This is a genomic window from Sporolactobacillus nakayamae, from assembly GCF_900113325.1.
Taxonomy (GTDB): domain Bacteria; phylum Bacillota; class Bacilli; order Bacillales; family Sporolactobacillaceae; genus Sporolactobacillus; species Sporolactobacillus nakayamae.
The window spans coordinates 120177-177152 of the sequence record NZ_FOOY01000005.1 but is presented as its reverse complement, the minus strand read 5'-3'; the positions used below and the strand labels follow the sequence as shown (position 1 = coordinate 177152).

Annotated in this window: 65 protein-coding genes, 2 pseudogenes and 1 riboswitch (1 of these 68 cut by a window edge); of the genes and pseudogenes, 47 read left to right on the top strand and 20 right to left on the bottom strand. The window is 44.2% G+C overall.

The annotated features are described in order from the left end of the window. The 4 genes from BM003_RS04420 to BM003_RS04405 all read left to right on the top strand — a co-directional run. Positions 1–415, top strand: partial view of an ABC transporter substrate-binding protein gene (locus tag BM003_RS04420; RefSeq protein WP_093670496.1) — the end only. Its footprint begins 602 nt before the window's first position; the window shows 415 of its 1017 coding nt (coding positions 603–1017); its start codon lies off the left edge, out of view; its stop codon occupies positions 413–415. Positions 416–479: 64 nt separating this feature from the next. Further along, positions 480–1481 carry an NAD(P)/FAD-dependent oxidoreductase gene (locus BM003_RS04415; RefSeq protein ID WP_093670494.1) on the top strand — a complete coding sequence of 334 codons (1002 nt, stop codon included), beginning with the start codon at positions 480–482 and terminating at the stop codon, positions 1479–1481. Between the two features lie 216 nt (positions 1482–1697). After that, positions 1698–2759: a bifunctional transcriptional activator/DNA repair enzyme AdaA gene (locus BM003_RS04410; RefSeq protein WP_093670589.1), complete on the top strand. Its 1062-nt coding sequence runs from the start codon at positions 1698–1700 to the stop codon at positions 2757–2759. Positions 2760–3069: 310 nt separating this feature from the next. After that, positions 3070–4320 (top strand): MFS transporter, encoded by a 1251-nt coding sequence (locus tag BM003_RS04405; RefSeq protein ID WP_093670492.1) that lies wholly within the window; start codon positions 3070–3072, stop codon positions 4318–4320. Between the two features lie 233 nt (positions 4321–4553). Here BM003_RS04405 and BM003_RS04400 read toward each other — a convergent pair whose 3' ends face one another. From BM003_RS04400 to BM003_RS04395, 3 genes are all read right to left on the bottom strand, one after another. Beyond that, positions 4554–4814 carry a type II toxin-antitoxin system RelE/ParE family toxin gene (locus tag BM003_RS04400; protein ID WP_281242865.1) on the bottom strand — a complete coding sequence of 87 codons (261 nt, stop codon included), beginning with the start codon at positions 4812–4814 and terminating at the stop codon, positions 4554–4556. 140 nt (positions 4815–4954) lie between these two features. After that, a complete protein-coding gene (locus BM003_RS18060) occupies positions 4955–5089 on the bottom strand; it encodes a hypothetical protein (protein ID WP_281242863.1) in 135 nt (44 codons plus the stop codon). Positions 5090–5326: 237 nt separating this feature from the next. Further along, positions 5327–6844: an AMP-binding protein gene (locus BM003_RS04395; protein ID WP_245734055.1), complete on the bottom strand. Its 1518-nt coding sequence runs from the start codon at positions 6842–6844 to the stop codon at positions 5327–5329. A gap of 282 nt (positions 6845–7126) precedes the next feature. On the opposite strand from BM003_RS04395, the gene BM003_RS04390 reads away from it, so the two are divergent. The 6 genes from BM003_RS04390 to BM003_RS04365 all read left to right on the top strand — a co-directional run bounded on the left by BM003_RS04390 (position 7127) and on the right by BM003_RS04365 (position 10476). Beyond that, complete coding sequence (locus tag BM003_RS04390; RefSeq protein ID WP_093670486.1) at positions 7127–7390, top strand: type II toxin-antitoxin system Phd/YefM family antitoxin; 264 nt, start codon at positions 7127–7129, stop codon at positions 7388–7390. Continuing rightward, complete coding sequence (locus BM003_RS04385; protein WP_093670484.1) at positions 7387–7701, top strand: type II toxin-antitoxin system RelE/ParE family toxin; 315 nt, start codon at positions 7387–7389, stop codon at positions 7699–7701. Before BM003_RS04390 ends, BM003_RS04385 begins: the two co-directional genes overlap by 4 nt. A gap of 311 nt (positions 7702–8012) precedes the next feature. Next, positions 8013–8633: a C39 family peptidase gene (locus BM003_RS04380; RefSeq protein WP_093670482.1), complete on the top strand. Its 621-nt coding sequence runs from the start codon at positions 8013–8015 to the stop codon at positions 8631–8633. A 115-nt stretch (positions 8634–8748) separates the two neighbouring features. Further along, complete coding sequence (locus BM003_RS04375) at positions 8749–9135, top strand: hypothetical protein (RefSeq protein WP_093670480.1); 387 nt, start codon at positions 8749–8751, stop codon at positions 9133–9135. 27 nt (positions 9136–9162) lie between these two features. After that, positions 9163–9348: a hypothetical protein gene (locus BM003_RS04370; RefSeq protein ID WP_093670478.1), complete on the top strand. Its 186-nt coding sequence runs from the start codon at positions 9163–9165 to the stop codon at positions 9346–9348. Positions 9349–9873: 525 nt separating this feature from the next. Then, a complete protein-coding gene (locus tag BM003_RS04365; RefSeq protein ID WP_093670476.1) occupies positions 9874–10476 on the top strand; it encodes a histidine phosphatase family protein in 603 nt (200 codons plus the stop codon). Between the two features lie 92 nt (positions 10477–10568). On the opposite strand, the gene BM003_RS04360 is transcribed toward BM003_RS04365, so the two are convergent. After that, complete coding sequence (locus tag BM003_RS04360; RefSeq protein ID WP_093670474.1) at positions 10569–11012, bottom strand: hypothetical protein; 444 nt, start codon at positions 11010–11012, stop codon at positions 10569–10571. A gap of 551 nt (positions 11013–11563) precedes the next feature. Here BM003_RS04360 and ilvB point away from each other — a divergent pair. The 5 genes and pseudogenes from ilvB to BM003_RS04335 all read left to right on the top strand — a co-directional run bounded on the left by ilvB (position 11564) and on the right by BM003_RS04335 (position 16470). Next, the gene (gene ilvB / locus BM003_RS04355) at positions 11564–13264 is read left to right on the top strand and encodes a biosynthetic-type acetolactate synthase large subunit (protein ID WP_093670472.1); all 1701 of its coding nucleotides are present in this window, start codon (positions 11564–11566) and stop codon (positions 13262–13264) included. Positions 13265–13268: 4 nt separating this feature from the next. Continuing rightward, a complete protein-coding gene (locus BM003_RS04350; protein WP_093670470.1) occupies positions 13269–13526 on the top strand; it encodes an ACT domain-containing protein in 258 nt (85 codons plus the stop codon). 51 nt (positions 13527–13577) lie between these two features. Then, a pseudogene (gene ilvC, locus BM003_RS04345) lies at positions 13578–14615 on the top strand (ketol-acid reductoisomerase); the annotation flags it as partial. Between the two features lie 35 nt (positions 14616–14650). Continuing rightward, positions 14651–15655 (top strand): threonine ammonia-lyase, encoded by a 1005-nt coding sequence (gene ilvA / locus BM003_RS04340; RefSeq protein ID WP_093670466.1) that lies wholly within the window; start codon positions 14651–14653, stop codon positions 15653–15655. Positions 15656–15669: 14 nt separating this feature from the next. Further along, positions 15670–16470: an ABC transporter ATP-binding protein gene (locus tag BM003_RS04335; RefSeq protein ID WP_093670464.1), complete on the top strand. Its 801-nt coding sequence runs from the start codon at positions 15670–15672 to the stop codon at positions 16468–16470. A gap of 415 nt (positions 16471–16885) precedes the next feature. On the opposite strand, the gene BM003_RS04330 is transcribed toward BM003_RS04335, so the two are convergent. Then, positions 16886–17926, bottom strand: a complete 1041-nt coding sequence (locus BM003_RS04330) for an HD-GYP domain-containing protein (RefSeq protein WP_093670462.1) — start codon at positions 17924–17926, stop codon at positions 16886–16888. Positions 17927–18061: 135 nt separating this feature from the next. Next, on the bottom strand, positions 18062–18469 hold the full coding sequence (locus tag BM003_RS04325) for a winged helix-turn-helix transcriptional regulator (protein ID WP_047035483.1): 408 nt from the start codon (positions 18467–18469) through the stop codon (positions 18062–18064). Between the two features lie 133 nt (positions 18470–18602). Here BM003_RS04325 and BM003_RS04320 point away from each other — a divergent pair, with 133 nt between their 5' ends. After that, a complete protein-coding gene (locus BM003_RS04320) occupies positions 18603–19109 on the top strand; it encodes a type 1 glutamine amidotransferase domain-containing protein (protein WP_093670460.1) in 507 nt (168 codons plus the stop codon). Positions 19110–19294: 185 nt separating this feature from the next. On the opposite strand, the gene BM003_RS04315 is transcribed toward BM003_RS04320, so the two are convergent. Both BM003_RS04315 and BM003_RS04310 read right to left on the bottom strand, forming a co-directional pair. Further along, positions 19295–20056, bottom strand: coding sequence for an ABC transporter permease (locus BM003_RS04315; RefSeq protein ID WP_093670458.1), 762 nt, complete (start codon positions 20054–20056; stop codon positions 19295–19297). Then, the gene (locus BM003_RS04310) at positions 20053–20709 is read right to left on the bottom strand and encodes an ABC transporter ATP-binding protein (protein ID WP_093670456.1); all 657 of its coding nucleotides are present in this window, start codon (positions 20707–20709) and stop codon (positions 20053–20055) included. Before BM003_RS04310 ends, BM003_RS04315 begins: the two co-directional genes overlap by 4 nt. Positions 20710–20873: 164 nt before the next feature. Here BM003_RS04310 and BM003_RS18200 point away from each other — a divergent pair, with 164 nt between their 5' ends. Together BM003_RS18200 and BM003_RS04300 are read left to right on the top strand one after the other, a co-directional pair. Beyond that, positions 20874–21116 carry a transposase gene (locus BM003_RS18200; RefSeq protein WP_093670454.1) on the top strand — a complete coding sequence of 81 codons (243 nt, stop codon included), beginning with the start codon at positions 20874–20876 and terminating at the stop codon, positions 21114–21116. After that, a complete protein-coding gene (locus BM003_RS04300; RefSeq protein ID WP_093670452.1) occupies positions 21110–21337 on the top strand; it encodes a zinc ribbon domain-containing protein in 228 nt (75 codons plus the stop codon). The genes BM003_RS18200 and BM003_RS04300 overlap by 7 nt, the downstream gene beginning before the upstream one ends. A 198-nt stretch (positions 21338–21535) precedes the next feature. Here the strand turns inward: BM003_RS04300 and BM003_RS04295 are convergent, their stop codons facing one another. Further along, the gene (locus tag BM003_RS04295) at positions 21536–22120 is read right to left on the bottom strand and encodes a cupin domain-containing protein (RefSeq protein ID WP_093670450.1); all 585 of its coding nucleotides are present in this window, start codon (positions 22118–22120) and stop codon (positions 21536–21538) included. Positions 22121–22446: 326 nt separating this feature from the next. On the opposite strand from BM003_RS04295, the gene BM003_RS04290 reads away from it, so the two are divergent. Further along, entirely contained in the window at positions 22447–24000 is a 1554-nt protein-coding gene (locus tag BM003_RS04290; protein WP_245734045.1) for a C39 family peptidase, read from the top strand. A gap of 602 nt (positions 24001–24602) precedes the next feature. Then, on the top strand, positions 24603–25640 hold the full coding sequence (locus BM003_RS04285; RefSeq protein ID WP_093670448.1) for a dipeptidase: 1038 nt from the start codon (positions 24603–24605) through the stop codon (positions 25638–25640). A 3-nt stretch (positions 25641–25643) separates the two neighbouring features. On the opposite strand, the gene BM003_RS04280 is transcribed toward BM003_RS04285, so the two are convergent. Beyond that, positions 25644–26288 carry a copper homeostasis protein CutC gene (locus tag BM003_RS04280; protein WP_093670446.1) on the bottom strand — a complete coding sequence of 215 codons (645 nt, stop codon included), beginning with the start codon at positions 26286–26288 and terminating at the stop codon, positions 25644–25646. Positions 26289–26375: 87 nt separating this feature from the next. Here BM003_RS04280 and BM003_RS04275 point away from each other — a divergent pair, with 87 nt between their 5' ends. Beyond that, complete coding sequence (locus BM003_RS04275; protein ID WP_093670444.1) at positions 26376–27260, top strand: class I SAM-dependent methyltransferase; 885 nt, start codon at positions 26376–26378, stop codon at positions 27258–27260. A gap of 45 nt (positions 27261–27305) precedes the next feature. After that, entirely contained in the window at positions 27306–27815 is a 510-nt protein-coding gene (locus BM003_RS04270; RefSeq protein WP_093670442.1) for a GNAT family N-acetyltransferase, read from the top strand. 430 nt (positions 27816–28245) lie between these two features. Here BM003_RS04270 and BM003_RS04265 read toward each other — a convergent pair whose 3' ends face one another. Both BM003_RS04265 and BM003_RS04260 read right to left on the bottom strand, forming a co-directional pair. Next, positions 28246–28518 (bottom strand): hypothetical protein, encoded by a 273-nt coding sequence (locus tag BM003_RS04265; RefSeq protein ID WP_177184637.1) that lies wholly within the window; start codon positions 28516–28518, stop codon positions 28246–28248. A 119-nt stretch (positions 28519–28637) separates the two neighbouring features. Continuing rightward, positions 28638–29762 (bottom strand): GGDEF domain-containing protein, encoded by a 1125-nt coding sequence (locus BM003_RS04260; RefSeq protein WP_093670438.1) that lies wholly within the window; start codon positions 29760–29762, stop codon positions 28638–28640. 362 nt (positions 29763–30124) lie between these two features. Here BM003_RS04260 and BM003_RS04255 point away from each other — a divergent pair, with 362 nt between their 5' ends. The 12 genes and pseudogenes from BM003_RS04255 (at position 30125) to BM003_RS04200 (ending at position 39294) form a co-directional block, all read left to right on the top strand. Beyond that, on the top strand, positions 30125–30568 hold the full coding sequence (locus BM003_RS04255) for a GNAT family N-acetyltransferase (RefSeq protein WP_093670436.1): 444 nt from the start codon (positions 30125–30127) through the stop codon (positions 30566–30568). A gap of 29 nt (positions 30569–30597) precedes the next feature. Next, positions 30598–31644: a S66 family peptidase gene (locus BM003_RS04250; protein ID WP_093670434.1), complete on the top strand. Its 1047-nt coding sequence runs from the start codon at positions 30598–30600 to the stop codon at positions 31642–31644. Beyond that, positions 31641–32069, top strand: coding sequence for a GNAT family N-acetyltransferase (locus BM003_RS04245; RefSeq protein WP_093670432.1), 429 nt, complete (start codon positions 31641–31643; stop codon positions 32067–32069). Before BM003_RS04250 ends, BM003_RS04245 begins: the two co-directional genes overlap by 4 nt. Before the next feature lie 39 nt (positions 32070–32108). After that, the gene (locus tag BM003_RS04240; RefSeq protein ID WP_093670430.1) at positions 32109–32645 is read left to right on the top strand and encodes a CDP-alcohol phosphatidyltransferase family protein; all 537 of its coding nucleotides are present in this window, start codon (positions 32109–32111) and stop codon (positions 32643–32645) included. 353 nt (positions 32646–32998) lie between these two features. After that, positions 32999–33079, top strand: a pseudogene (locus BM003_RS17345) (DUF1697 domain-containing protein); the annotation flags it as partial. Positions 33080–33202: 123 nt separating this feature from the next. Beyond that, a complete protein-coding gene (locus BM003_RS04230) occupies positions 33203–33382 on the top strand; it encodes a MarR family transcriptional regulator (RefSeq protein WP_093670426.1) in 180 nt (59 codons plus the stop codon). Between the two features lie 677 nt (positions 33383–34059). Then, positions 34060–34497, top strand: a complete 438-nt coding sequence (locus tag BM003_RS04225; protein WP_093670424.1) for a hypothetical protein — start codon at positions 34060–34062, stop codon at positions 34495–34497. A 36-nt stretch (positions 34498–34533) separates the two neighbouring features. Further along, positions 34534–34636: riboswitch (purine riboswitch) on the top strand. A gap of 157 nt (positions 34637–34793) precedes the next feature. Next, positions 34794–35357: a phosphoribosyltransferase family protein gene (locus BM003_RS04220; RefSeq protein WP_093670422.1), complete on the top strand. Its 564-nt coding sequence runs from the start codon at positions 34794–34796 to the stop codon at positions 35355–35357. A gap of 18 nt (positions 35358–35375) precedes the next feature. After that, positions 35376–37049, top strand: a complete 1674-nt coding sequence (locus tag BM003_RS04215; protein WP_093670420.1) for an ABC transporter ATP-binding protein — start codon at positions 35376–35378, stop codon at positions 37047–37049. Continuing rightward, a complete protein-coding gene (locus tag BM003_RS04210; RefSeq protein WP_093670418.1) occupies positions 37042–37857 on the top strand; it encodes an energy-coupling factor transporter transmembrane component T family protein in 816 nt (271 codons plus the stop codon). The genes BM003_RS04215 and BM003_RS04210 overlap by 8 nt, the downstream gene beginning before the upstream one ends. Before the next feature lie 73 nt (positions 37858–37930). Continuing rightward, positions 37931–38710 carry a creatininase family protein gene (locus BM003_RS04205; RefSeq protein WP_093670585.1) on the top strand — a complete coding sequence of 260 codons (780 nt, stop codon included), beginning with the start codon at positions 37931–37933 and terminating at the stop codon, positions 38708–38710. Between the two features lie 14 nt (positions 38711–38724). Then, the gene (locus tag BM003_RS04200; protein ID WP_093670416.1) at positions 38725–39294 is read left to right on the top strand and encodes an aminotriazole resistance protein; all 570 of its coding nucleotides are present in this window, start codon (positions 38725–38727) and stop codon (positions 39292–39294) included. Positions 39295–39414: 120 nt separating this feature from the next. Here the strand turns inward: BM003_RS04200 and BM003_RS04195 are convergent, their stop codons facing one another. From BM003_RS04195 to BM003_RS04175, 5 genes are all read right to left on the bottom strand, one after another. Then, complete coding sequence (locus BM003_RS04195; RefSeq protein WP_093670583.1) at positions 39415–40305, bottom strand: proline iminopeptidase-family hydrolase; 891 nt, start codon at positions 40303–40305, stop codon at positions 39415–39417. A 32-nt stretch (positions 40306–40337) separates the two neighbouring features. After that, complete coding sequence (locus BM003_RS04190; protein WP_245734043.1) at positions 40338–41696, bottom strand: APC family permease; 1359 nt, start codon at positions 41694–41696, stop codon at positions 40338–40340. A gap of 141 nt (positions 41697–41837) precedes the next feature. Continuing rightward, entirely contained in the window at positions 41838–43181 is a 1344-nt protein-coding gene (locus tag BM003_RS04185; RefSeq protein WP_093670414.1) for a hypothetical protein, read from the bottom strand. Further along, the gene (locus tag BM003_RS04180; RefSeq protein WP_093670412.1) at positions 43174–43890 is read right to left on the bottom strand and encodes a response regulator transcription factor; all 717 of its coding nucleotides are present in this window, start codon (positions 43888–43890) and stop codon (positions 43174–43176) included. The genes BM003_RS04185 and BM003_RS04180 overlap by 8 nt, the downstream gene beginning before the upstream one ends. A gap of 32 nt (positions 43891–43922) precedes the next feature. Next, complete coding sequence (locus tag BM003_RS04175; protein ID WP_177184636.1) at positions 43923–44558, bottom strand: sensor histidine kinase; 636 nt, start codon at positions 44556–44558, stop codon at positions 43923–43925. A 562-nt stretch (positions 44559–45120) separates the two neighbouring features. On the opposite strand from BM003_RS04175, the gene BM003_RS04170 reads away from it, so the two are divergent. From BM003_RS04170 to BM003_RS04145, 6 genes are all read left to right on the top strand, one after another. Beyond that, complete coding sequence (locus BM003_RS04170; RefSeq protein ID WP_218143208.1) at positions 45121–45393, top strand: PadR family transcriptional regulator; 273 nt, start codon at positions 45121–45123, stop codon at positions 45391–45393. Beyond that, positions 45374–45904, top strand: coding sequence for a DUF2812 domain-containing protein (locus BM003_RS04165; protein WP_093670408.1), 531 nt, complete (start codon positions 45374–45376; stop codon positions 45902–45904). Before BM003_RS04170 ends, BM003_RS04165 begins: the two co-directional genes overlap by 20 nt. Before the next feature lie 203 nt (positions 45905–46107). Further along, on the top strand, positions 46108–46584 hold the full coding sequence (locus tag BM003_RS04160) for a flavin reductase family protein (RefSeq protein ID WP_093670406.1): 477 nt from the start codon (positions 46108–46110) through the stop codon (positions 46582–46584). Positions 46585–46677: 93 nt separating this feature from the next. Further along, on the top strand, positions 46678–47712 hold the full coding sequence (locus BM003_RS04155; RefSeq protein WP_093670404.1) for a threonine aldolase family protein: 1035 nt from the start codon (positions 46678–46680) through the stop codon (positions 47710–47712). Between the two features lie 211 nt (positions 47713–47923). Further along, complete coding sequence (locus BM003_RS04150) at positions 47924–48454, top strand: GNAT family N-acetyltransferase (RefSeq protein WP_093670402.1); 531 nt, start codon at positions 47924–47926, stop codon at positions 48452–48454. 14 nt (positions 48455–48468) lie between these two features. Continuing rightward, on the top strand, positions 48469–49365 hold the full coding sequence (locus BM003_RS04145) for an aminoglycoside phosphotransferase family protein (protein WP_093670400.1): 897 nt from the start codon (positions 48469–48471) through the stop codon (positions 49363–49365). Between the two features lie 11 nt (positions 49366–49376). On the opposite strand, the gene BM003_RS04140 is transcribed toward BM003_RS04145, so the two are convergent. Further along, positions 49377–49814 (bottom strand): Lrp/AsnC family transcriptional regulator, encoded by a 438-nt coding sequence (locus BM003_RS04140; protein ID WP_093670398.1) that lies wholly within the window; start codon positions 49812–49814, stop codon positions 49377–49379. A gap of 144 nt (positions 49815–49958) precedes the next feature. On the opposite strand from BM003_RS04140, the gene BM003_RS04135 reads away from it, so the two are divergent. From BM003_RS04135 to BM003_RS04120, 4 genes are all read left to right on the top strand, one after another. Then, a complete protein-coding gene (locus BM003_RS04135) occupies positions 49959–51221 on the top strand; it encodes an APC family permease (protein ID WP_093670396.1) in 1263 nt (420 codons plus the stop codon). 85 nt (positions 51222–51306) lie between these two features. After that, on the top strand, positions 51307–51747 hold the full coding sequence (locus BM003_RS04130; RefSeq protein WP_245734039.1) for a GNAT family N-acetyltransferase: 441 nt from the start codon (positions 51307–51309) through the stop codon (positions 51745–51747). Positions 51748–51774: 27 nt separating this feature from the next. Continuing rightward, positions 51775–52542: an HAD family hydrolase gene (locus BM003_RS04125; protein WP_093670392.1), complete on the top strand. Its 768-nt coding sequence runs from the start codon at positions 51775–51777 to the stop codon at positions 52540–52542. 42 nt (positions 52543–52584) lie between these two features. Beyond that, positions 52585–53328, top strand: a complete 744-nt coding sequence (locus BM003_RS04120) for a metallophosphoesterase family protein (protein ID WP_093670390.1) — start codon at positions 52585–52587, stop codon at positions 53326–53328. Between the two features lie 76 nt (positions 53329–53404). Here the strand turns inward: BM003_RS04120 and BM003_RS04115 are convergent, their stop codons facing one another. After that, on the bottom strand, positions 53405–54286 hold the full coding sequence (locus BM003_RS04115; protein WP_093670388.1) for a helix-turn-helix transcriptional regulator: 882 nt from the start codon (positions 54284–54286) through the stop codon (positions 53405–53407). A gap of 131 nt (positions 54287–54417) precedes the next feature. On the opposite strand from BM003_RS04115, the gene BM003_RS04110 reads away from it, so the two are divergent. After that, positions 54418–55629 carry an MFS transporter gene (locus tag BM003_RS04110; RefSeq protein ID WP_093670386.1) on the top strand — a complete coding sequence of 404 codons (1212 nt, stop codon included), beginning with the start codon at positions 54418–54420 and terminating at the stop codon, positions 55627–55629. 88 nt (positions 55630–55717) lie between these two features. Here BM003_RS04110 and BM003_RS04105 read toward each other — a convergent pair whose 3' ends face one another. Next, positions 55718–56122: a hypothetical protein gene (locus BM003_RS04105; protein ID WP_093670384.1), complete on the bottom strand. Its 405-nt coding sequence runs from the start codon at positions 56120–56122 to the stop codon at positions 55718–55720. A gap of 175 nt (positions 56123–56297) precedes the next feature. On the opposite strand from BM003_RS04105, the gene BM003_RS04100 reads away from it, so the two are divergent. Beyond that, entirely contained in the window at positions 56298–56771 is a 474-nt protein-coding gene (locus BM003_RS04100) for a GNAT family N-acetyltransferase (RefSeq protein WP_093670382.1), read from the top strand. Positions 56772–56792: 21 nt separating this feature from the next. Beyond that, a partial coding sequence (locus tag BM003_RS17800) for a hypothetical protein (protein WP_218143206.1) occupies positions 56793–56976 on the top strand: 184 nt, incomplete at its 3' end.

Here is a 56976-nt window from a genome sequence, read left to right as displayed (position 1 = left end):
TCAGAAAAAGATTACGGCACAATTATCGAAAATTAAAAAGCCGCAAACCTTTGCTTACCTGCATATGTCCGATCCAAAAGAAGTTTACGTCTATTCTGCCTATGGTGAGACCTTCTTCAATAACGCATTCAAGATGGTCAAACTGAGTAATGTCTTCCAAAATATAAATGGCAACGTCAGCGTTGAAACGCTGGTGAAAACCAACCCGGATGTGCTGATTGTTCTGGATTGGGGAGCGGACGGAAGTAAGATGAAAAAGGCTCTTTACACAAATCCAAAGCTGTCCAGTATGAAAGCCATCAAAAACAAAAAAATATATAGCATGGACTACAATTATCTGTTCAGCTACAGCTACAACACGCTCGATGGCCTGGATACACTAGCGAAAGAAATGTACCCGGATTTATACAAATAATTGAATCAGGGCTCCATTGACTGTGGACGTCGTTCAAGAAATTTTTCAGTAAAGGAGCTTACTCATGTCCGATCTATATGACGTAACCATCATCGGCGGAGGGCCTGCCGGTCTCTATACAGCCTTCTACAGTGGTATGCGTGCTTTAAAGACGAAAATCATCGAAGCGAAAAATGAATTAGGCGGCGTCATTACTCATTTCTATCCGGAAAAAACGATCTATGACGTTGGTGGTGTAGTCACCATTACAGGTGAGGCGTTAGTTGAGCAGTTAACCCGTCAAGCGGAAACATTCCAGCCAAAGATTGTAACCAATCAGGTCATCGACCGCTTGGAGAAACGAGAGGACGGCACATTTAACCTGATCAGTACGAATGGTGATGTGCATCATACACGCAAAATCATCCTAGCAGTTGGGTGCGGAACCTTTGATGTCAATAAGCTGCAGCTTGAAGGGGCTGAGCGATTTGAAGGCAGCGGTCTCTTTTATGCCGTGCGCCACTTGAAACAGTTTTCCGGTAAGGACGTGGTCATCTCCGGCGGCGGTGACGGAGCACTCGACTGGGCGGCGGAACTTGCGCCGATTTGTCGGAAAGTAACTATTGTCTACAGAGGTGAGCAATTTACTCGTGCGCTCGAGCATCAGGTTGAACGGCTGAAGAGCCATTCAGTTGATGTATTGCTTGATTCCGAGATTGTCGCGCTGTCAGGTTCAGAGAAGCTGGAATCTGTTACGGTGCGCGCTGCGGATAAAGCAGAGAAGATCCGGGCCGACGCGCTTATTGTGAATCATGGCTTCCAATATGGGCTTGGAGGAATTGAGCGATGGGGACTGTCTCTGGAGAATAACGGTATTGTCGTTGATTCACGAATGGAGTCCTTAATTAAAGGTATTTTCGCGATTGGTAACGCCGCATCATACGCGCAAAAGGTTTACTTAATCGCCGCCGGCTTTGTTGAAGGACCGATTGCCGTGAACAGCATCAAACAGGACTTGGATCCCGAGGCACCGTCCCAGGCGATGGTCAGTACCCATCATGAACGATGGCGTGAACAACTAGACTAAATGCAAGAGCTGTCTGATCAGTCATTTTGACTTTGAGGCAGCTCTTTTTTTGCGCCATAGAATTCCCGTAGGCTTGTGCTCATTTGCAGTAGTTAAGATAGTCTTTGAACAAATAGATGTTCATTTTTCGTATGCTCCATAATGGGATTGCCGCTATAATTTAACTAATGATAACACCAGTAGCTTTTTTAAATCGAAACGAGGTGCTTGGCGGTGATTAACGATGAGTCGAAGAAAAGAAAATACTATCAAGCACTGGTTAATCGAGATTCAACCTTTGATGGCATTTTTTTTGCCGCCATTAAAACAACCGGGGTATTCTGTCATGCAACTTGCCCCGCAAGAAAGCCGAACTATGAAAATTGCTTGTTTTTTGAGACTGCAGAGGAAGCACTTTTAGCAGGTTTCCGCCCATGCAAGCGATGCAAGCCCTTATCATTTCCTCAGGGCCAATCACCGCTCGTTCAAAAAATGGTTGCGCTTGTTGAAGAAAATCCTGAAAAGAGATGGAAGGATTCTGATTTTAGCGAACTGGGTGTCCATGCTGCGACTGCACGAAGACAGTTCAAGAAGAATTACAACATGACTTTTGTACAGTATGCCAGAGCAAGAAGAATGGGGATTGCAATGAAATCAATACGCACGGGAGAAAAAATCATTAATACACAAATTGAGTTGGGCTATACTTCTTCAAGCGGATTTCATGATGCTTTTTCTAAAATTATGGGCAGAACACCGAATATGTCTAAAAAGATGATAACACTTTACGCAAGTTGGATTGATACGCCTTTAGGTCCCATGGTGAGTATTGTTGACGAAAATTTTCTCTATTTACTCGAATTTGCCGATAGACGGGGATTGGAGAGAGAAATTGAACGTTTAAGAAATCGACTAAATGCCTCTATAATACCAGGGACGACTGATCGATCAAATCAAATTGAAAGTGAGCTCAATCACTATTTTGATAAAGGTTTAACCCTATTTAAAACACCAATTATGCTCCTGGGTTCCGATTTTCAGAAAAGTGTTTGGAAACAATTATTGACTATTAGGACGGGTGAGACCGCAACGTACAAAGATATAGCCGGATTAATCGGGAATCCGAAGGCAGTTCGCGCAATTGGAAATGCGAATGGTGCCAATCAACTCGCCATCATTGTTCCCTGTCACCGAGTGATTCAATCGGATGGTACTCTTGGCGGATACGGCGGTGGAGTTGAAAGGAAGAAATGGCTGCTGACTCATGAAAAGACCGCAGCACAATGCCTGCTTAAATAGGTCAGGCGCGTATCTAAAAGGGAATCATCCTTATTTATTGTCGCCTCTCACTTCCTTTGTTAAAATTACATTAATGGTAAAAGAACTCGGAGGTTTTCCCTTTGACAGCATACATGAGATTTCGCTAATTAAATACGTTTGAGAGCTCTGGCTGTGCTCAGAGTAGGGTGGGATTGGTCTGTCTGTTTTCAGGGAACCTTATCAAAAAGGTGATGAAAAAGAGGGGAGAGTTCTTCCCTCTTTTTTGATGCCTGAATCAGGCGAATCACGCTGCTGATTTAAAAATAAAAATGGAAATGAGTGATTCACCGTGAATAAAATAAATTCTCCTCTGAAGGAGCATTGGTTAAAGAATATTATCCTCTTTTTGAGCAGTCAGACGATATCGCTCTTTGGATCGTCATTGGTTCAATACGCGATGATGTGGTATGTCACGCTGCGAACAGGATCCGGGTTGATGATGACGGTATACATCATTTGCGGGTTTATTCCGACCTTTCTGTTGTCTCCCGTCGCGGGGGTTTGGGCGGATCGATTTAACAGAAAAAACATCATTATGTTGTCAGATGGGTTGGTCGCCACGGCGACACTCATTCTAGCCATTTTCTTTCTAGCCGGATTTGATTCGATTTGGCTGCTCTTTCTTATGGCGGCGATTCGCGCCTTTGGAACGGGGATCCAGACACCAGCAGTCGGCGCAGTTCTGCCGCAAATAGTACCCAAGGATCAATTGACGAAAGTGAACGGCACGAACGGCAGCATCCAAGCGGTGATCATGTTCGTCTCGCCGATCGTCAGTGCCGCTCTGCTGACCATGGCGTCCATTGAAGTGATTTTCTTTATTGATGTCGTTACGGCAGCGATCGCAATCAGCACAATGCTTGCCTTTGTCAAGATAGCTGTTCATGAAAAAGCATTGAAGAAGCAGACGACAAGCTACTTCAACGACTTTAAAGAAGGTCTGCGTTATGTTAATAATCATGACTTTCTGAAGATTTTCTTCTTGTACTTTGCTGTCTTCTTTGTATTGATGGCACCAGCAGCTTTTCTGACTCCACTGCAGGTCACGCGTACGTTTGGTGACGACGTGTGGCGTTTGACAGCGGTTGAAATCGCCTTTTCCGTCGGCATGATGGCAGGTGGCGGGATCATCGCATCATGGGGAGGCTTTCAAAATAAAATGAAGACAATGGCCTTTTCAGCCGTGTTGATGGGGCTATGTACCTTTGCGTTAGGAGCGATCGTTTTCAACTTCTGGGTCTACCTTGCTTTTATGGCTCTATTCGGTGTGGCCATGCCGATCTTAAATACGCCGACGACTGTACTCCTGCAGGAGAAAGTCGAAGAAGACTATTTGGGTCGTGTTTTCGGGGTGATGGGGATGATTTCCACATCAATGATGCCAATAGGGATGCTGATCTTTGGGCCGATTGCAGATGTCATCCGAATTGAATGGCTGCTCCTCGGAACAGGTGCAATTATGCTAATACTGGCTCTGTTCATGGGTAGAAATAAGGTATTGATTGAGGCTGGCAAGCCTGCCAAAGTTGAAAATGGATGATGTTCAGAAAACGATGTCATTAATAAAGAGGCTGTCCCAAAAGCCTCTAAAAAAATGCATTAACCGAAGATCTTAATGAGACGGAAGCACGCACAGCTCGCAGACCTGCAGCTAAAATCTTAGGAACTTCTGCATCCTCAAATGAATGATTCAGTAAGGCAAAAAGTAAAGTGAGCATTGACTATGCAAAAGAGCGCCTAACCTTTATTTCGGTTGGGCGCTTTTTTGCATGCTTATTTTAGAGAGTTCATGTACCGTCTAAGTACCTCATAGAAGTTTTCACGGGAACCGAAAAGAATGACTAACACGTCATTTCCTTCTTTATCTTGTTCGATCGAATAAGCGAGTTCATAATTTGTCTTTTGATAATAGATATCAAGAGAACGCACACCTGCTAAATTATAGTTTTTTTCATCACCAATAGCCGGATCACGCCTTATTTCCAAAATAGCGTCAGAAACCAGTCGATAAAGCGGTTTGTTTTGTTTCCACAGCTTTTTTATACAAAAAGAACGTATAAAAGATTAGAGATTAGCGGTATCTAGTATAAGAAAAGCTAAGGCTCCGCCTGCGTCAAGGCCTTGGCCTCGCCAAGTTTTTCTTTAAAATTCTCAGTGCCTGAGGGGTATAATGGTCATTTAACATTTTTTCCTCTAAGTTCTTCGGTATCATCTGGAAGAGTGTCCAAGAAGTCATCAAGCGACATGTTCCCCGGTTTTTCTGGTGTCTTGTGCGCCCCTTCGATTTCATCGGCAAGCATTTGTTTCATCGCACTTGGTACTTCTCGCTTTGCCTTCTGGAAGGCATGCAATAGTTCTTTCCCTTGCAGTCCTTTTTCAATCAGGTCACGTAAAATATCTTCAGAAAAATCTAATTTAACCTTATTTATATTTTTTGACTATTGTCAATAGAAAACATTTAGAAATGATCTTTTGAAAGTGTCTAAAAAGCCCATCCACAAAAAGCATATGCTTTTCATGAATGAGCCCTTAATTATCTCTTAACTTTATTGATTTTTTGCTAGCTTCTCCAACTTCCAGTAGTTCGGCTTGCCGCTGCCAAGGAGCGGGATTTCGTCTACGATTTCGATGCTGGCCGGCATGTAGAGCATCGACATTTTCTTACTCTTGATGAACTTTTTCAGATCTCGCGACGAAACCTTGGACTTCGTAGTGAACATGACGATTTGTTCACCTTTGCGCTTGTCAGGAATACACACAGCATAAAATTTCGATTCGCCAAAGCACTCAAGCGCCAATTCCTCGACTTTATTCAGTGAGATCATCTCGCCGGCTATTTTCGCAAACCGCTTTAATCGGCCGATGATATGAATAAAGCCATCCTCATCAATCTCGGCGATATCTCCGGTGTTGTACCATTCCCCGGAAGGAACGAATCCTTGTCCATGAATCAAATAACCCTTCATTACATTCGGACCTTTGAGCATCAGGTTTCCGCCTTCTTGAACGCCTTCCACCTTAGCAATCTTCGCTTCCATTAAGGGTATTAGTTTTCCAACTGTCCCCACCTTATAGAACTGGTGCGTATTCAGTGAAATAATCGGCGAGGTTTCCGTAGCCCCATAACCGTCTAATATGGTAATCCCAAATTTATCATGATAGGTTTTTCTGACGTCATTTTGCAGTTTCTCTGCCCCTGCAACCACAATTCGTAACGTCTGAAATTGTTCCTTCGTCGCAAATTTAGCGTAATTCTCGAAAAAGGTGTTCGTCGCGACAAAGATCGTGCTCTTATCCTTATGGATGGCCTTCGGAATTTCTCTGAAGGCGAGCGGCGAGGGAAACAGGTATGTTTTCGTACCCGTAACAAAAGGCAGGATTGATCCAACCGTCATACCGAACGAATGGAATAACGGCAGCGGATTAAAAATCCGATCGTTCTCCTGAATCTCAATATGCGCGAAGACTTGCATGATGTTCGCATAAATATTTCGATGGGTTAGCACAACCCCTTTTGGCTTTGACTCCGTGCCGGATGTGAATAGAATCACCTCGCCAGGTGCCTTTTTCTTTAATCTGGATGTCCTTGTTTCGATCAGACCGGTAATTTTATTAAAAGTGGTAATCCCGCGCGCCAGATCTTCGAGATAAATCACTTTAACCTGCTTTTCCATCTCTTCAACAACGAAACCGAGATCGGCTTTTTTTACAAATTCTCTTGATGTAATCACGGTTCCGAGTGAAGCGGTCTCGATACAGTCGATGATGTTCGTTGTGCCCATCGTAAAGTTTAAAAGGCAAGGCGTCTGTTCATTTTTAAACAAACCGAAGAGCACGATGACCTGACCCACCACGTTGGGCAGATAGAGACCGACTCTCTTGTCATTCCCAATTGTCTGTTCCAGTTTCTTGCTCATGATCGTAACAGCAATGAGAAACTTGCTGTAGGTGTATGAACTGCTTGTATCCTCAATAACTACTTTCTTCGGATGCGCTTTCGCCTGTTTAACCAGCTCATCGTATAGATTTACATCTTCAGGTATTTGCAACGTCAAAACGTTCACTCCCATGTAAAAAGCATTCAGCTTTAGTTTACAACATTGATAGTTACGAAAGGCAAGGCAGAATGTTTCAAATCGTCGCCCTTACCTTACCCATATTATAGGCATATTTACTACTATATTAAAACTAATGCACTTTGAAAAGAACGATTGGTAGTGAGGGAATGGCTGAGAGGGATGGGATATGAGTAGTAACGTTAATTGATTTGTTACAATAGATGGTTCATTTGATTATATATCAATATAACGCTAAAATATGCATATAATAAAAATGGAGGTGTGATGATGCCTAAGATACGACCAAGTTCTGATTTGCGAAATAAGTACAATGAAATTTCACAGTTTTGCCATGAGTACTCTGAGCCTGTTTATCTTACGAAGAACGGCAAGGGAGATCTGGTGGTTATGAGTATTGACACTTATGAACAGCTGGTTGGGAAGTTCGAACTTTACAATTTATTGGCCAAAGGCGGTGAGTCTATAAAAAAAGGTGAAGCCATACCTGCCGATGAAGCGTTTAAGCGAATTGAAGATGGTCTGAGTAAATGAGCACCTATAAATTAATGATGAGTATACCGGCAGTGAATGATCTGCAGGAAATCTCCAGATATATCGCCAGAGAATTGCGCGAACCGGAAACGGCTCAAAAGCTCGTTGCCAAAATTAAAAGAAACGTGATGCGTTTATCTGAATTGCCTACTCGTTATCCTTGCACGGCTGATCCGTATCTAGCTTCTCGTGGAATTCGACGAATAGCTGTTGATCATTATCTTGTTTTTTATCTAATTCATGAAGAGGAGCGCACAGTTTCGATTATCCGAATCCTTTCTGGCAAGCGAAACTGGGAGCAATTGCTTTAATGTTGTGCAGCTTTTTTAATCTTCTCAGCGCAGGGCATAGGGAAGCTATTCATCAAATTACAATTGTTTTTTCTTCGTTCCTTTTTCTCAACAAATCTACGTTCGTCGTTTGAGATCACCTCAATAATTTCATCACCAGTCATGTACACATGATGTTGCCAATAATGGTAAACACAACTCGTGCCTAGACGTTACTTTGTATCACAGGCTCATGGCTATGATCTGTTATAATATTTATTAAAGTCAGTAAAGGAACAGATCATAGCCCAATACATACAGCAGCGAAAAAATTACTTGAGGACGTGGAAACAATGACCGCAAATGAACAGCCAAACACAACAAAACGACTCGATGTACCTTTAATCAAACAAAGGCCGGAGCTGCCGACCGGATGTGAAGGCGTTGCTTTAACAATGGCGCTTCACTACTACGGCATAAACGTCGACAAGCAAACGATCGTTGACCAAATGCCGCGCGACACAACACCAGATACAAGAAACGGAGACGGTTCGATTAAAACATGGGGAGATCCGGAAGACGGTTTTGTCGGCGATCCCCGCGGTGACGGCATTACCATTAATCCCAACCCATTAAAACAAGTGCTTGACCAATACCGCAGCGGCGGCATTGCGTTATATGGAAAAGACTTTAGCGTCGTTCAGAATTATGTGGCGGACGGGAACCCCGTCCTCGTCTGGTTCACCATTACCCATGAAATGCCCATCCTTAGGTACTGGCATACGCCGGCAGGCAAAGAAATTTTCGCCCCGAGACCGTTGCACTGTATCGTCGTCACCGGTGTTGATGAGCACTACGTTTATTTTAATGACTGTGAATCTACCGAACTGAGCGGGAAAGATGTGTTGGTGGAGAAGAATAAGTTCATCAAAATCTATGATGCGATGGGGAGACGTGCGCTGGTTGTGGGATGAATAAAAATTCGGCGACTGACCTAGAAAGCTTTTATTGAATGTTAATGAAGGAAAAATTTATTATGCTGTTTGCACTAGGTCTTCAAGCGAAGATTATCCATTGAGGTGAAGCATTGTGAAAAAACCGATCGGTGTTAACTTAATAAACAGCTTTTACATTGTGGGCTCACTTGTCCTATCATTCACTTCAATTTTTTATGACGCTGATGCGAACCCAATAAATATAGCGATGCGATTTGCGTTGCCAAGTTCATACGATCGTCCATTCAGAGTAGTGCTTGCTCTTGCCACACTGGTCATGCTCTATGGATATATGAAGCTTAGAAAATGGGGCTTCTGGGCGATGATCAGCTATTCGTTCCTGTTCGGATCAATAAGTCTGACCCTGTCATTGGTACATCATCAACAACCCTTTATTGGCAATATATTGTGGTCACTAATTGTGTTACTCTATACCATTCGCGTTAAAGTTTGCTTTGAAAATAAAGCTTCGGTCATCTAAAAAGTTGATTAGGGAGATGAATGAACAATGCTCGAAAAAGACAAAGAGCCCTTCAACGATGTCATGGATCATTTTGACAAAACTACCGGCAGGCCGGAGAAAATCGAAATGAAAACATACCCGAAACCGATTCGGATTCTTGGCTATGTTCTTTTTACCTGCGTTGTGGTAGGTACGCTGCTGGCCCTTGTTTTGAGTTTATTGAGTGATTAATAGTGGTCAAAAGAATAGGACAATGAACAAATCACTTTCTGATATGGAGGTGATTTATTTAATTATGTATTTTTGTTAATTATTTGTTCTAGCCTTTCTAGTAATGATGGCAGGGAATTTCCTGCACTATTAAAATGTAGTTGCATTTCAAGGAAAATAGTATAAGTGCAACTAAGGTTCGGTCGGCGCCTAAAAGCTTGGCCTCACCAAGTTTTCTTTATCGAATGATGTCGACAACCTACTTGTCAGTAAAATTCCATTGCTTTCTTAGGAATTTCGACCGTGTTCATCAAATGGTCAGCTTTTGTACACTAAGGTTAAGTAAAAAATGATTCATTCATCGCATGTTCCTTCATCGAGTTCCATCACATTTCTTCCTTATTATGTTATGAGTGCCTATTCAGCGAATCATTGCTGCTTGATGAGCCGGACATCGTCCAAAGAGTAATGCCTTTAGTTGCCGACCAATTTCGACCATTTCGGGTGAACATCGACAGTCTCAGTCTTTACGGGAGAGGTTACTCAATGACAACGATCTATTTTGTACGTCATGCTAAGTCGGATTTCCGGATTCATAACGATCGGTTGCGTCCATTAACGGAAAAGGGAATAGAGGACCGAGAACTGGTGACGAATTATCTGTGTAATCAGCATGTCGACCAGGTTTTATCCAGTCCCTATCTAAGGGCGGTAGACACCGTGAAGCAGCTCGCGGATCTGAAGAAACTTCCTATAGATAGGATTGAAGATTTCCGTGAGCGGAATGTAGGTCAGTGGGTCCATGATTTCCATACATACACCAAACAGCAGTGGAACGATTTTCGCTTTAAGTTGACAGGTGGCGAAAGTCTTGGTGAGGTTCAGACACGCGTGATCCGCGTATTGAACCAGATTCTAAATGAACAGGATCATCACGTATTGGTGATTGGCAGTCATGGCACCGCACTCAGTACGATCATCAATTATTATGATCCCCCCTACGGATTTACTGATTTTGAGCGGATGAAGCAGCTCATGCCATGGATGGTGAAAATGACGTTTGATCATCAACTGTGCAAACAAATTGAAACAATTGATCTTTTTCAGAATAAGAGTGATGTACGGTGGGTTTGCAGCCCCGCCGAATGATGATGTCTGAGTTCTCTCCTGCTTCTTTTCTTGATTGTTGTACTTGTTTGATCCGAAAACTTAACGATTTATCAATAAATTGATGTTTGCCATCATTCTTTTTCGACGGGCAATACCGTGCTTTGAATAACTAACTGTTGATGAATTATGCTCTTGATGTTGAGGATGCGTACGTGAAAAAAGTGAATCAAACGATGAATGGCCAGGTGGGATGATGCCTGGTTTTTTCTTATGGCGCAAGTTTGCTGCAAACTAACTGTAAAAAGAATCAGCCTAAGTCTTAAGGATGAATACCCGTTATGTGCAACGGAAAATGAAGAGACTATTCGCTGGGCGAGTGCGAAGCGAACGGCCATGCGCAGCTGATGAACTGTGAGCTGGAACGGTTCAACGAAATCATTGAGGTCCTTCTTGTTTTTGTTCGTTACAAGAACGCGTGCACCATTGCCGGCCCTGAAACCATTGCGGCACAGATGGACGAAAAGCCATAAGAGAAACATTTGAACGTTAGGTTTCGTACAAAATTGATTGTTCACTTAAAACCCTCCTTGTTTTAATCATAATAAAAAGCCGCTCATCCGATTGTGGATGGGCGGCTTTGCCTGAACCCATCCAACGCGAAGCTGGGTCCAAGCATTCGTTAAGTTGTCAACGGATGCCGGGACCCTAGCTAATAATAATAATGGCTTTAACCATGCGTTGTAATGGGCGATTCATAGCAAATTGCTCCTTACCTGAATTGTCGAATTTTTTAGTACCGCAACTATAGCACTGCTGGAAATCGGTGTCAATAATAAATTTGCGCGAATTATTGATTACCTGGTCACATGCAGGTTTGCTTGCTGATCAAAAAAATTTTTTGAGTCATTTTCTTCCATAAGAGCGCCCAAAAACCTTGAGGTAAAATTCGAAAAAGGGGGTTGACTGAATTTTTTTAAGTGATTAACATTTGTGCCAACCCCAAAAAATGCCACTTACGGATTTGAAAATCCGTTGAGGTACGAAGGGGATTCGAGGCGAAAAATAGAGAAGGATGAAGCGTCTCAGAAACAAAGGCTGATACAGAAAAAGAGAGGAGGAACCTTCAGTGACCGAAAGAACGGAACAGCGCACAGAAACAGGTGCTGACTTATTGATTCGGTTGATCCGGCAATCGGGAACGGACGTGCTTTTCGGTTATCCGGGGGGCGCGGTGCTGCCGCTCTATGATGCGGTTTATCGCCACCACATGCGCCATGTGCTTGCTCGTCATGAACAGGGTGCGGTGCACGCCGCCGAAGGTTACGCCCGTGTTTCGGGAAAACCAGGTGTTGTCCTTGCGACAAGCGGTCCGGGTGCGACAAATCTGGTCACAGGATTGATGGATGCGTTGATTGATTCGTTGCCGCTTGTTGTTTTTACCGGACAGGTGACGCGGCAGGCAATTAACACCGATGCGTTTCAAGAAGCAGATGTCATCGGAATTACCGGATCGGCAACAAAGCACAATTTTCGCGTCCGACAGACGAGCGAGCTTCCCGATGTGGTTGCCAAAGCATTTTTCTTGGCGGCAAGCGGGCGTCCGGGACCAGTTTTGGTTGATCTGCCGAAGGATATTTGCGCGGGACGGCTGGAAAACATGCCGGATCTGGCATTTGATCTCCGGCTCCCCGGCTATCATGTACCGAACAAGGCAAATATCCGCATGGTGCGTCAACTTGTTGAAGCGTTGAAGACAGCTGAACGGCCGGTGCTGCTTTCAGGAGCAGGTGTGCTTCATGCGCATGCAGCGAGAAAATTGCAGAAATTTGCTGAAACCTGTCATTTGCCGGTGGTAACCACGTTTCTTGGCCTTGGCAGTATTCCGGCATCGCACCCGCTATTTCTCGGAATGGGCGGAATGCATGGAACGTTTGCAGCCAATATGGCACTTTCCGAATGTGACTTGCTGCTCAATATCGGTTCACGCTTTGATGACCGGCTGACCGGGAATGTTGAAAAATTCGCCCCTAATGCCCAAGTGGCACATGTCGATATTGATGCTTCAGAAATTGGAAAAGTAGTGCACACCGACTATGGTTTGGTTGGTGATGCTGGTGCGGTTCTTGATCAATTGCAGAATGCTTTGAACGAGCTGATGGCAGATCACCGCGACTGGCTGAATCATTTGCACAGCTACGCGGATAGCCATCCGCTCCATTATGTTCAAGCCAGTCGGGAATTGTTACCGCAATACGTGATTGAACAGATTTGTCGTTTTGCAGGACCGGATGCCATCATAGCGACGGACGTCGGACAGCACCAAATGTGGGCGGCTCAATATTACCGCTTCGAATATCCCGACTGTTTTGTCAGCTCGGGAGGACTCGGAACCATGGGCTTCGGCCTTCCGGCTGCCATCGGTGCCCAGATTGCATGTCCGCAGAAAAATGTTGTGGCCATTCTCGGCGACGGCGGCTTTCAGATGACGCTTCAGGAGCTTGCGGTCATTGCGGAACACAAGCTGCCAGTGAAAATTTTTATCCTGAACAATCATACGCTGGGGATGGTTCGGCAATGGCAAGAATCTTTTTATGGAGAACGCTATGCGGAATCAATTCCTGAAATGCAGCCTGATTTTGTCCGGCTTGCGGAAAGCTATGGAATTTCGGCTCACCGGCTGACCGATCCATCTGCTGCAGCGGCAACGATTGAATCTGTGCTTGCGACCGATGCCCCGGCACTTGTTGATTGTGCTGTGAAGCAGATGGAAAATGTTGCGCCGATGGTTCCTCCCGGCGAAGGCCTAATGGAAATGACGGGGGTGTAAATCAATGAGACAGACTGTATCGGTAGAAACAGCGGCGAGTCCTGATGTGTTGGCGCGTGTGACCATGCTGCTTGCGCGCGGTAACTTGTCGGTCGCTGATTTACATGCTGAGCGAGAAGGTGTTCGGTTTCAGATGACGATGACACTGGCCGCGGAAAGCGAGCGTCAGTTGAATCGTTTTATCAGGCAAGCAGAAAGGCTGATCGATGTGTATTCGGTTGCTCCGTGCAGCGAGAAAGGATGCACGGCTGGACAAGACTAACCATAAATATTTCACTATTGGAAATAAAACAAAAACAGACAAGGGGATACGAAAATGACAGCAAAAGTTTACTATGACAAGGATATCAATGAAAATGTATTGCGCGGAAAGAAAATAGCAGTTCTCGGTTACGGTTCCCAAGGACATTCACAAGCGCAAAACCTGCGCGACAGCGGCTTTTCTGTAACAATCGGCGTGAGGCCGGGTAAGTCTTGGGACAAGGCACAGCGCGACGGTTTTCCTGTAAAAAGTGTCAAGGAGGCAGCTGCCGAGGCAGATGTTGTGATGATGCTGCTTCCCGATGAACGTCAGCCGGAAGTCTATTACAGTGAAGTTCAAGAAGGACTTGAACCAGGTAATGCACTCGCTTTCTCACATGGTTTCAATATCCATTTCACGCAAATCCTTCCACCAAAGGATGTCGATGTATTCATGGTCGCTCCAAAAGGTCCCGGCCACTTCTGCCGCCGCGAATATCTGAATGGCGGCGGTGTTCCGGCTTTTTACGCTGTTGAACAAAATCCGTCCGGCGAGGCAGAGGAACTTGCACTTGCTTGGGCAAAAGGTCTTGGCGCGGCTCGTGCGGGTGTCCTGAAAACCACATTCAAAGAAGAGACGGAAACCGATCTGTTTGGTGAACAAGCGGTGCTGATGGGCGGTCTGACCCACTTGATCGAAGCCGCATTCGAGACACTCGTTGAAGCCGGCTATCAACCGGAAAATGCCTATTTTGAAACCTGTCACGAGATGAAAATGCTCACTGATCTGATCTATGAAAACGGTCTGACCGGCATGCGTTACTCTTGCTCAGATACGTCCAAATTTGGCGACTTCACCGTCGGCCGCTATGTTATTGATGATGGGGTGAAAGCCCGTATGAAAAAAGTCCTCGAAAATATCCAATCTGGCAGATTTGCCCGCGACTGGGTACTTGAAAACAAAGTCGGCCGTCCAATGTTCAACGCGCTTCAGCAAAAGGAAAACAATTCGGAACTCGAACGTGTCGGCCGCGAGCTGCGTAAGCTGATGCCGTTCGTTAAGGAAGGCAAGCAGGACAGCGAAGATATCACGGCAAATGTCGCACAATAAATCACTGGTGCAATACGAATCGCAACAGATGAGGGGTGAAGACCATTGGGGATTATGTGTCAGCAGCGGATATCGCGGAGGCGCACGAAACATTGACGCCTGTTGTTCATCGGACACCGATGCTTGAGTCGGCAACCTTGAACCGCATCAGCGGAGCGCATCTGCATTTGAAACTAGAAAACATGCAGCGAACCGGGTCATTTAAGCTCCGTGGGGCGTTTAATAAAATTGCTCATCTGTCAGCTAGAGAGTTAAATCGTGGTATTGTGACCGCCTCTGCGGGAAACCATGCCCAAGGGATTGCTTACGCAGCAGCAAAACGCGGGGCAACGGCAAAAATTTTTATGCCGGAGCGCACGCCACAGGCGAAAATCCAAGCGACCGCTGCTTATGGCGCAGAGGTTGTGCTTGCTGGTGCATCCTATCAGGAAGCCTATGAGGCGGCACATGCCGAATGCCAAGCCAATCAATCTGTTTTTGTCCATGCTTTCGATGATAATCAGGTGATTGCCGGCCAGGGAACAGTTGCCGCAGAGATGTTCGCGCAATGTCCGGAGCTTGACACAGTGCTTGTACCAGTAGGCGGCGGGGGACTTGCTGCCGGAACGGTCTGCTATTTGAAAAGTGTTAAGCCCGGCATCCGTGTTATCGGCGTTCAATCCGATCACGCACCGGCGGCATATAATCTTTTTCATCATGATCAGAAACAGGCAAATCGTGAATCGCCGGGCATAGCCGAAGGGATTCTCGTCGATAAACCAGGCGAGCGCACCATTCCTGTTTTGAGACATTATCTTGATGATCTGGTAATCGTTACGGACTCGGAAATTGCCCAGGCAATGCTTCTAATGCTCGAACGCAGCAAGATGCTTGTCGAAGGTGCCGGTGCTGCTTCGCTGGCTGCTGTGCTTTCCGGTCAAGTACCGGCGAACGGAAGGCACATTGGCTTAATTGTCAGTGGCGGCAACGCGGATACGGAAGAGCTCGCTCTGCTCAAACAAATGGCTTTGGACGTGAGCCGAAATGTCTGCAAACTGTGAAGGGGGAACAAGGTATGATCATTGATGCGCGAAAGATTAGTTGGGTGCGTTCGGATCACACGGTTCTCAAGAATGTGGACTGGCAGGTTCGCCAAGGTGAACACTGGTCGCTTGTCGGGCTGAATGGCTCAGGGAAAACAACCTTGCTGAAGATGATCAACGGATATATTTGGCCGACGAGCGGCAAGCTGACCGTATTGAATCGGCCATTCGGAACCTGCGACCTGCGCGAACTGCGCAAGAAAATCGGCTGGGTCAGTTCAGCCCTCTCTGAGAAAATCAGACCGGGTGAACGTCCGGAAGCGATTGTGCTCAGCGGCAAATTTGCCTCGATTGGTTTATACGAGCAACCATCACCCGCCGAGCGCGCGATGGCGTATGAATTATTACACAAACTCGGCTGCAAGTCATTTGAAAATCGGCCGTTTGGGCTCTTGTCTCAAGGCGAAAAGCAGCGTGTGCTGATTGCCCGAGCGTTAATGGCAGATCCCGAGCTGCTGATACTGGATGAACCCTGTAACGGGCTCGATCTGTTCGCAAGAGAACAGATGCTGTCAATTATTGCCGAACTGGCAAATTCGCCTGAGACGCCGTCAATGATTTTCGTGACGCACCATGTCGAAGAACTGCTGCCATGTTTTGAACACACACTCTTGCTTAAAGCCGGTACCGTCTTTAAATCCGGACCTACAGGCGAGGTCATGACGCCTGAAATCATGACGGCATTCTATGATCACCGCGTTTCAGTGCAACGGCAAGGCAGACGGCTTTCCGTCGCATTGAATGATGACGCGGCTATGGAATCAAAATTTTAAATCTGCTTTTCATTCTTTTAAACTCCACTAATAGATCTTTGCTTTTCTGCTCTCTCAGCAGTAGAAGAACAAATAAAAATTAATGGGTTTCTCAGAAATCTCGACCACACTATCGCTCTTCATCAAACTAAGATTGAAAAGCTAAAAAAGCATACTTATAAAAAATGTTTATTTAAAAAGGCACATGATGTGCCTTTTTTAACTTACATTAACAGAGATAAATGTCGCATGATTTTGTCATTATCTTGGTTTTCTAATTCGAATGAGAAACGATTGGATCATCTGATGGCGAATTCAGACCTTGCGCTCTATCAAGCGAAAAGAGACGGACGAAATCGCGTGGTTTCATTTATTTGAACCCTCGCGTGATCGGAAACGTGTTTATCGTGTAGGATGCGTTGCGAACACTTTGTCGTTATTGCAGGGGAACTTCCCCTTCTTCGTTGAACTGATCATAAAGCGTTTGGAATAATTTTCCATGCACAAGGAAAACATCGGTGATGACCGGATCGAAATGTAGTCCTCGTTCTTGTTTTATAATTTCCACAGCTTTTTCATGAGAATAACCGGGTTTATAGGGACGTTTTGAACGCAGAGCGTCATAGACGTCGGTAAGTGCGACAATACGAGCCGAGAGCGGGATGGCATCTCCTGCAATTCCGTCGGGATAACCGCTACCGTCCCATTTTTCATGATGCGAGCGGGTGAGTGCAATTCCCATTTGTAAAAATTTATTTCCCGGATATTTATGCTGGATTTTCAACAATGTTTCGGCACCAATCACGGTGTGCTTCTTCATCACTTCAAATTCCTCATCAGTCAATTTTCCCGGCTTGAGCAGAATGTCGTCGGGGATGCCGACCTTCCCAATATCATGAAGCGGGCAGGCTTCATAAAGATTTTCGATATAGGCGCTGTCCACCTGTTTTTGAAAATTCGGCAGGCGTTGAAGTTCTTCAGCGAGCAGCTTGCACGATGAGGAAACGCGTTCGACATGAGCGCCTGAGGTCACATCTCTGGATTCAAGAAGCTTTACAAGCGAGAATAGGGTGGCGCTCTGCGCTTTTTGAAGCATGCGTTCACGGCGAAGATTCTGTTCAAAATTTGCCTTGTAGTAATCGGCGAGATAACCAATCACAAAAGCAACCATGACATAAATGGCGAGGCGCATCAGCCAATTTCCCGGATATTGGGTGACTTGCAACGTATGATTTAAAGGCATGAATGGGCCGATCATCAATCCGCTTACACAGGCATGGATCATTCCGTGAATTTTGCCGCGAGTCACTGCAACCAGCGTAATTGGCAAATACATCAGGTTGGTATAGGCATAGTCTGTTCCGCCGGCTAAATAGATGATCAGTGCAATAATCGCCGAGCAGATGTAGCAGCAGACAAGAAGGAACAGGTGAGTACATGCAGAATGTTGTGTGATGCGCTTGGTCCGGGTTTTCACAGCTAATCTCCTTTGTCTCGTTGTTTCGATAGGATGTTGTTTTTACTAATATAGCAATTTTTTCATCAATTGGATATAAATTTATAGAATAGTGTTTGTGTTCAATTTTTTCAAAATAAATAGGTGGGACCTCGTTTATCTTTTCTTTTTAATTGCTTCTTCATTGATATTGCGCGGTGCAACGTGTTTGAGCTGTTTCAGCCGATTCGTCCCCCATTCGAACATCAGATCGATAATCGGAAGGAGCGTTTGACCAAGTGCTGTAATCTCATAGTCGACGCGAACCGGCACTTCAGGATACAGAGTGCGTGTGATCAATTCGTCTTCTTCAAGCTCCCGCAGCTGCTGGGTCAGCACTTTGTTAGAGGCGTGTGGCAACAGTTTTTTTAATTCACCGAAACGATAGATGCCATCCTTTCCTAAATGATATAAAATAACGATTTTCCATTTGCCACTGAACATCGACAGGGTAAGTTCTTTGGCGCAGCCATAATCTCCCGACAACAATTTCTTTTGGACGTCTTTGCGTACGACATCGGTCATTGCAATCCCTCATTTCTTTGCTTGGTTACTTTCTGGTTACTGGATAACAAAAAAGTGCGTACTTTAAAAATTAATATACCTAGTATACCATATAGTTGTTGGTATCAAAAAGAACCTTAGGAGGAATTAAGATATGAGCAAAGTAGCCGTTCTTGTAACAAATGATGTTGAAGACAGTGAATTTACGTCACCGAAAGAAGCTTTGGAGGCTGCCGGCCATAAAATCACGGTGATTGAGAAAGAGGAAGGTACCGTATTAACCGGCAAACACGGCACGAAGATTCCTGTGGATAAAGGGATTGATGATGTAAAGCCGGAAGATTTTGATGCGCTGCTCATTCCAGGTGGCTTCTCGCCCGACCAGCTGCGTGTTGATCCACGTTTTGTTGCATTCACGAAATATTTCTTGGGTTATAATAAACCGCTGTTTTCGATCTGCCATGGTCCGCAGCTCTTCATTCAAACCGGTTTGGTTAAGGGGCGCACACTAACAGCTTACGCATCCATTCAGCCGGATTTGTATTATGCAGGAGCGATTGTAGAGAATGAACCGGTTGTGATTGACCATGCGCTGATTACCAGCCGTGTTCCCGATGATCTGCCTGCATTTAACAAAGCGATTGTTGATGCACTGGCCTAATTGAACTTGCATGAGTGAGCATGCGACTTAAATCTACGGTGTATCATGCCTTAAGCGGAGTGAGCGAAACAGCTGCTTCGCCTAAGGCATTTTTTTGTACGCACAACAAATAAAAACGGCTGCCGAGAGAAGTAGCCGTTGAACTGAAATGAGCGAAGCAAAATGCATCCGCTTTTTTTCGACAGTCATTTCACTTGCTTGCGCGCGTTAAAGAAGCCGCGGTAGGCGAGGGAGCAAGCAATGAATGAAGCGATTGCCGTTGTCGACAGCAGCATGAAGGTGACCATCAGCTGGTATTTGATCGCCTCAAGCGGCGAGGCGCCGGCAAGGATTAAGCCGGTCATCATCCCGGGTAGGGATACGATCCCCAGCGTTTTAGCAGAATCAATCGTCGGCAGCATTCCGGTTTTTATTGAATCGCGGATGATGTCAATCGAGGAGGCGTGAATGTCTGCACCGAGCGCCAGCTTGGTTTCGACTTCCTCACGTTTCGTCTTGAAGTCAGCGGTCAGCTGTTTATAGCACAGCCCGAGCGCAACCATGGCGTTGCTGATAATCATGCCGCCAATCGGAATCATTTGGTAAGGTTCGTAGCGAATCGTTTTTGAGAGCAGAAGCACTGTCAAGGTTACGAGTGCGCCGATCAAAATGGAAAAAAATGAGATCGCGAGTCCATGTCTTATCGTGCGGCCGCGTTTTGCTGCATTATACGCGGCATTAAACGTCATGAAGAGCAGCAAAAAGGTTGTAAATAAGGGATTTTTCACCCCGAATACATAATTCAGAACATAGCCGACCGCAATAAGCTGGATGACGGCACGAATCACGCTGATCAGCGTTTCTTTTTCAAGCTTCAGCTTCTGCCAATACGAAAAAAAGAGCGTGACAAGTACCAGCGAAGAAGCAATCAAGAGCGAGCTGGTTTGAATCGCTGCTGAGCCGTTCATCGAATCGCCTCCAATGAGCGGATTTCTCCCGTATCAATGGTCAGGATCTTATTCGCGTACTTGCGGCTCTGCTCCGGATTATGGGTGATCCACAGAATGGTTATACCCGCTTGATTCAGCGCCTCAATGACTTTTTCAACGATTTGCGTGTTTGCTACATCGAGCGCCGAGGTCACTTCGTCCAGCAACAAAATTTCCGGCTGAAAGACAATACTGCGCATCAGGGCAATTCGCTGTTTTTCCCCGCCGGAGAGATGCTGAATCTCCTTTTCCAAATTGCTCGTCGACATTTGAAAAGCCGCGAATAATTCCTCAAGCCGGTCCGGATCGACGGGCTTGTTTCTCAGCGAAAACGGATATTCCAGATTGTTGCGCACCGTGTCCCCGAACAGGTAGGGCATCTGAAAGCAATAACTGATCTGCTTGCGCAGTTCCATTGGATTGAAGCGCATCAGATCTTGCCCGTGAAAGCGAATTGTTCCTTCAGTGGGACTGATGAGGTGGCAGCACAGCCTGAGCAATGTGCTCTTTCCGCTTCCGGATGGACCGACAATTGACAGAAAATCCCCTGCTTCAATGGATAATGAGAGATCATTAACAAGAGCTCTGTTTTCTCTAGTAAACGAGACATGGGAAAACTCAAGTAAAGACACAAAAGCACCGCCGTTTCCTTTTTCTGCAAAAGAATTATTCTTATTAGTTAGTGTAGACTATTTTCCCGTTTTAACAACATTTTTGCGAGAAGCTAAGCGGTAAGATGAATCGCTTTCTTTAGTGTCTCGTTACCATTGACAATAGTCATGATTGATTAGAACGAATCGATCCCAATAAAAATTGGCGAGACTGCAGTAATCTTGAAAAGCAACGCCTCAAAGTGACGAAGCTTTATGCGAAAGTGAATAATCGCAAAACCGACTTCTTACACAAACGTTCAACCGAGCTGGTCAAAAGCCACGACCTGCTCGTTGTTGAAGACTTACCGGTCAAGAGTTTAGTAAAAAACCACCATTTAGCAAAGTCCATTCATGACGTCAGTTGGAGCCCTTTACTGACATGCTGAAGTACAAATCCAGATGGTACGTGAAAGCGTTCATTAAAATCGATCGTTTCTTTGCATCCAGTCAAATTTGCTCCGCTTGCGGGCACAAAGAAGGCAAGAAAGCATTAGCGATCCGGAAATGGGATTGCCCGCAGTGCGGGATCCACCACGACCGCGATATCAACGCAGCGATCAATATCCTGAACGAAGGACTCAAAAGGGCCGCAGCGTCTAAGACATAAAAAAAACCGCCGGGACGGCGGGGATAGCCTGCTCAGATAATTTGGCCGCTACCAGTCGTGTGTACGTGACTGGCAATCCTTGTGTTCGCAGGAAGCTCCCACTTCAAACGTTCTAAAGCGTTAAGTGGGAGTAGTTCACGCATTTGATAAATTCGAATGGGTACGAAAAAATAGGATTCAGCGGCCGCGTGAGTGAAGTCAATGTTCGGCAGCCATGGCGTCGGCTTTTGTTTCGTGAACCGTTCCGTGTGGATGTTGTGGCGGCGCATAGATCGAGTACAGTTTGATCGGTCGATTGCCTGTATTGATTAAGTTGTGCCATTTTCCAGCAGGGATGATAAAGGCAAAGTCATCGGATACCGGTCTCTGAAACGTGAGCTGATCTTGTCGATCACCCATCATTACAAGCCCTTGCCCCTCCTCGATACGGATAAATTGATCCAGATGCGGATGAGCTTCAAGCCCAATATCTCCGCCAACCGGGATACTCATCAACGTCAGCTGCAGATGACTCCCCGTCCATAATGCGCGTCGATAGGCGTTATTCCGCTTGGTTACTTCTTCTATATTAAAAGCAATCGGAGCCGGCCCGTAATCGTTCCGGTTCATGACAGCCGGTCGAAACTCCGGTTCATAAACCGGTCCATGCGCGTAAGCGGGGTCAGGATAATAAGCGGGTATTTGCCGGACAGGATTCTGTGGATACGGCGAAAATGTAGCACGGCCAGCATTCCCAGGAGTCCGCCAATTATAGGGGATCGGGTACATTTGATTCGAATACATTGGATTCATCCTTTCGTTCCTATTGTTTAACACACTGTATGTTAGGGCGTTTGAAACGGTGCGTGACGATTCAAAGCTTCTGAGCATAACCTTCCATCGTTCTGCATGGTTGATTTGGCCTATGAAAGTGATCAGCAGGAGCGAATAGTCAGCGCGGATAAGCATTGCTGTGCCATTAATCTATCAAAAGTTAGAATTGAGAAATTATATTGAAAATAGTCATACCGACTCTATTCTCTTTGTTTCTATCGGCTTATGTTAGAAATTAAGAGATTATTTATTGCGCTCTTTTCACTCGCAATAAATAATAGTGGGGAGGCATCCTAATGAAAAAAGGACTCAAATCTGCATTGGCGATTGTTTTGGTATGTTTGATTGCCGGCATTCCGGTACAAACCTTTGCACGGCATGCCAAAACATCAGGGAAAGAAAGTGATCATACGTACATCATCAGTTCAGCAAAGGAATTTTCAACGGGAACACTCCAGAATGTGACGATTCACCAGCGTCCCGGCGATGGTGCGCTAACTTTAAAAAAATTGCACGGGGGCTATGCGCGCGACGGTATGTTTGTATCCCCGGAAATTTCAACCGATCCATTCGAGTATCTTATCGCCTCTTGGAACAGCGACACGCCGGTTGGAACCCATGTTGAAATTCAAGTGCGCGCTTTAGTTCAGCATTATAATGCGGATAATGAGCAGGTAAAAGACTGGTCGACATGGCGAACCTGGGGCAAGTGGGGGACGAACATCAAACGATCGAGCGTTAGCGACAAATCGGATCCGCTTGCTTATGTTGATGTGGATACATTCACGGTACGTGGCAGCCGCGGCGAAACGGCGGATAAATTCCAGATCCGAGCGCTTTTGCATACCGATAATCCACAGGCGACGCCGACCGTTCGGCTGCTTTCAGCATCCACTGAGCTGGGCTGGGGCACGATGAGCCAGCATCCGACGACAATCAAACTGAATAAAGATATTGAAACACCGGCTTACTCACAAATGATCCGCGATCCGAAAATCGCTCATTCGATCTGCAGTCCAACGACCATTACAATGGCACTGAATCGTATGGGCGAACAGTTACTTTTAGAAGAAGCGGCGCTGCGCAATTATGACTTTGACTATGAAGGCTTTGGAAACTGGGCATTCAGCGCTGCGCTTGCAGGCAGCTATGGCTATAAATCCTATTCTATTTTTACCGATCTTGACGGTCTGAAGCGCGAGATTAAAGCGGGTTATCCGGTCGCTGTCAGCGTTCGCTATACGAATGACCCGTTGAATACACGCTATCCATATGTGGAAGGCGCACCGGGTACGACACCGGGGCATCTGATTCTTGTGCGCGGTTTCGAGACAATTGATGGACAGGATTATGTGATTGTTAATGATTCGTTCGCGCCGTCCGACGATACCGCAGTGCGAAAGTATAAGGTTGATCAATTCCAAAAGGCGTGGTCGAACGGCGTTGCTTATAGTGTTCACAGCAAAGAAAAAGGTGGCGCGGGTGATTCAGCTGCAAAGCGTATCCATGCAGATCTGCGGCCGACAAGCAGTGAAAATGAATATGGGCTTTATGTTGGCAAGAAAAAAATTGAGATTCCGGCAAACTTTACTGCAGATGTCAGCCCACTTACCGAGCAATCCGGTACCTTGGCATACACCATTTCCGACGGCAAAAAATACGCCACGGACGCGCACAAGAAATTTTACTATACACATGAAACCTCAGACGGCAATATTTCGCTTAATGTGAACCAGCTGGAATTGGATTTGAATGGCAAAAGCGCAAAACTAACGCTTTATGTGCTGAGCACTACCGGTGACAACTATGTTGCGACACTTGAATTGAACAAAAAGCATAATAGTCATTAAAACAGGTACAAACAAAAATGTACTGAACCTCCCAGGTTAACTTGCTGGGAGGTTTTTTTCAGTGATGAATTTGAGGCGAGATGCCGCTAAAATAATGAATACACAATTATGTGGCTAGTCAACTCATTCAAATGCTTTATTAGATGTAGCAGTAAGTGAAACAAAAGGGAAGGAGTTGTGAAAATTGAAATGGGTGCAAATTTGTGAACATTATCGGTCATAGCAAACTTCTCCGAATCCACTTTGGCATGGAAAACATACAAAAAACTACATTTAGCCGACCCTTCACAAGAGTATTATATTTTCCGTACAGACCATAAAACAATTGAGGTTAAAGAACAGAAATTTATTGGAATTAGGAAACAGTTCCAATGAATATTCTTATCAAAGATGGGCTGCCAATCGTATCTGTGTCACTTTGTGGGTATCATTTATTTTAATTATGAATTTAAACAATTTACAAAACGCGTAGCACTTTAAAATCATAGGATTGATTGTTTACGCTCAAACAAAAAAACAGGTGCTATAATGAAACAAATTGAATTCATCCTCAAGGCTTGGGAATGACTTTTGTACATAAATAGTTGAGAGAGGGAATTACGTTGGCGGAATCGATACAGGAACACGCGAAACGATTGCATGAGCAGTATATTGCGCTTGATGCGCATTTTGATCTCTTAATGGAAGTAGATCTGCGTCGGAAATTCGGCTATCGAAAAGTAATCGAAACAGAGTTTCTGCCGATTCTTCGCGCAGGCGGGGTCAGTGCACTGGTCTGCTCGCTGTTTATTGAAAGTGAGTATTTGCCGGAGATGGGGCTGAAAATGGCGCTCGATCAGGTGAGCGCGCTATATTCGGAAATTGAAGAATCCCCGGATAAGCTCCAGCTCTGTACAACCTATGACGAAATTATTGATGCCCATGCGCATCATAAACTCGCAATTTTGCTTTCTCTCGAAGGTGTGGATCCATTAACGAATGATCTCGGACTCTTGCAGATTTTTTATCAACTAGGTGTCCGTTTTGTCGGGTTGACTTGGAGCAGACGTAATTTTGCGGCTGACGGAAGTCATTTCCACGCTGTAGATGAGGGACATCAAGGCGGTTTGACAGAGTTCGGTGTTCAGCTGGTTAAAGAAGCGGAGAAGCTGAATATGATCATTGACGTCAGTCATTTGAACGATGTTGGCTTGGCCGATGTACTCGAGCGGACGAATGGTCCCATTATTGCCTCACATTCCAATGCGCGTTCCATTGCCTCATCGATGCGCAACTTAACCGATGAACAACTATGCGAGCTGGCTGCTAGGGGCGGAGTGATCGGCATGAACGGATTTAACGCGTTTGTATCCGATAGTTATGAGGACGGCGATGTCAGTCATTTGATGGATCACCTCGACTACATTGTAAATCTTGCAGGGATTGAGCATGTCGGGATCGGTCTGGATATTTGCAACTTTCTGAGCGAGATTCCCCTTAAGCCTGCGGGACACACGAGGGATTCGTATGACGTGATCTCCAGTCATAGGGAACTGCCGCTTTTCACGGAAGAATTGATTCGCCGTGGTTACAGCGATGAAGAAATCGGCTTGATTATCGGCGGCAATTTCTTGAACGTGTATAAAAAGATACTTAAATAAGGCTTAGTCGGCAATGGGGACAATTCTCGTTCCATGTACTTCTTGGACGTTTAAGTTTTTTGAAACGGAAGCCGCATTCTGTGAGGAAATGCCTCCGCCCGGCAAAAGGATTAATTGGCCCGCCGCATATTGAATGAGCCGCTGTAAATAGCCAAAATGGCGCTCTATCGGCTCGTTCATCGATCCTCCATGGGTCAGGATCCGTTTTACATGATGCTCTGCCAGCCAGTCAATGGCAGAAAGCTGATTCTCCGGGGATAGCTGATCAAAGGCCATATGAAAGGTGATTTCCAGATCGGTAGCTGCTTCAATTAATTTAGCCGTTGCGGCAGTATTGAGCTGATTTTGTTCGGTCAGGCATCCGACGACAATACCATCGGCTTTTAGCAGACGTGCTTGCTTGATGTCTGCGCGCATCATTTGAATTTCGAAGTCTTTATAGACAAAATTTCCGCCGCGCGGTCGGATCATCACCATGACCGGCACGTTGCGGGAATGACAGTACTGAACGGAATGCGCCATCACGCCATAACTGACGGTGGTGCCGCCAACAGCCAGATTATCGCAAAGTTCAACTCGATTTGCGCCATGGTTGATGGCATTCGGAATTTGCGTGAAATTTTCTGCGCAGAACTCTCTTATAAGCATCACTTGCACCTCATTCTCTTATGAAAATAGAGTACCATGAATGAGGGCGTTTTGCTTATCATTAAAAGTGAGTAAGGAGATGGCAGTTTGGATAGTAATTGGTCTGATTATGTGCAAACCTCTGAGGAACTTTACCGATCCAGAGCATTGCGCTTTCATGATGAAAATAAAAAGAATTGGCTGAACCTGATACGAATTCAAGATGGCATGTCCGTGCTTGAAGTTGGGTGCGGCAGCGGTTTGTTCGCTCATCGGGTCAAAACCTATTTACCACACGCGACAGTCACCGGACTTGATTTTGACCTTGGACATATCGCGTTTGCCAAAGCGAAATCGCATGAACTTGGACTGGATTGCACATTTGTTAACGGCGATGCTACTGCCATGCCTTTCGCTGATCAAACCTTTGATTTGTGCTATTCATTCACGGTGATGGAACATATTGAACCCAATGCTTTTTTAAGAGAGCAGTATCGCGTTCTTAAAACTGGTGGGACAATTGCCGTGCTCACCGTATTACCTGGACTGAATTTGAATGGTGAAAATTGGCGCCCGTCTACGGGTGAGGAACAGGACTTGTTTGACAAGGCATTCCAAGCTGCGCCGGATGCACCGGTCCACGTGCGGAAGTACCCATTGTCAGCATCTGAATATGCGCCGATTATGGAAAAAAACGGATTCACCGATGTTAATGTCGAGGTTCTATCAATCATTAGTTATGCTCCTGACAACGCAGATATTTCGGACGAAACAGCAATCGAATCAATCAATGTCAACCGCCTTTTCGCGTTGAACAGCGTAGAAAAAGTGCTGAAACTGAATCCGGCTGCGCTGACTGATTCGGAGCACATCCATCTAAATGATTTAATCAATCAGCGATTTGATGAACGAATTGATTGCTACAAAATCGGAGAAAAGCTATGGGATATTGCGACGAGTAATGTCGTAGCGATTACAGGCAGTAAAAGGTAAGCGTTTGTCTTAAATGGAGTATCTAATAATGAAAGGCGCGATTACATGCTTGAAATCATAAAAGCCACCTTGAATCATTCTGATGATCTGGGGTATGTGCATGCGACATCATGGAAACAGGCGTATCAGGCGATCGTTCCGCAAATGGTTCTTGATCAGCTAACTCCCGAGGCTCGTACAGCTTTTTTCAAAAAAGCGATCCCTATAAGCAAGCATGAATTTTACATAGCTTATTTAAATGATCAGCCTGTCGGCATGATGTCAATCGGCAAGTCACGGGACAAAGATTTAGATGATCACGCGGCGGAAGTTAGCTCTATTTATTGTATTTCCGATGTTTGGGGCAAAGACTGTGGCAGACAGTTGATGGATTTTGCCATGCGCCAATTAAAGAGGCAATCGTTCGAAACGGTCAGCCTTTGGGTGTTCGAACAGAATGCACGCGCCAGAAGATTCTATGAAAAATACGGGTTTGTCTTTGATGGAAAAAAGGAAAAATCAGAGATTGGCGGGAAGCTGCTGACGGAAATGCGTTACATTTATAGGATCGTTTAAAGAAAAATTGCAACTCAGGTGCGCGTATGAAAAATTTTTTCTGCGACTAGCGATTAGTAGAAGTCGTTGATTACTGATGCAGCAGCCGTTTCATGCTCAACGAAAATTTTCATCAAAAAAATAGTACTTGTTGTTAGTTGACGGCAGATGCGCAACAAGATGCTCAATAAAAGGAAAAGAAGAAGTTAGACCGAACGCTGGAAAAATGAGGTCGAATCTATAAAAGGTTAAACCGAAGATAGCCAAAGTTAGACCGAATCCTCGGAAAGTTCCCCCGAAACCGAAGTCGAACCGAACACGACCAAAGTTGAACCCAAGAGAGGAGAAGTCGAACCGAAGACCCGAAGTTGAACCTAAGAGAGGAAAAGTTCAACCGAAGAACAAAAGTTCAACCTAAAGAGTAAAAAGCTGAACCGAACACGTGGAAAGTTCAGCCGAAGAGGGGAGAAGTTGAGCGCTGATTCTTTTGCCTGAGCGCTGATTCTTTTGCCTGAACGCTGATAATTTTGCCTGAACGCTGATTCTTTTGCCTGAGCGCTGATTCTTTTGCCTGAGCGCTGATAATTTTGCCTGAACGCTGATTCTTTTGCCTGAACGCTGATTCTTTTCTCTGAGCGCTGATAATTTTGCCTGAACGCTGATTGTTTTCTCTGAACGCTGATTCTTTTGCCTGAGCGCTGATATTTTTGCTTGAACAATGCAAAATTGATGATCTCTTTTACTCATGCATTTTTGCTGCGCACTTCGTGTTTCACTGCGCAACGAAACCATCCTTCTTCAGATAAAACTATTCATCTAGCAGACCTTAGAAACTTGAGTGGTTCAAACTTCCACACCTGCATGCCAGACAAAGTCCGTGTTTTTTCCAGGAGAATTTTTTGCTTTGTATAAAGCCTTATCTGCGGCGGCAAAGAATTCATGGGTCCCTAAAAAGAAATCTGGGTTGAATTCACAGATACCGGCGCTGACTGTCAGTGTTACCGGCAACGATAAACTGAGGCTTCTTTCTTCAAATTCAGCTCGGATTTTTTGAGCTAAGTGCTCAGACTCGGAAGCATTACGATGTGTGAGAACGGTAAATTCCTCTCCGCCGTACCTAAAGGCTTCGTCATTCTCGTCGATACAGTTGATCAGGGCATAAACAAAACAGAGAAGCGCATGGTCGCCGATTGCGTGACCAAATTGATCATTAATTTGCTTAAAGTTATCAATATCCCAAATGATTAGTGAAAACTCCTCATTCTTTCTGTTATGGTTTTGGATAAACAGATTCAATTGCTCATAAAAGGAAGCATGATTCAGTAGTTTCGTGAAGGAATCCTGCTTGACTTCGATAGTTTTCATGATGATATGATCGACCAGATCTGAGAGACCTGCGAGAACAATACGAGCTAGGATGGAGAGTACTCCCAGTAATGCAACCATACTTGTAATTTCCATGTATCCTTGATTCGCTTGCGCCGCTTTTGGCTTTAGCGGAAGAATAAAGAAACAAAAACATAGATAGCTGATCAGACTTGAAGCGGCAGCAAAGAATAGCGGCTTCTTGTCAACGTATAAGAGTGATATTAAGATTGGAATACAGAAGACAGCATAAATGGTACTGACTACATAATGTACAAAGACAAGATTTATACAAATGATCAAAGTTGCGATAAGCAGGATCAGTGCCTGCATTGCCGGTTTTTCTTTCGTGATGAAATGTTCAATTAACAGAGAAGCCGCGCATAGAACGAGATTATTAATGATTGTCGGTCTGATCACATAGATGAGGAGATAATTGGTCAGAGGCAGTTCGCTCTGAGAAAAGCCGGTAATGAATGATTTAATGAAAAAGATGCTTAATTCGGTTAGGAGAATGGCAGCAAGACAGATCCATAAATAGTTACATAAAACGCGGCTCCAATTCGATAAATTGATGGCACGTTCATATTTCAAACGGAACACTAATAACTCTCCCCTTATAATTGGCCGGGTGTTATTGTCAGGTGCTGACTTTCTATGAGAAGATCAGATTGAAACATAACGTTTACTCGAATGAATGGCAAATAGTCAATCTTTACAAGACTGATACTAAATAATATCAAGTAACCAAATAGCCAATTTTCAATATCAATGCGTTTCCACTCAACTATGCTTTGTTGCTTTACATATACACAATTGAGTGCGTTATCTTTACTATATTATCGTTAAATAAGAGGATTTTTCTGTGACATACGTATCGAATTACGACTTTTATACTGTTTTTTCATTTTTTCAGGGTCAAGTTAGATATAAAAAACGTTCACAAGTGAGAGGGGATGCTACCGATGAACTATTATGAATTGACGACAGAACATCTGGATGATATGGCGCGTCTCTATGTCGATGCTTTCAACGCACCGCCATGGAATGATGAATGGACAGTGGAAACAGCGCGAAAAAGGCTCCATCAAATGATCCATTGTGAAGGTTCATTTGGACTAGTCGCCTATCAAAATGGGAAGCTGTCCGGTCTTATTTTGGGTGGCAAAGAACAATTCTATGATGGCGTGATGTTCACGATTAAGGAGTTCTGCGTAGATCAGGCATTGCACCACACTGGAATCGGGACAAGCTTGCTCAATGCGTGCGAGAAGCGTTTAAATGAAAAGGGAATAAAGACTATAATATTGGTTACATCCAGAAATGATGGAACAGAAGGTTTTTACCGACGCAGGGGCTTTCATTCCATTGACGGTATGGTCATGATGGGAAAAGAACTGTGTGATTGAAAATAATTAATAGAAAGGGGGTTGCGCGTATGCTGAATTTAATCAAACCACCTATGCTTAAGCCTGGCGACACAGTGGCGACGGTCAGCTCATCGTGGGGAGGCGCGGGTGACGAAGAAATTAACTGGCGCTACTTTCAAGGGAAAGAACGATTGGAGAAGGTTTTCGGTTTAAAGGTTGTGGAAATGCCAAACACTTTAAAAGGCACGGATTACGTCTATAACCATCCGGAGAGGCGAGCAGAGGATTTAATGCAGGCTTTTGCCGATCCATCGATTAAAGGGATCATCTCCTGCATTGGCGGAAGCGACAGCATTAGACTGCTCCCTTATATTAATTTTGATGTGATTCGGAACAATCCGAAAGTCGTGACCGGTTATTCGGACAGTACGGTCACTCATTTCTTCTGCCTGAAGGCTGGTATTTCTAGTTTCTACGGGCTCTCCCTGCTCAATGATTTTGCTGAAAACATCAAAATGTCGGATTACACGGAGCAATGGGCGAGAAAAGTACTTTTCAGCGGTGCGCCAATTGGTGAGATTCCGGTTTCCAAGGAATATACGGCGCAGCGCCTTGAATGGAAAATTGAGAACAAAAATGTGGCAAGAAAATTTGAAGCAAATACGGACTATGAACTTTTGCAGGGCAGAGAAACAGTGACCGGACGACTGATTGGCGGCTGCCTGGAGGTCATGGACATGATCAAAGGTACTTCACTTTTCCCGGAATTAAGTGACTTCGATGATGCCATACTTTTTCTTGAAACATCGGAAGAAATGCCTCCGGTTTGGCTGCTTGAGGACAGCCTGCGAAGCTATGGTATGATGGGCATTTTTAATCGAATTAACGGTCTGATTTTCGGCAAACCGTACAAAGGCAAGTTTTATGAGGAGTATAAGTCGGTCATTCGCTTGATTTTAGCGGAATTCGGCAAGGAAAATCTGCCTGTTCTGTATAATGCCAGCTTTGGTCACAATGAACCAAAATGCCTCCTGCCTTATGGCGCGATGGCGGAAATCAGCTGCGAGAAACCCGGATTCGCCATTTTAGAATCGGGTGTTGAGGTGTTCTCATGATCATTAGGAAAATGAATGCGAACGATTTGCCACAGCTTGCTGCTCTGTACCGGCAGTTTTGGAATGAAGAATCTAATGTTGATAAAATGCGCGCTCAATTTGAGAAAGTAAATCGGCAAAAGACGCATATTTTATTGAGTGCGATAGCGGATCATCGGTTAGTTGGGTCTGTTATGGGCGTGGTATGTGCTGAGCTGTATGGTGACTGCCGACCTTTCCTTGTTGTTGAGAACATGGTTGTCGATCAGGCAACGCGACGAATGGGTGTCGGCACACATCTGCTTGGTGAGTTGGAGAAACAAGCCCGGGTAAGAAAATGTACGCAAATGATTCTTGTGACAGAAACAGATCGCAGCGATGCTTGCCATTTTTACGAGACCTATGGCTTTTCACGAGACACCAAAGGGTATAAGAAAAAGCTTTGATTTTTTCAGGTATTCATTTTGAAGGCAGGAGATATCATTTTGAAGCACGTCCCGAATATACTCACGGTAAGCCGTGTCATTTTCACGATTCTGATGCTTCTTTTTTACAAAGATGGTTGGGTGTTTGCTGGACTTTATAGTGCGGCGGTGGTTAGTGATCTTCTTGATGGTTTTATCGCTCGCAGAACAAACAACCAGAGCAGATTCGGCGCACGGCTGGATTCATTCGCGGATATGCTGATGTATCTCACTCTAATGGTGCTGGTCTTTTATTGGGCGGGTGAACTGCTCGTGCCACTTATCCCATGGATTGTGCTTATCGCAATGATTCGAATCGGAAACTTTCTAATTGCCGCGTACAAGTACCATGCGTTTGCCGGCTTGCACACATTGGCGAACAAATTGACCGGAGCGCTTTTGGTCCTCACCCCGATCGTATATTTCACGTTCAAGAATGGTGGCTTTTTCTGGATCGTCTGTATGATCGCGCTATGCTCTGCGGTTGAGGAAACACTCATTCATTTAACCAGTTCGACACTGAATGAGAATCGGCGCAGTATTTTTTTTGAACGATAATGATTATGCTGAAAGTAGTGCAGCTATCAATCCGTTGACAGTATCGGATGAACGGCATAGACTTTTACTATGTTATAAAACGGTTGCAAATCGTTCGTTTTGGATTGGGTGTACCCATGAAGGAGGAATGTATGATGTTTGAATTCTTAGCTAACCTATTCTCGTCAATTGCAGGTGTTTTTTGGTTCAATCGTTCAAAAGAAAAACAGAAGCAGTCAAAAAAATGAGCCTACCTTCATCATATATAGAGGGAACACAAACTTTTTTAGTTAAGTTTGTGTTCTTTTTTCGTTACGATCAACTTAATCTTACTGTATTTGGTTGACTGCAAAGAATTGAAAAGAGGACAGTGTATGATCTATATCGCCTTATTGCGCGGCATTAATGTCGGATGGAAAAATAAGATAAAAATGGCAGATCTGCGAGAAAAATTGAGTTCCCATTGCACAACACGAAATTGGAAAACAATTGACAAACTCCTTGCACTCTCAAATCAATCTGAGTGATTATAATAGAATTGATGATCACTAAAGATACCAATCGGAGGGATTCAAGCAATGGAAAGCTATGATGCCGTACTCGCCTTTTTTGAAAAGGCTGATGAACCTGCAAATGCGGGAAAAGTGGCCGAATCAACCGGATTAGATAAGAAAGAAGTCAACAAGGTGATGACCAAGTTGAAAAAAGAAGAGAAAATTGTCTCACCAAAAAGATGCTATTGGGAACTTAAAAAATAATTTTTAGAGCTGCCTTTGTGCCGGGGAAAGTGGTTCGCCACTCGCTTCGGTTTTTTACAAGTTAAGAACGTTTAGCGTTTTGGCTTGCCGGTACGACGATAAGGTCATAAGAGGCGGTTGGGCGATCAGGTAAGCCCAATCTGAGAAATAAGCGGAAAAATTCCGCTTATTTACAAAATGAACGAAAAAAAAGCTTAAATAGACGGAGAAATTCCGCTTATCGAATCGAAAAACGTGAAAATGGAGTATTTTTCTGTGCATAGGCGGAAAAATTACCCTTATTTACCTGTGAAACAAACGCCATGATGCATATAAGCGGAAAATCTCCGCTTATTTTATTCCGGCCGCCTTACTTCATTAAGAATCCAAATGATTTGTTAGAAGACTTGCCAATTGGCAAGCCTTGGCGCAGACAGAGGCGCCGTCACGACGGCCATGGACGGCCTAGTGTCCTGTGCACAACGTTGGAATCATCACATCCTGTGGAAAGTACGCTCGGGTAGCTCAAAACTGCGCTTTCTTGATCTTCGACGCTCAGGACGGCCTAGTGTCCTGTGCACAACGTGCGACGTGGCGTTCTGCCTGGCCTCCTCCTTTTTGAACAGGCTCTTATACGTATAACTTTCCTCTCCAATCACCATCCTAAGTGTATTAAACTACTGGATGGTGATTTTCAAATGGAGACGGTGAGTGAATTTTTGAAACACTTAGAGTATCTTAACCGTTTTAATAAAAATCAAAAAATGTGGCTGCGGGCGATGGTTTCTTTTATACGCGGCAATTTTCCAGAATGGGAAGAAACAACCTTTTGCCGGATGCCCACGTATTACTGGGGTCACAAATACATAACCTTTTCAGCAACAAAGGATTGTTTTTACTTTCATACCAATGATGAGACGCAGATACTGCTCTTGAAAAGGCAGCTCATGAATGTCAGCTATGGCAAGCGATGCATTCGTGTCCCTCTGAGTGATACAACGACAATGCAAACGTTCTTCGAGGTGTTTCGCAGCGTCTCCCGCCGAATACATGAACGTGAAAATCTGCGCGAAATTCAGGCGAGATCAACTAATAGTTTGAATAATGATTCTGTTGCCAAAAAATTATTACAGTGATATAATTTTTATTAAGCAAGAGGTCGAAATAAGTCGAATTACATAAAAAAGTGAAACCATATAAGTCTGCAAATAAGGTGTGGAAGTTTCTACGCGGCAACCGTAAATTGCCTGCGCTATGGTGTTCTTTTTCCGGTGACCCGGGTATGGCATCTGCTATTGGAATTTTCCATGCGCAGGACAGCTTTTATTTGCCATGGTCATTGGGAACTCGTCGTAAGGCAGAGGACACCGGTTCCCTGCTTTTTTACTGTTTGACTAACCATAACTATTGAAGGAAATCAGGTGAACCGAAAATGGATGAATTTGTGCTCAAGGTTGCGGGAGTCCAGCGAAAGCTTCCCGTTGTCCGGATCGCGGATAATATTAAGATCGCAAGCTTTGTTATTTTGGGGGATACGGAGTTAGTATCCGCCGCAGCCGCGACATTGAAGGAGCGCATTCCGGAAGCGGATTATTTTATTACAGCAGAAGCGAAAGGAATACCGCTGATTCATGAACTGGCGAGACTATGCGGGAAGAAACGCTATTTTGTTGCGCGTAAGAGTATTAAGCCATACATGAGCGAACCGTTTGCCACTGAAGTTTACTCGATTACGACTCAGAGAAAGCAGCTGCTTTGCATTGAAAAAGAAGAGAGCGAAATGATTAAGGGCAAACGCATTCTGATTGTAGACGATGTGATCAGTACCGGCGAATCGGTACACGCACTTGAAAAATTGATCACAAGAGCCGGCGGCGTGCTCGTTGGTAAAGCGGCGATTCTTGCCGAGGGTGAAGATGCGATCAAGCGTGATGATATCATTTATCTTGAAAAGTTACCGTTGTTCCCGATCGATTCGTCCGATGCCATCCAATAAAGCAGGGAGACTATAACGTTGAGCTTTAAAATTGAGAATATAGGCTATAAATATAGCGCAGACACGCCGCAAATCTTAAAAAATATTAATATGGAAATAAAAGAAGCTGAAGTGACCGCAATTGTCGGACCAAGCGGATGCGGCAAGTCCACGCTCGTCAGCATTCTTAGCGGTGTCATTCCGGTCTTAATGAATAAAGGCGAACTGACAGGCTCTTTTCAGACCGGGGATGATCTAGTGATCTCGGTGGTCAGCCAGACACCGGAGAATCAGCTGTTCGGCTATGGCGTAGAAGACGCACTCGCATTCGGTGTGGAAAACATGGGACTCAGCAATCAGGAGATTCATGAACGTGTCGAGTATGTCCTTGATTTGCTCCATATTCAGCATCTGAGGAAGCGTGCGGTGTCAACACTTTCCGGTGGACAAAGGCAGGCGGTTTGCATTGCCTCCGTCCTCGCCATGCGTCCGGATATGGTGATCATGGACGAGCCGGTCAGTTCGCTTGATCCCCAGGGCAAACAGTTGATCCAATCCGTGTTGAATCAACTGAGAGCCTCCGGACAGACAACGGTCATTGTTGACAATAATTTGGATTGGTTTTCAGACATTGTCGACCATGTCGTTGGCCTCGATGGCGGCGAAGTTGTGTTCGATGGGAACAGGGATGAATTCTTCGCTCAGTTTGAAGTTCAGCAGCGGCTTGGGGTGATCATTCCTCAAGAAGTCGAGATCTATCGCGAACTTTCGAAAAAAGTGAGTGGATTAAGCTCTTTTTCCTCACTCGATGGCGCTTATGAAGTGCTCCATGATCGGGTGAAGCAGACGGAAACGGCTGCAGCATTGGAAAAGATGGAAAATCATTCTGAGGAAGTTCTAAAGGTAACCCATCTCAGCAAGAACTTCCAAGATGGATTTCAGGCGCTGAAAAACATCAACGCCGGATTCTCGAAAGGAAAGATCATTTCCATACTCGGCCAAAATGGTTCCGGCAAGACGACTTTGGTTAAGCATCTGAACGGTCTTTACCAGCCAACCGAGGGTGAGGTGACGTATCAAGGTGCGGGAACAGCGGGTAAATCGGTAGCTGAAATCAGTCGTGATGTTATTCTGGTGTTTCAGCATCCGGAGCACATGCTGTTTGAAGAAAATGTCTACCGGGAATTGACATTCTGCGCGCGCGCTCAAGGTGTTCCGTTCAGTGAAGAAGAAGCACTCGCAGTCCTTGAAAAATATGATTTGTTAGCAGATAAAGATGAGCTTCCGGTTAACCTTTCCATGGGCAAGAAGCACTTATTGACCATTTTATCCGTCCTCTTTTCAAGTGCTGAAGTGATCATTCTCGACGAACCGACCTTAGGCATGGATTTGCATTTGAGAAATCATTTGGAAGGCATTATCAGGCATCTGAAGGAAAAAGGAAAGACGGTCATCCTGATCAGTCATGAGATTCCGCTTGTCTTTAAATTATCCGACGAGCTTTTGGTTCTCGACCATGCGTCAATGCTGAAAGAAGGCAGCGCGCAGCAGCTTGCGGGTGACGAAGCGTTGTTCGAGAAGATTCACATTGACTTGCCGCCGGTGGTCCAATTGTCCAAGAAACTTGGAATCAAGCCGCTGGCATGCAACGTGGAGGACTTCACCGATGCGATTGCCGAACAGGTGAAGATTGGAGGTGCAGATCGTGGGTGATTTCTTACAATACGTCGAATTAAATTCGTTTCTGCATCGCCTCGACCCGCGCACGAAATTTGTCTTTTTCATTATCATGTCTGTTCTGACATCCTTTGTGAAAAGCGGCGTCGCGCTCCTATTCCTTTTTCTCGTCTTTTTGGCGATCTGGCTCATTGGCCATATCGGCAAATACATGCTTGTGCTTCTGAACAAAGTCAAGGTGCTGCTGCTTTTCATTTTTCTGCTGTGGCTTGTGCTCGGCGCATTCACGATCAATGAGGGGCCGACGATTTACCGGGCAGCATTTTCGGTAATTGGTAATCACTATGTATTCAGTTTAGATTGGTTTGATTTCTATAAAGGCGCCGTGTACGCCCTGCGCATTTTCTTGATGATTTCGGCCTTTTATACTGTGATTCTGACAACGAATTTCAGCCAGATTATTCTTGGTCTCCAGTCCTGGCGCGTTCCGTATGCCGTTGCCTTTGGTGTCGGACTCGTTTTCCAGATCATCCCGATGATCGTACAGGAATTTGCGACGATTATGGAAGCGCAGAAATCACGCGGGCTTGAAGTGGATAAATGCAGCGCATTTGCAAAAATGAAAAACTATGTGATTGTTTCTTTGCCACTGTTGTTCCGAGTGCTGAGCAAAGGGCATTCCATCTCGCTTTCCATGCATTATTATAAATTGAATTTTAAAGTCAAACGAACATCGTACCAAATGATCAGAGCAACGTATTCCGATGCACTCTTTGCGTCAGTAACCATCATTGCAACAGTGGTGACCATTTTCTTGCAGATCAACTATTACATCCAGATTTAGTTGGGGATTCTGAATGTATCCCCACTGATCGTGTTAATGTTTGAAAATTTTGAAGAAAGTTGGGGTTTATGAAATGATTTCAAAATGGGAGAACTTGACCCGCGACGAATTAGCGGCCATTGATAAGGATTCGGCAATTGTATTCCTGCCAACGGCGGCAACTGAACAGCATGGCCCGCATCTGCCGGTCGGTACCGACGCTATAATCTTATCTTCGCTGATCGACCATTTTATCGCGACACAACAATTCGATGAAGGATCACTGATCTTTGCTCCGCTGCTGAATGTTGGCAAGAGCAATGAGCACATGGGTTTCGCCGGAACGATCACTTATGGCACGCAGACTTATTATTCCGTGCTGCACGATATCGCCGGTGCTATCGCCAAGAGTGGATTTAAGAAGCTTGTGCTTTTTAACAGTCATGGCGGCAATACAGACATGCTCAACATGATCAGCCGAGACCTGAGAATTGATTTCGGCATGGATGTCTTTGTCTTCGATTGGTGGTTCACCTCATTCTGGGACAAGGGACTAAAAGGCTTGAAGCAGTCAGGAAAATACGGCGTTTTCCATGCGTGCGAGTTGGAAACTTCACTGATGCTGCACGCGGCGCCGGAGACGGTGCACATGGAACTCGCGGTCGACGAAGATCCGGTTGAGGCGTTACGCGATAATGACTTTGTAACGCTGTTCGGTCCGTACAATGCGGGCTGGAAAACTGCAGATGTCAGCAAAAGCGGCGTGATTGGCGCGCCGACCTATGCTACTGCTGAAAAAGGCAAAAGGCTGTTTGACTACGCGGTCAAAGAGCTTAATGATATCATATCTACTTTTGCAAAAACAAATTATTGAGGAGGCGTTACGTAGTGAAAAACTTCACCGTCAAGTTTACCTTTGTCAACATTATTTTCTTTGTCATCTTCGGTGTGTTTACCGGCGTACTTTGGGCTTACGGCAGTCCGATTCCGCTTATCCCGGGTGCTGTTCATTTCAGAACTTTTGCGTTTATTATTCCTGCTATTGGATTTCTTTTTGGCCCGGTATCCGGATTTTTCGCCGGCTACATCGGCACATTGGTTTGGTCACTGCTCGGCGGCTATTTCATCGCGCCACATACATTGATCGCCGATGGAATCACCGTAGCGCTCAGCGCCGCGCTTCCGGCATATGTTATGACACGGAGAAAGTCGCTTGACGAATTGCTTGTAAACAAAACTTCGTTTATTTGGAAATCATTGTTTTGGTCGATTCTGTTCGGCTGCTTAATGATCCTTGCGACCAGCCTTTCGCTTTCATACTTCACTGGCCTTGGCTACTGGTACTGCGTAATTTGGATTGGTATTGCGGACGTTGTGCCGATCGCGCTGACACCATTTGTGGTTGTCCTACTCGCACCGCGTCTCAAACGGATTCAGACGATTATTCCACGTGTATAATACTAAAGCAAACAAACCGCAGGCGAGTGCTTGCGGTTTGTTTTGTTATAATTGGAGCAATTAAATTGTTTTCCGGTTCATAGTAAGAGTGGATTTTTAAAATCATTTAACGTCATGTCATTATTTATTGAAAGTATTGGCTTCCACTTGGCTGATAAAATTCGTGATAAATTTAAAATAAGGTTCAGGATCGTCCCACATGGAAAAGTGACTGCCATTTTCGCAAATACCTACGGCAGCATTAGGAATCTCTTTACCCATTTTTTCAATCACTTTCGGTGGCATACTGTCATGAGTCGCTGTCAATAAAAGGGTCGGATTTGAAATTTTTTTAAGGTCGTCACGCCGATCCCAATCTTTAAAATTGCCACTAATAATAAACTCATTTGGCCCTTGAATAGTCAGATAAACCTGCTCGTTCAGATGCTGGAAGGTACGATTGACAGCATCCGGCCATGGATCAAGCCGACACATACATTTCTGATAGAGCTGCATGCAGTATTCTTGATATTCAGAAGCCCCAAAATCTTCATTCGCTTCATAAGCCTTCATTTTTTCCACGATTTCCTTAGGAAGCTGTTCACGAAGCTCATTAACATGATCAACATAGGACTGAACATCAGCGATCATGTTTGAGACAATGAGACCTTTAAGCGCTTTGCCATATTTCAGAGCATATTCAATCGCAAGAAGGCCGCCCCAAGATTGGCCAAGAAGATAGAAATTGTCTAATCCGAGTTTTGTCCGAACCTCTTCTAGTTCATCGACGAAACGATCAATATGCCATAGGCTGGGATCATCCGGTTGATCGGAAAAATAAGAGCCGAGCTGATCGTAAAAATAAATCTCAATACCTTTTGGCGGCAGCTGTTCTTCAAAGCATTCCAGATATTCATGTGTCATTCCAGGTCCGCCATGGACAAGCAATAATTTAATCGGGCTGTCACCCACCTTCCGCGTCCATACATGGTAACCGCCATTTATTGTTAAAATGTGTGAGCCTTCATTCATGAATAAATCCATCCCTTCTCCAATCATTTCTATTACAGTTCACGAGAAATTGTAGTGTCCTTGCGGAAAACCTTTAGGAAAATCAGATAAATGATGCCAATCGCAATCCAAATAAATCCCATTTCTTTAGCTAATGGATCGAGCTCCCACCAAACAAAACCAATGACTAGCATCCCAATTAAAGGCATCACTAAATGTTGAAAATACTGTTTGCTTTTTTTCTTAAATAAAAAGTAATTGATGACTGCCAAATGAATGATAATGAATGAAGATAATGCACCAAAATTAACAACTGAAGCGAGTTTGCCTAGCTGCTCAGAGAAAATTGTTGTGACAATAAGCGAAATGAGAGCCACAAGAAATGTACTGACATAAGGTGTTTTGTACTTCGGGTGTATTTTCACTAAGAAGTGTGGTAATTTCTTGTCACGAGCCATGCTATAGAGAATACGCGATATGGCAGCCTGAGAGACCAGAGCGGCTGCGATTCCCCAAGAAATGACTGTTGTCATGATCGTGAGTACCTTTAACCACGTACCGCCAATCATTGAGGCAATTTCATAAAAAATGGTGTCTGGGTTCTTGATTGCAGTGAAATCAGGAAAGATTAGGGCAGCGACCCAAGTCTGTATGACAAACAATATACCAACAACGAGCAGTGAACCGATTGTTGCCTTGCCGACTGCTTTTTTTCCGCCTTGTGACTCCTCAGAAAGCGTTGATATTGCATCAAATCCAAGGAAACTCAGAACGGCTATTGAAACAGAACCCATAACAGTATGGATTGAAAAATGATCTGGATCATAGAATGGCTGAATGGTAAACTGTGCACCATTTACATGTTGGACAATAGCAATAAGGCCAACAACGGTGAAGATTGCAAGAACAGCAATTTGAAATATAAGAATGATTTTATTTGTCTTCGCTGTCATTTCAATTCCACGGACATTGATAAATGTATTGATTGCAATAAACAAAACAAGCCATACAAAGATAGGGACCGATGGCAGGATAGCTTGCATGGCTACTGCACTGCCAATATACAAAAATGCAGGAACGAGAATATAGTCGAGCAGAATGAGCCAACCTGCAATGAAACCCACATAGTCATTAATACCATGCTGCGCATAAGAGTAAACTGATCCTGCAATGGGAATCGCGCTCGACATTTGCGAATAGCTATAAGCAGTGAACACCATTCCAAACATGCCCACGACATAAGCTAAGGAAATCATGCCATGAGCGGTTGTGACGATTGAGCCATAGAGACCGAATGGAGCAACAGGAACCATAAAGATTAATCCGTAGATAAATAAATCGCCTAAGCTCAGTGCACGTTTTAATTCTTGTTTGTAACCGTAGTTTGTTGTTTGCTCAATTGATTGTTCCAAATGATGTCCCTCCTATGATGTATCCATAGTCAACGCCAGTGGGCCCATACTTTTGTTAACTTGTTAGAAATAGTATAAATCATTAGAAAAATGATTATTTGCATAAAATTATCTTATATTTGCAAAAATATAACTTTTTCATTAGAGTAGCTTTTTATTAATGATGCTACCAAGTTGGATTATAAAATATGTGAGGAGCGTTGCAGATATCGTTCCGGTAAACATGATGACAGTATCTGAAAAAAAAGCGGCACAGAGTGCGGCTGTTGAAAGGCCGACTGGAATGGGTAATAAATCTGCCCATTGAATACGACGAGATGAGAAAGCTAAACGCGAAAAAGTAGGAATTGATGCGAGGCTCAAACAAATAAAAATGAAAAGCATCCGTTCACGTATTGAGGCAGCAAGTAAGAATAGTAAAATGATAACGCCAAAAAGTGCCATTATATATGTGTATTGTTTCAATGTTATCTTTTGATCCATATTTTTCTGCCCAACGAAGAGATAGATCGCGTCATGCAGAGATTTTAGGCTGACTAATGAAGAAATCCAACCTATGGCTAGCAATGAAGTCGAAATGAGAAAGGAAAGAATAGAAGATGTTCTGATAAGAATTGATAGATTCATTCCATTTGTATACAGAGTGGATATCGCAAAGATAATTAAAGCGATCGCAAAAATCTGTGATGATGTACAGAAGGCGGCAATACGAATGATCAATTTTCTTCGCTTTTGCTGTAATAAAAATTGTATATTCCAAAGTGATAAATTTGATAAAAGATAGCCCCAATAGGCTAATAAGACAAATATAATCGTGAATGTTATCTGATTTGGCTGTTGGTAGTCACGAGTGATCAGGTGATTATAAAGGTTAAAAATTCCTTGAGTCATATATATATATAGCAACAGGCAGATCATAATAAAAGAGGTGGTCATCAGTAAAAAGCGACTTGTTGTCTCAATCCCCTTTAAACTACCGAGAACACTGTAGCAAAATGAAAGGAAACTTAACGCAATGAATACGATCATAAAAGGAAATCCATAAAGCGATACCAACCACTCGCTCATCCATTGTATTTCTGTAACAAAAGCAGCTAATGCAAAAGCTGCCATATAGCCGAGCACTGGAAAAAAGGTAGATTTGTTTGTCGTGTCTTTTATAAAATCAATTCCAGTGTAACGCGCTTTATTTGTATATTTAACGATCTTTTTTTCACTGAAAAACTGAAACAACAGAATCATTCCAAACATCGTGATGCAAAAACAAACAATTGAAACGAAAGAAATACGGGCAAATAGATTGATGAGCGGAAAGAGTAATGTACCTATCATGAACTGGGCACAGACTAGAATTGTACCGCTACTCATGCCGAGCCTTTTCCTGGGCTGGATAAACGTTCGATAAGTCAATCCCTCGTTAAGATAGGGAAGACATAAAAAAAGCAGGATGAGATAGCAGATAATAATCGGATTAGGATTAAGCATGATAGCCTCTCTCCTCATTTTTAAATTGCGTTGGCGTTTGTGCCTCATATTTTTTAAATGAATTTGTAAAATGATTCTGACTATAAAATCCTACTTGATTTGCGATCATCTGAATTGAATAGTCAGGACATTCGAGTAAAAGTTTTTTTGCGGCGTTAATGCGTGCTTTTATTAGGTACTCTTTATATGACACATGCAATTCATTCTGAAACTTCTTACTTAAATAATTGGGTGTGACATGTACATACTCTGCTACATCATTTAAATGAATGTTTTCTCGAAAATTAAGGTCTATGTAATGAATAGCTTCTTTAAGGATTGATGAAAGATATGACGGGTGGGATTGATTTTTATTAGCAATTTTGTCTATAGATGCATAAAATTCACTTTCAATAACGGGCTTAACTATATAATCAATGGCACGCATTTGAAGTGCGCGTTTGGCAAATTTGAAGTTCTGATAAGCACTGACAATCAAAATAGACATGCTTGGATGTATATTAAGCAATTCATCGGCCAGATCAAGTCCGGATTCTCCTGAAAGCGCAATGTCCAGTATAGCGAGATCAAGTGTGTGCGATGATGCAATCTGTATTGAGTTTGCAATATCTTCCGAACGAAACACTGTCCACGCTGAATAGCGTTTATTTATAAGATGGCACAGTTGATCAATTTCCAGATATTCATCGTCAACGATTAAGATTTGCATCAGGATCGCTCCTCCTTAACATAAATCAGATTTTATTCTGCAAAAATTGTATATGGCCATATGATGACAGCTTCGGTCTCATTTTGAGCTGTTCTGCGAACGGTTGCATCAGTGTAAAGATCAAACAGAAGACTAAGTCTTTTTCTGATATTTTGCAGTCCAATACCTGAAGAAATTGACTTTGCAAGTGGTTTTTGCCCATTATCTTTAACGATTAATTCGATCCAGTTGCCAGTTCGTGAGATGTTGATAGACAATTTTTTCTCACCTTTTTTTTCATCAAGTGCATGTTTAAATGCATTTTCTACAAGTATTTGCACTGTATATGGAGGAATTGCCGCACCTAGAATTGAGTGGTCCACATTGAATTGAACAAATAGACGTTTTCCAAATCGAATTTTCTGAATACCAATGTACTTCTCTGTTTGCTCAAGTTCGATAGACAGAGGGATCAATGCTTTTTTATCCGTGTATTTGTAACGCAGATAGGATGAAAAGTTTTCAAGTCCTTTGATCAGTTCTTTTTGTCTGTTTAATCGTGCAAGTGATAAGAATACGTTAAATGTATTAAACATAAAGTGAGGTTGTATTTGTCTGCTTAACTGCAGTCGCTCACTCTCGTTCAGTCGATTTAAAAGGTGAATCTGCGTATTCTCCAATTCCAGCATGTCCACTTCTTTTTCCATAAATGGGAGAAGAGCGAGAAAAAAGAATGTTAATGCCGACGTAAGTACACAAAGGAATACGACACCCTCAAATACTATTAAATACAGATGACTCACCTCAGATCAAATATATTTTTAATTAATAGAATTTTATCACAGTATTAAACTAAATGTTCAAACAGAATAAAGCATTATCGTTTTACCATTTGCTACTCGCTTCGAGATGATATAGGAAAATCTATTAGTTTAGGATCATTTTTTAGTTAACTACAAAACCAATCATAACAGCACGGTTCACTAAGTCGCCGCGAACGGATAGCATGAATCCGTTCAATTTGATCTGTGACGAGTGAGTGAACAGCATGAATGAAGAAAAAAACACAATTGTATGCGCCCTTTCATTCATAAAATAATTGACAGCTATATCGTTTGCCGATACAAGCGCTGTATCGGTAAACGATATAACACATAACGGTATAAGGAGCTGTTAACATTGCCGGAAAGCAGCGAGCGAGGCGCATTAACTGTGGCCGTGTTCTATATTTTACTTTCTCTTTAATCGCCAATGCATGGATATGGGATCATGCAAAATGTCAGTGTGTTAAGCGGAGGACGTGTCGAACTGGGCGCAGGTACGCTTTATGGCGCAATTAACACACTTTTAAAAAAGAGATGGATCATGCCGTGGGAAACAAATAAATCGTCGAGAAAAAAGGAGTACGTCATCACCGATTTAGGCAAGGGAACGGTCGATCGAGAAATGAAGCGATTAACCGAACTGCTGGAGAATAGTAAAAAAATTGTAGGTGGGGAGACGCATGCAGAAAAAAGTGTTTAAGCTGTTTTATGATTTTGAGAAAGAAGAGCAGTGGTTAAGTCAAATGGAGAAGGAAGGCTGGGCATTCACAAAATATGTCCCTGGTTTTTACACATTTGAATCATGTGATAAGGGTCAGTATCGTTACCGTATGGAATTCTTAAAGCACGGACCCAAACATGAGGAGACGAAGGATTATCTCCAGTTTCTTGAGGAGACAGGCATTACATGCGTATCTAGCTTTGCGAGTTGGGTCTATTTGAGAAAAGCCGCTGAAGAAGGACCGTTCAACTTGTTTTCAGACATCGATTCGAGAATTCAGCATAATAAGCGAATTAAAAACCTATGGATCTTTTTAACGCTCATTGAATTTGTTGGTGTAGTGAACAATTTATTTCTTGCAGGCGTTACAGACGAAAGAAACTGGACTAATGTGTTATGTGGATTAATTCTGCTGCCCATTTGCGTTGTGTTTGCTCGGATGGTCATTCGTTTAATAAAAAAATTAATCAATTGGAAACCGATCGTTTGATCAGAGAGTAGTACCCGTGGATTATAGAAGTGCAGTCAAGATGACCGAATATAAACACAAGGCAATTTAGGTGCGCGAGAAAGGATCGAACAGTGGAGATTCTTTACTTACAACCTATTCTTATTAGGTGATTAACAATGATGATATATTATAATAGAGTGTGGCAAATATGTGAACACAAACTGGGAAGGGAAGTCTATCGAATGGACCAAAAAGCTAGAAAAGCAGCACTACGCGGCATTACGTACGGATTGTATCTGGTAGGCACTAAGGATGAAAGCGGTGTGAATGCGTTTGCAGGCAACTTTTTAACGCAGACCTCTTTTGAACCGCCGCTTGTCACGCTTGCCGTTAAAGCGGGTACGCGTTCGCAGCAGCAAATCGCGTCAAGCAGTGTGTTCAGTGTAAATGTATTGGAAAGCGGACAAAAGGATATGGTAACGGCATTTTTCCGACCGCTTGAAGTTGAAGAAAATAAACTCGCGGGTTATGAATTTTACGCAGAGGAAACCGGCTGCCCGATTTTTAAGGATGCGCTTAGCTTCTTTGAATGCAGCGTTGTTGACCGGCTTGAAATTGGTGATCACTTTATTTATGTCGGTGAAGTGATCAATGCGGGCGTGCATAAAACTGGCGATCCGTTGACCATGAAAGAAACCGGTTTCTATTATGGCGGTTAATGGAAATGGGTTCCGCTTACTTTCGGACTGTGCTATAGTCCAATTAGATGCACATAGATTTGAAAAATCAGACAGCTGAGGTGAGAAGTCGCAATGTACAGCTTTAAGAATGATTATAGTGAAGGCGCGCATCCGCAAATTCTAAACGCGTTGGTGGAGACCAATCTCGTTCAGGAAGAAGGCTATGGCGAAGATCAGTATTCGCTGCAGGCGGCCGAGTTGATTAAGAAAAAGATGAATGACCACAATGCCGCTATTCATTTTTTGACTGGAGGTACGCAAACAAATATGACGGCCATCGCCGCATTTCTGCGTCCTCATGAGGCGGCCGTCGCTGCGGCAACCGGACATATCAATGTTCACGAAACCGGGGCGATCGAAGCGACTGGTCACAAGGTGCTGGCGGTGCCTTCAGGCAAAGACGGTAAGTTGACGCCGGCGGGTATTCAATCGATGCTGGATGCTCATCCGGATGAACATATGGTGAAGCCGAAGCTGGTGTACATATCCGACACGACCGAGAACGGCGCGGTTTATACGAAAAGTGAATTGAAGGCAATTAGTGCTTTTTGTAAGAGGAAAAATCTCTATCTCTATTTAGACGGCGCGCGACTGGGATCAGCGCTCACCTCGAAGGCGAACGATCTGGAACTAAGCGATCTGCCGAAGCTTGTTGATGCGTTCTATGTCGGAGGCACGAAAAACGGCGCGCTGCTCGGCGAAGCGCTCGTGATCTGCAATAATGCCTTGAAAGACGATTTCCGCTATCTGATGAAGCAAAAAGGTGCGATGCTTGCTAAGGGTCGGCTGACCGGTATTCAGTTTCTTGAATTATTCCGGGACAACCTGTTCTTTGATCTCGCGGCACACGCTAATACGATGGCGATGAAAATCAGCGGTGCTATACAAGCCGCCGGCTACACGTTCTTAACGCCGCCAGTTTCTAATCAGATTTTTCCGATCCTGCCGAACGATTTGCTTGAAGAACTTCACCAACAGTTTAATTTCTTTGACTGGGAAAAAGTTGACGAAAATCATTCAGCTGCACGCCTTGTGACTTCATGGTCAACCAAAGAAGAAGCCGTTGATGCGTTTATTGCGAGCTTAAAAGAAAAAGTAACTAGATAGAAGATGAGCATTTTGTAGAGCCGGGGAATGATCTCCGGCTCTTTAATATAAAAGCTGTGATGAGGAAGTCATCTTTATTCCCTTCCTGAACAATTGAAGAAAGGTGCGCAGCAGCCAGTTCACACAGTTCCGCGTCACTATTTTTCTGTCCACTCCTTTTACTGTACATTTGATGTAATATTAGTGAGACAGGAAGAGGGGAGATGCTGAAATGGGCGACCATAAACTAGTTATTCGAGAAGCGAAAAACTCGGATGCGGAGGCGGTGATTGATTACCTCAACCAAATTGCAGGCGAATCCGATTTTCTAACCTTTGGCTCTGCTGAAGAACTGCATCTGACTGTAGAAAAAGAAGAAGTGACACTCAAAGATTATGCAAAACGAGAAAACGCACTGTATCTAGTCGCCGTATACAACGGACAAATCGCCGGAACCCTCGATTTTTTCGGCGGAACGAAAAAGAGGACGGCACACACCGGCGAATTCGGCATCAGTGTCCGTCGGGATTACTGGAACAAGGGAATTGGCAGGGCACTTATTGCTCGGATGATCGAATGGAGCAAAGCAACCGGGATCATCCGCAAGATTAATCTGCGCGTGCGTTCGGATAACCAACGGGCGATGCACCTGTATAAGTCATTTGGATTTGAAGAAGAGGGCGTAATAAGACGCGATTTTTTCATAAATGATGAGTTCTATGATTCCGTGCACATGGGCCGATTCATTGATGGACAGAAATAAAGGAGTGAACACACATGGCTGCTTTTCTTGGTATACCGGGATCATCGAACTGGGAACAGCTGCATCTGCTCAATGGAGGCTGGTCGCATGATCAAAAGTACACGTTTCGGTCAAAAAACCGGAAGTACCTGCTGCGTCTCTCGGATGTATCAATCTATGAACGCAGAAAAAAAGAGTTCGAGATTCTGAACGCGTTTCGTGATTTAGAGGTTACGATTACCAAACCGGTCTCTTTTGGCTTATGTGAGGATGGGCAGAGTTGTTATACGATCATGACCTGGGTGGACGGGAGGGATGCAGCAAAAATCCTGCCGACACTCACGAGTGACGAGCGGTATCGACTTGGGTGTGAGGCGGGACGGATCTTAAAGAAGATTCATGCTGTCCCCGCGCTAGAGGGACGACCTTCATGGTCCGTATTTTTCAATCGTAAAATTGATCGGAAGCTTGATGCCTATAAGAAATGCGGAATTGATGTCGATGGAGCAGATCAGATTCTTGCGTTTATTCAAGAGCATCGCAAGCTTCTCGATGATCGTCCGCAATCACTTCAGCATGGCGACTACCATTGCGGCAATATGGTGATCACACATAAAAAAGAGATCGGAGTCATCGATTTTGACCGCATGGACTACGGCGATCCCTGGGAAGAATTCAACCGGATTACCTGGTGTGCCGGTGTCAGCCCGGCTTTTGCAGCCGGACGAATTAACGGATATTTTGAAAACGAGATCCCCAACACATTTTTTCCATTAATGGCACTGTATATTGCTGTCAATATGATCAGTTCTATTCCATGGGCAGTGGACTATGGGGAGCAGCAAATCAACGTCATGAAGCGGGAAATCAATCGAACAATGGTTTCGTATGACAACTTTCAGACAGTCGTTCCGAACTGGTATCAATTGTAAAGAAGTACAGATCATTCATTCACTGATGGCGTAATCGCTTTCTGCTCTACAGGTGAAGACAGAACAATTAGCGTTGTTGGCTTACCGTACTCGAGACAGGCGTTAATATGATCCTCTAAGGTATGAACAGATTCGGTAACAACTTTTGTTAAGTAGCTGTACATACCCGCAATTCGATGGCATTCCACAATGTCAGGCTGTTCTTTCGTAAACTGAACGTATTTCATACAATCTTTCGGTTCCATTAAAATAAATGCGGTAACCCGTTTATTTAGTTTTTCCGGTGCAACGAGAGCGCCGTATTTTTTTATAACACCTTGGTCCTCCAATCTCCTGACGCGTTCCGTCACGGAAGGAGAGGTCAACCCCACTTTTTTGCCAAGTTCGATCATTGTTTGACGCGAATTCTCCTGTAATTGTGTAAGAATACTCCAGTCGATTTCATCCATAATATCTCCTCCTTAATTATTAAAATAGATACAGATTAATTCCTTTATTTTTGTTGACAAAGGTCATTTTTAAATAAAGTATACCATGTGTTTCTTTTGTATCACTATATATAATTGTGAAAAAGAACATGGGGGCAGAGCATTTTGAGTAAACAATCATTAAAACGATCAATCACTTGGGTACAGGGAACCGCGCTTACCATCGGTGCAGTATTGGGCTGCGGGATACTTGTCCTGCCATCAATCACAGCGAATAATGCCGGACCTGCTTCGCTATTATCCTGGGCGATTATGTCTTTACTCGCTTTTCCGATCGTTTTAACCATCGCCGATCTTGCGAAAATAATTCCGAGTGCCGGGGGCGTCATGGCGTATGTCGCTCATGCCTTTGGAACGAGGACGAGCACAATGTTAAGTTGGATTATGCTGGGATCTATACCGGTTGGCGTGCCGACGATAGCATTGACAGGTGCCTATTATCTCAACAATCTTGTACCGACAAATCGATGGGGGACCGTGAGTATCGCCGCGCTCATCTTGGTCACGTCTTTGCTTTTGCATGTAAGGGGAATTGATCTATCAGCAAAGGTAAGCGTAGCGGTTATCTGTGTCATCTTCACTTTGCTAGTAACTGCTGTTATTGTCGCTTTTCCCCATGTCCAATCATCTTCATTTATACCGTTTGTTCCGCACGGTTGGTTTTCGGTAGGCTCAGCTTCCGTGGTGATCTTTTTTTCGTTTGTTGGATGGGAAATGATTACCCCGCTGGCAGAAGAATTTAAAAGACCTGAGCGGGATATAACGATCAGTTTAGTAATCGGCGCAATCGTCGTTTCCATTATATACCTGTCCATTTCCTTTGTGACTGTCGGTACTCAGGCTTATGGCGCGAATAAAGGCATTAGCTCACTTAGTCTTCTTATTTCAAAAGGATGGGGCCATTCGGGAATCATTGTCACAACGGTATTAGCTCTGTTCATTACGTTTAGTACGGTTCATGCGAACATCGCAGGTTTTTCACGAATGGTGTATGCACAGGCAAGAGCAGGCTGTTTTCCAGCTCAATTAGCGCATCTGCATCCTAAATATCAAACGCCGGCACGCGTGTTGGCTGCACTTGGAGGGGCTTTCACTCTTGTTTTAGTTCTCTATGGAACGATTGCTCCGGATTTGGGAACTCTTTTGAAAGGCCCAAGCGTCGTTTTTATCACGTCCTACATTTTCACAATGCTAGCGGCTCTAAAAATACTAAAACCGCTGACCATTGGCTGGTTCATGGCGCTTATCTCACTAGTGATCACGGTTATCATCCTCTTGTTCAGTGGAGGGGCAATCGTGTATCCCATAGCATTAGCCGTAGTTGGTGCGGTATTTCTTCATTTTAAAAAAGACGAGATGAACAAATGAATGAGTAAAACTGCACTATGGAGCTGCTCGTATGCTACACTATTGAAAAAAGGTACATAAGATTTAAGCTTTGGAGTGAACAATCATGAGCGAATTATGGAAAGTAAAAAGATTCGATCAGCTTAGTGGAAAAGAAGTTTATGAGATTATGAGGGCGCGCGTCGATGTCTTTGTGGTTGAGCAGGAATGCCCTTACCATGAAGTCGATCCTTATGACTTATTCAGTCTGCATGTCTATACGACGGACGTGGACGGATCAATCATCGCCTATGCCCGTATTTTTGAGATGGATGACGGAATATCGTTTGGTCGGGTGCTTGTCCGCGAAGACTGCCGCGGTAAGGGCCTTGCCCAATTGCTCGTTGCCAAAGTACTGCGTGTGATTAAGAAACGTTTTGCGGGTATGCCGGTTGCGATTGAGGCACAAGAATATGTTCAGTCGTTGTATATTCCTTTCGGCTTTGAACCGGCATCCGAAATTTTCATGCTTGACGGCATTCCGCATGTCCGCATGGAAAAAAGGTAATTCCGGCGAAGAGGAGGATCGTGGAGGATGGAACCGATTAAAATGATTGTCAGCGATCTTGATCATACCTTATTAAACAATCAAGAAATGATTTCTGATCATATGGCACATGTTTTGAATCAATGCCAGCAAAAAGGAATTAGGGTTGCTTTTGCCACGGCTCGTCCTGAGCGGGCAACTCGATTATTTCAGAAAAAAATACAACCCGATTATATTATTGCAAATAACGGAGCGACGATTGTGAACAACCGTCAGAGCATTTACAATTGCCTCATTCCCAATGAACTAAAAAACAAATTGATATCAGAGTTGATTTCTTTAGAAACGGTTACTTGTATCAGCATTGAAGCGGGTGACTGTCTGTACACAAATTACAGAGGAGAGCCTTGGGATATTGAGTGGAACGCGGTGTACACAGACTTTAAGAAAAAATTGACCGTCGATACGCCTAAGCTTTCCGTAGAATGTACAGACACTGCGGCAATGAAACCACTGATGAAAAAGTACCCCAATCTCAATTTTTATGCGAACAGTGGAGAAAAATGGTATCAGATCATGCGCAGGGATGTAACGAAAATGAACGGTATTTCGTTCGTTGCCGAGCGGTTAAACGTAAATGCTGCGAATATCGCTGCATTTGGTGATGATCATAACGATCTTGAAATGCTAGGGAAATGCGGGGTAGGGGTGGCCGTATCCAATGGGATTGAGAAGGTTAAGAAGGCGGCTGACTTTGTCTGTGAGAAAAATGAACATGACGGAGTTGCACGATGGCTTGAAGCCCATGTACTTTAACAGCCATTAGGATCAGCATTTTTTCTTTGGGGGATAAAATCGATGAAAATAGCGGTCATCACGGATATTCACGGGAACGCTCCGGCTTTACTCGCTGCGCTTGCTGAAATTGATCAAGCGCATGTCTCGCGTATTTATTGCCTTGGCGACATGATCGGGATCGGACCGGATTCTAATGAAGTGCTTGGCATCCTTTTTAATCGAAAAGATGTCTCACTGATAACCGGCAATCATGACGAGGGGGTACTTGCGCTCATTCATGGACAGCCTTATCCGAAAAGTCATGAAGATACACGCAACCATCATCAATGGATAGCGGATCGGCTGGATCCAACCTTTGTTGCACGGCTTGATTCACTGCCACGGGTCATCGATACGATGCTCATGGGGCATTCTATTCTTTTTACGCACTATCATATCGAGCAAGAAAAGCTGTCGGCAACCTTTTATGAAGATCCATTCAGCCCGATTGTTCAGCCCACACTCGAGAATATGGAACGTCTCTATGGGGACTGCCATCAGGAATTAATCTGCTTCGGTCATCACCATCCGACACACTTTTTTACCGGAAAACATTCCACATATCTCAATCCCGGTTCACTCGGATGCACACCCGGGCCATATGCAAGGTATGCAAGCGTAACAGTGACTCAAGAAAAAATAGAAATTGAACTGAGAAAAGTTGCGTATGACAACACCGCATTCTTAGCCGCTTATGAAAAGCTGAACGTGCCGGATCGGCAGTTTATTTTGAAGGTGTTTCATGGGAATCAGCTCAAGGAATAAGCAATTTTGTCGCAACTTCATCTGCCTTATGATTCATTCGTGAAAAGTCCGGTGCCGAATGACCAATAAACAAACATTATCGTTTAACATTACTTTCTTTTAAACTACGCGTCTGCTGTGGTGATCGACCACGAAGCTTCTTGAATACACGACTAAAATAGTTCGCGTCATTGAAGCCAACCGAGAATGCGATTTCCGTGATGGTTAACGGTGTAGTTCGCAGTAATTCTTCTGCTTTGTTGACACGCAGTTCATTCATATGGGCGATTGCGGATCGTCCATATAATCTTTTAAAAGTGCGGCAAAAATGGGCTTCGCTCATGTGCGCGCGTGCTGCCAGATGATGAACGGTAATGGCTTCTTCATAATGGTCATTCAAATAGGAGAAGGCTGATTTTAATTGGTTCAGATTGTTCAGCTTCAAGCCAAGACGTTTCTTCGTGTACACTTGTTGAATGTGACTGCGGATTAAAATGAGCAAAATTTGAAGCATATCCGACTTCATGGATAATTCGAATCCCGAAAGACGAGCCCTATGCTCGTGGATTAACCGGCGCAATAATGGTGTAATCGGTTCGTTTTCATTAATACAACGATTGAATACGATACGCTGTTGCATAAGCGGTTCAACGTAGGCTGCCTGGCGCAAATCGGGCATATCTTGAAACATGGCTGCCAGATCAATGCGAATGGAATAGAAGGTTAATTGCTCGCACAGGCTCTCGATCACGTGCAGTTCATTACAGTTGATGAGAAGCGTTTCACCTGTATGTAAATCAAATACGTCCGATTCACAGCGGATCCGTCCTTGGCCGCTTACCACATAGTAAAACTGCATTTCCTCATGCCAATTTTCTTGATATCTCCAACCATACCCCATTCCTTTTCTTAAAATTATATCTAAGTAGGCATGCCGGTCAGAATTTCGCTTCGGTGAATAGTTCGTTTCATTTTTCATAGAGAAATCCCTTTCAGTCAAAATCGTGCTAAAGGTGAGCAAGATATTGCATGCTTTATTGCCGGTTACTTGTTAGTCTAAGAGTGTTCGAAAAAAATGTAAATGATTTTGCAGCAAGGAGGATTAACGCAATGAATCTTGCATTAAAAAATGAGAAACAGGCTGTCAAACCAAAGCTTGCAGCGAGGCGGGAACTGTTCAGTCTCAGTGGCGTCCATTTTATCAATGATTTAATGACAACCGGACTTGTACCTGCACTTTTGCCTTTATACAAAGAAGCTTTTAATCTGAACTACTTTCAGGCCGGTATTATTTTGTTCGTATCGATGCTGACATCATCGGTGGCGCAGCCTATATTCGGCATTATCACCGATAGAAATCCGAAAACGTGGTTTATGCCGGTGGGTATCTGTCTGACGGGATTTGGTCTCACGGCTTCAGGCTATGCCCCTGCCTATTGGGTACTCCTTCTTTTAGTCGGATTATCGGGAATCGGTTCGGGAATTTTTCATCCGGAAGCAATGCGTGGTGCTTACATGGCGGCAGGTACCGCGAGAGGAACCGCACAGGCAATCATTCAGGTCGGCGGCAATTTCGGCCAGGCAGTGGGACCGCTCCTTCTTCCGGTATTCCTGATTGCCACTGGACTGCACGGACTTGGCTGGTTTGCATTGGCTGCAATTGCCGGCTTAACACTTGTGCTCTCCGTCATGCCGTGGTACCGGCGCAGTCTTGCAGAAAATAAAGCGCGACAGAAAAAAATTATAGGCCGTAATCATGTTGCCGGACTGTGTTTGCTGACAGCTGTTGTGATCCTGCGTTCTTGGACACAGATCGGCGTTGCCGGATTTTTACCCTTTCTTTATCTTCACCAGGGAATTGCGCTCAAATATGGTGATCTGTTAACCTTCCTGTTTCTTGGCGCCGGTGCACTCGGAACTTTCATCGGTGGCCGTGTTTCCGACCGGATCAGCCGTAAATGGCTGCTGTTTAGTTCCATGGCCGTAACGGTTCCCTTTGCATGGCTGCTGCCACATGTTCACGGCGTATTATCGGTCATTGTTCTATTTCTTTTCGGTTTCTTCGTCCTCTCATCGTTTGCCGTTACGGTTGTATATGGTCAAATGATGTTTCCGAAAAATATCGGACTGGTTTCGGGGCTGATGGTTGGTTTTGGAATTGGTGCCGGCGGAATCGGTGCGACGATGATCGGCTGGTTGTCTGATCTCTACGGTGTCACTGCCATTTTTGGTTTTCTTTCGTTGCTGCCGCTGGCGGCCGCCTTGCTATCATTGTTGTTGCCCAGCGAGCGGAGCCTTCTTTCTTCTAGTAATGAAACGTAAAAGGTTAACGGAGGAACATTCGTTTAACCCTTTATCTTTATATGAAAGCCCCCTGAAAAGTAAAGCTTTCAGGGGGCTTTCGTGGTTATTATTCTTCAGTTGATTTTTCTTTGCTGATCAATTCTTTCTTCTTTTTCGCGTTGTTTCTGCCGAGAATTCCGGTCATTACAAGTGCGGAAACCGATAGAATTAAAGTGAGTATGTGAACGGCGAGGCTCAGCGGGTTGGATTGTGCGCTCATTCCACCTGATGGCCGAGCGCCGCCCCGTGAACCCCCACTGCCGAAATGAGGTTCACCGTTCGTTCCAGATGGTGCGTTTCCAAAAGCATTCCCATTACTGGAATTCGGCATACTTTGTGAAAAATTTTTTTGAATCGATTGTGCCTGCTGTTTCGTGTGAACAAAATGATAAATGCCATATGCGGATTGCAGCAGCAGTGCGATTGCGACGACAATGCCGATCCAATAATTAATTTTAAGGACACGATCCATAGAAATTCCTCCGTTTACTGTTTCGTTGTAATAGAATTAGTTTAAGAGAGTTTTCTTAAAAAAAGCTTAATGGTTCGGGCATTTTTTATATTTTCTGGGGGAAAGCTTATGAAAATAAAAGCAGCATGTATTGATCACGATGGAACAATCGGTGGAACAGGAAGAGGTAATCATAATGGATCAATATAAAATAAAATTGATGAACGATCATGATGCGCGCATCATCGCGAAATGGGCGTATGAAGCGCCTTACGATTTTTATAATATGGAAAATGATCCTGAGGATTTGGAAGAACTATTGGATTCGGAAGCAAGAAAAGATGCCTATTACTCTGTCTTTGACGAGCAGAATAGGCTGATCGGATTTTTTTGCTTTGACGAACAGATCGAGACAGTTGAGATCGGTTTAGGGATGCGGCCGGATTTGACAGGAAAAGGAGCGGGTGAAGCGTTCTTGAACGCAGGCTTATCTTTTGCTCAGGAAAAATTTAAAAAACCGCATTTTTCATTAGCTGTTGCGACCTTTAACAAAAGGGCACTGAAAGTCTATGAACGTGCGGGATTTGAAATAGAAGAAACGGTGATGGTCAAGACAAATGGTGGCGTCTACCCCTTTTATTCAATGGTGTTAACAGAGGAAAAGGCTTGATGATAAGGTACGAATAGATTATTGCGAACACGTACGGACTACAAGATTCATGGTGAAAAATATGGTTCTTTACACAAAACTAAATACGTTCTCCTGACGGAAGATGCGGAGAACCTAATAAGTGGAAAGTCGAACCGAACGCGACCAAAGTTGAAACCAAGAGAGGAGAAGTCGAACCGAAGACCCGAAGTTGAACCGAACCATC

Coding starts and splice junctions, on each gene's coding strand:
- BM003_RS04415 (WP_093670494.1), top strand. CDS start 480: ATGTCCGATCTATATGACGTAACCATCATCGGCGGAGGGCCTGCCGGT.
- BM003_RS18060 (WP_281242863.1), bottom strand. CDS start 5,089: ATGAAACAAATGCTTGCCGATGAAATCGAAGGGGCGCACAAGACACCA.
- BM003_RS04390 (WP_093670486.1), top strand. CDS start 7,127: ATGCCTAAGATACGACCAAGTTCTGATTTGCGAAATAAGTACAATGAA.
- BM003_RS04385 (WP_093670484.1), top strand. CDS start 7,387: ATGAGCACCTATAAATTAATGATGAGTATACCGGCAGTGAATGATCTG.
- BM003_RS04380 (WP_093670482.1), top strand. CDS start 8,013: ATGACCGCAAATGAACAGCCAAACACAACAAAACGACTCGATGTACCT.
- BM003_RS04370 (WP_093670478.1), top strand. CDS start 9,163: ATGCTCGAAAAAGACAAAGAGCCCTTCAACGATGTCATGGATCATTTT.
- BM003_RS04365 (WP_093670476.1), top strand. CDS start 9,874: ATGACAACGATCTATTTTGTACGTCATGCTAAGTCGGATTTCCGGATT.
- BM003_RS04350 (WP_093670470.1), top strand. CDS start 13,269: ATGAGACAGACTGTATCGGTAGAAACAGCGGCGAGTCCTGATGTGTTG.
- BM003_RS04335 (WP_093670464.1), top strand. CDS start 15,670: ATGATCATTGATGCGCGAAAGATTAGTTGGGTGCGTTCGGATCACACG.
- BM003_RS04325 (WP_047035483.1), bottom strand. CDS start 18,469: ATGACCGATGTCGTACGCAAAGACGTCCAAAAGAAATTGTTGTCGGGA.
- BM003_RS04320 (WP_093670460.1), top strand. CDS start 18,603: ATGAGCAAAGTAGCCGTTCTTGTAACAAATGATGTTGAAGACAGTGAA.
- BM003_RS04315 (WP_093670458.1), bottom strand. CDS start 20,056: ATGAACGGCTCAGCAGCGATTCAAACCAGCTCGCTCTTGATTGCTTCT.
- BM003_RS04300 (WP_093670452.1), top strand. CDS start 21,110: ATGCTGAAGTACAAATCCAGATGGTACGTGAAAGCGTTCATTAAAATC.
- BM003_RS04295 (WP_093670450.1), bottom strand. CDS start 22,120: ATGTATTCGAATCAAATGTACCCGATCCCCTATAATTGGCGGACTCCT.
- BM003_RS04290 (WP_245734045.1), top strand. CDS start 22,447: ATGAAAAAAGGACTCAAATCTGCATTGGCGATTGTTTTGGTATGTTTG.
- BM003_RS04280 (WP_093670446.1), bottom strand. CDS start 26,288: ATGCTTATAAGAGAGTTCTGCGCAGAAAATTTCACGCAAATTCCGAAT.
- BM003_RS04270 (WP_093670442.1), top strand. CDS start 27,306: ATGCTTGAAATCATAAAAGCCACCTTGAATCATTCTGATGATCTGGGG.
- BM003_RS04255 (WP_093670436.1), top strand. CDS start 30,125: ATGAACTATTATGAATTGACGACAGAACATCTGGATGATATGGCGCGT.
- BM003_RS04250 (WP_093670434.1), top strand. CDS start 30,598: ATGCTGAATTTAATCAAACCACCTATGCTTAAGCCTGGCGACACAGTG.
- BM003_RS04245 (WP_093670432.1), top strand. CDS start 31,641: ATGATCATTAGGAAAATGAATGCGAACGATTTGCCACAGCTTGCTGCT.
- BM003_RS04230 (WP_093670426.1), top strand. CDS start 33,203: ATGGAAAGCTATGATGCCGTACTCGCCTTTTTTGAAAAGGCTGATGAA.
- BM003_RS04225 (WP_093670424.1), top strand. CDS start 34,060: ATGGAGACGGTGAGTGAATTTTTGAAACACTTAGAGTATCTTAACCGT.
- BM003_RS04220 (WP_093670422.1), top strand. CDS start 34,794: ATGGATGAATTTGTGCTCAAGGTTGCGGGAGTCCAGCGAAAGCTTCCC.
- BM003_RS04205 (WP_093670585.1), top strand. CDS start 37,931: ATGATTTCAAAATGGGAGAACTTGACCCGCGACGAATTAGCGGCCATT.
- BM003_RS04195 (WP_093670583.1), bottom strand. CDS start 40,305: ATGAATGAAGGCTCACACATTTTAACAATAAATGGCGGTTACCATGTA.
- BM003_RS04185 (WP_093670414.1), bottom strand. CDS start 43,181: ATGCTTAATCCTAATCCGATTATTATCTGCTATCTCATCCTGCTTTTT.
- BM003_RS04180 (WP_093670412.1), bottom strand. CDS start 43,890: ATGCAAATCTTAATCGTTGACGATGAATATCTGGAAATTGATCAACTG.
- BM003_RS04175 (WP_177184636.1), bottom strand. CDS start 44,558: ATGCTGGAATTGGAGAATACGCAGATTCACCTTTTAAATCGACTGAAC.
- BM003_RS04170 (WP_218143208.1), top strand. CDS start 45,121: ATGCATGGATATGGGATCATGCAAAATGTCAGTGTGTTAAGCGGAGGA.
- BM003_RS04165 (WP_093670408.1), top strand. CDS start 45,374: ATGCAGAAAAAAGTGTTTAAGCTGTTTTATGATTTTGAGAAAGAAGAG.
- BM003_RS04160 (WP_093670406.1), top strand. CDS start 46,108: ATGGACCAAAAAGCTAGAAAAGCAGCACTACGCGGCATTACGTACGGA.
- BM003_RS04155 (WP_093670404.1), top strand. CDS start 46,678: ATGTACAGCTTTAAGAATGATTATAGTGAAGGCGCGCATCCGCAAATT.
- BM003_RS04150 (WP_093670402.1), top strand. CDS start 47,924: ATGGGCGACCATAAACTAGTTATTCGAGAAGCGAAAAACTCGGATGCG.
- BM003_RS04145 (WP_093670400.1), top strand. CDS start 48,469: ATGGCTGCTTTTCTTGGTATACCGGGATCATCGAACTGGGAACAGCTG.
- BM003_RS04140 (WP_093670398.1), bottom strand. CDS start 49,814: ATGGATGAAATCGACTGGAGTATTCTTACACAATTACAGGAGAATTCG.
- BM003_RS04130 (WP_245734039.1), top strand. CDS start 51,307: ATGAGCGAATTATGGAAAGTAAAAAGATTCGATCAGCTTAGTGGAAAA.
- BM003_RS04125 (WP_093670392.1), top strand. CDS start 51,775: ATGGAACCGATTAAAATGATTGTCAGCGATCTTGATCATACCTTATTA.
- BM003_RS04120 (WP_093670390.1), top strand. CDS start 52,585: ATGAAAATAGCGGTCATCACGGATATTCACGGGAACGCTCCGGCTTTA.
- BM003_RS04115 (WP_093670388.1), bottom strand. CDS start 54,286: ATGAAAAATGAAACGAACTATTCACCGAAGCGAAATTCTGACCGGCAT.
- BM003_RS04110 (WP_093670386.1), top strand. CDS start 54,418: ATGAATCTTGCATTAAAAAATGAGAAACAGGCTGTCAAACCAAAGCTT.
- BM003_RS04105 (WP_093670384.1), bottom strand. CDS start 56,122: ATGGATCGTGTCCTTAAAATTAATTATTGGATCGGCATTGTCGTCGCA.
- BM003_RS04100 (WP_093670382.1), top strand. CDS start 56,298: ATGGATCAATATAAAATAAAATTGATGAACGATCATGATGCGCGCATC.